This is a genomic window from Thermococcus celer Vu 13 = JCM 8558 (genome assembly GCF_002214365.1).
Taxonomy (GTDB): Archaea; Methanobacteriota_B; Thermococci; order Thermococcales; family Thermococcaceae; genus Thermococcus; species Thermococcus celer.
On the sequence record NZ_CP014854.1, the window covers coordinates 330,622 to 385,973 of the forward strand.

General features: G+C 56.7%; 55 protein-coding genes and 1 pseudogene (2 of these 56 only partly in view). 35 read left to right on the forward strand and 21 right to left on the reverse strand.

Features of this window, described 5'->3' with window-relative positions:
• From A3L02_RS01875 to A3L02_RS01900, 6 genes are all read left to right on the forward strand, one after another.
• On the forward strand, nt 1-593 hold the 3' portion of the coding sequence (locus tag A3L02_RS01875; RefSeq protein WP_088862356.1) for an AAA family ATPase. 328 nt of this gene lie to the left of the window's left edge; the window shows 593 of its 921 coding nt (coding positions 329-921); the start codon falls outside the window, past its left edge; its stop codon occupies nt 591-593.
• Nucleotides 590-1,876, forward strand: coding sequence for a DUF58 domain-containing protein (locus tag A3L02_RS01880; protein ID WP_088862357.1), 1,287 nt, complete (start codon nt 590-592; stop codon nt 1,874-1,876). The genes A3L02_RS01875 and A3L02_RS01880 overlap by 4 nt, the downstream gene beginning before the upstream one ends.
• A complete protein-coding gene (locus A3L02_RS01885) occupies nt 1,873-2,424 on the forward strand; it encodes a hypothetical protein (protein ID WP_088862358.1) in 552 nt (183 codons plus the stop codon). The genes A3L02_RS01880 and A3L02_RS01885 overlap by 4 nt, the downstream gene beginning before the upstream one ends.
• Nucleotides 2,425-2,431: 7 nt before the next feature.
• Nucleotides 2,432-3,433: an archaeosortase/exosortase family protein gene (locus tag A3L02_RS01890; RefSeq protein WP_237268620.1), complete on the forward strand. Its 1,002-nt coding sequence runs from the start codon at nt 2,432-2,434 to the stop codon at nt 3,431-3,433.
• A 551-nt stretch (nt 3,434-3,984) separates the two neighbouring features.
• A complete protein-coding gene (locus A3L02_RS01895) occupies nt 3,985-4,974 on the forward strand; it encodes a DUF1616 domain-containing protein (protein WP_088862360.1) in 990 nt (329 codons plus the stop codon).
• A gap of 126 nt (nt 4,975-5,100) precedes the next feature.
• A complete protein-coding gene (locus A3L02_RS01900) occupies nt 5,101-5,700 on the forward strand; it encodes a TasA family protein (RefSeq protein ID WP_088862361.1) in 600 nt (199 codons plus the stop codon).
• Nucleotides 5,701-5,712: 12 nt separating this feature from the next.
• On the opposite strand, the gene A3L02_RS01905 is transcribed toward A3L02_RS01900, so the two are convergent.
• Together A3L02_RS01905 and A3L02_RS01910 are read right to left on the reverse strand one after the other, a co-directional pair.
• Nucleotides 5,713-6,075 (reverse strand): DUF2283 domain-containing protein, encoded by a 363-nt coding sequence (locus tag A3L02_RS01905; RefSeq protein ID WP_088862362.1) that lies wholly within the window; start codon nt 6,073-6,075, stop codon nt 5,713-5,715.
• The gene (locus tag A3L02_RS01910) at nt 6,065-6,385 is read right to left on the reverse strand and encodes a DUF4258 domain-containing protein (protein ID WP_088862363.1); all 321 of its coding nucleotides are present in this window, start codon (nt 6,383-6,385) and stop codon (nt 6,065-6,067) included. The genes A3L02_RS01905 and A3L02_RS01910 overlap by 11 nt, the downstream gene beginning before the upstream one ends.
• A 121-nt stretch (nt 6,386-6,506) precedes the next feature.
• Between A3L02_RS01910 and A3L02_RS01915 the strand changes: the two genes are divergently transcribed.
• The 7 genes from A3L02_RS01915 to cca all read left to right on the forward strand — a co-directional run bounded on the left by A3L02_RS01915 (nt 6,507) and on the right by cca (nt 14,972).
• Entirely contained in the window at nt 6,507-7,322 is an 816-nt protein-coding gene (locus A3L02_RS01915) for an HAD-IIA family hydrolase (RefSeq protein WP_088862364.1), read from the forward strand.
• Entirely contained in the window at nt 7,319-7,753 is a 435-nt protein-coding gene (locus A3L02_RS01920) for a ferritin family protein (RefSeq protein ID WP_088862365.1), read from the forward strand. The genes A3L02_RS01915 and A3L02_RS01920 overlap by 4 nt, the downstream gene beginning before the upstream one ends.
• Before the next feature lie 190 nt (nt 7,754-7,943).
• Nucleotides 7,944-11,984 (forward strand): adenosylcobalamin-dependent ribonucleoside-diphosphate reductase, encoded by a 4,041-nt coding sequence (locus A3L02_RS01925; RefSeq protein ID WP_088862366.1) that lies wholly within the window; start codon nt 7,944-7,946, stop codon nt 11,982-11,984.
• Nucleotides 11,985-12,124: 140 nt separating this feature from the next.
• Nucleotides 12,125-12,586 (forward strand): phosphoribosyltransferase, encoded by a 462-nt coding sequence (locus A3L02_RS01930; RefSeq protein WP_088862367.1) that lies wholly within the window; start codon nt 12,125-12,127, stop codon nt 12,584-12,586.
• Nucleotides 12,587-12,701: 115 nt separating this feature from the next.
• Complete coding sequence (locus A3L02_RS01935; protein ID WP_088862368.1) at nt 12,702-12,995, forward strand: hypothetical protein; 294 nt, start codon at nt 12,702-12,704, stop codon at nt 12,993-12,995.
• A 52-nt stretch (nt 12,996-13,047) separates the two neighbouring features.
• A complete protein-coding gene (thpR, locus tag A3L02_RS01940) occupies nt 13,048-13,602 on the forward strand; it encodes an RNA 2',3'-cyclic phosphodiesterase (RefSeq protein WP_088862369.1) in 555 nt (184 codons plus the stop codon).
• Between the two features lie 5 nt (nt 13,603-13,607).
• Nucleotides 13,608-14,972: a CCA tRNA nucleotidyltransferase gene (gene cca, locus A3L02_RS01945; protein WP_088862370.1), complete on the forward strand. Its 1,365-nt coding sequence runs from the start codon at nt 13,608-13,610 to the stop codon at nt 14,970-14,972.
• 6 nt (nt 14,973-14,978) lie between these two features.
• On the opposite strand, the gene A3L02_RS10155 is transcribed toward cca, so the two are convergent.
• Nucleotides 14,979-15,128 carry a hypothetical protein gene (locus A3L02_RS10155; protein ID WP_157895716.1) on the reverse strand — a complete coding sequence of 50 codons (150 nt, stop codon included), beginning with the start codon at nt 15,126-15,128 and terminating at the stop codon, nt 14,979-14,981.
• Between the two features lie 116 nt (nt 15,129-15,244).
• Nucleotides 15,245-16,972: a glycoside hydrolase gene (locus A3L02_RS01950; protein ID WP_088862371.1), complete on the reverse strand. Its 1,728-nt coding sequence runs from the start codon at nt 16,970-16,972 to the stop codon at nt 15,245-15,247.
• Nucleotides 16,973-17,098: 126 nt separating this feature from the next.
• On the opposite strand from A3L02_RS01950, the gene A3L02_RS01955 reads away from it, so the two are divergent.
• Together A3L02_RS01955 and A3L02_RS01960 are read left to right on the forward strand one after the other, a co-directional pair.
• Nucleotides 17,099-17,407 (forward strand): phosphoheptose isomerase family protein, encoded by a 309-nt coding sequence (locus tag A3L02_RS01955; protein WP_054834503.1) that lies wholly within the window; start codon nt 17,099-17,101, stop codon nt 17,405-17,407.
• A gap of 152 nt (nt 17,408-17,559) precedes the next feature.
• Nucleotides 17,560-18,387, forward strand: a complete 828-nt coding sequence (locus A3L02_RS01960) for a DMT family transporter (protein WP_088862372.1) — start codon at nt 17,560-17,562, stop codon at nt 18,385-18,387.
• A gap of 54 nt (nt 18,388-18,441) precedes the next feature.
• Here the strand turns inward: A3L02_RS01960 and A3L02_RS10160 are convergent, their stop codons facing one another.
• Nucleotides 18,442-18,594, reverse strand: coding sequence for a hypothetical protein (locus A3L02_RS10160; protein WP_157895717.1), 153 nt, complete (start codon nt 18,592-18,594; stop codon nt 18,442-18,444).
• A gap of 251 nt (nt 18,595-18,845) precedes the next feature.
• Between A3L02_RS10160 and ileS the strand changes: the two genes are divergently transcribed.
• The gene (ileS, locus tag A3L02_RS01965) at nt 18,846-22,049 is read left to right on the forward strand and encodes an isoleucine--tRNA ligase (RefSeq protein WP_088862373.1); all 3,204 of its coding nucleotides are present in this window, start codon (nt 18,846-18,848) and stop codon (nt 22,047-22,049) included.
• Between the two features lie 148 nt (nt 22,050-22,197).
• On the opposite strand, the gene A3L02_RS01970 is transcribed toward ileS, so the two are convergent.
• From A3L02_RS01970 to thiC, 5 genes are all read right to left on the reverse strand, one after another.
• Nucleotides 22,198-23,487, reverse strand: coding sequence for an RNA-guided endonuclease InsQ/TnpB family protein (locus tag A3L02_RS01970; protein ID WP_088862374.1), 1,290 nt, complete (start codon nt 23,485-23,487; stop codon nt 22,198-22,200).
• Between the two features lie 259 nt (nt 23,488-23,746).
• Nucleotides 23,747-24,337 (reverse strand): IMP cyclohydrolase, encoded by a 591-nt coding sequence (locus tag A3L02_RS01975; RefSeq protein WP_088862375.1) that lies wholly within the window; start codon nt 24,335-24,337, stop codon nt 23,747-23,749.
• Nucleotides 24,334-25,266, reverse strand: a complete 933-nt coding sequence (locus A3L02_RS01980; RefSeq protein ID WP_088862376.1) for a formate--phosphoribosylaminoimidazolecarboxamide ligase — start codon at nt 25,264-25,266, stop codon at nt 24,334-24,336. Before A3L02_RS01980 ends, A3L02_RS01975 begins: the two co-directional genes overlap by 4 nt.
• Nucleotides 25,263-25,922 (reverse strand): phosphoribosylaminoimidazolesuccinocarboxamide synthase, encoded by a 660-nt coding sequence (locus A3L02_RS01985; RefSeq protein WP_088862377.1) that lies wholly within the window; start codon nt 25,920-25,922, stop codon nt 25,263-25,265. Before A3L02_RS01985 ends, A3L02_RS01980 begins: the two co-directional genes overlap by 4 nt.
• Nucleotides 25,919-27,208, reverse strand: a complete 1,290-nt coding sequence (thiC, locus tag A3L02_RS01990; RefSeq protein ID WP_088862378.1) for a phosphomethylpyrimidine synthase ThiC — start codon at nt 27,206-27,208, stop codon at nt 25,919-25,921. Before thiC ends, A3L02_RS01985 begins: the two co-directional genes overlap by 4 nt.
• A gap of 76 nt (nt 27,209-27,284) precedes the next feature.
• Between thiC and A3L02_RS01995 the strand changes: the two genes are divergently transcribed.
• Entirely contained in the window at nt 27,285-28,043 is a 759-nt protein-coding gene (locus A3L02_RS01995; protein ID WP_088862379.1) for a sulfide-dependent adenosine diphosphate thiazole synthase, read from the forward strand.
• A 3-nt stretch (nt 28,044-28,046) separates the two neighbouring features.
• Nucleotides 28,047-29,342, forward strand: coding sequence for a bifunctional hydroxymethylpyrimidine kinase/phosphomethylpyrimidine kinase (gene thiD / locus A3L02_RS02000; RefSeq protein WP_088862380.1), 1,296 nt, complete (start codon nt 28,047-28,049; stop codon nt 29,340-29,342).
• Between the two features lie 49 nt (nt 29,343-29,391).
• Here the strand turns inward: thiD and mrtA are convergent, their stop codons facing one another.
• The gene (mrtA, locus tag A3L02_RS02005) at nt 29,392-29,994 is read right to left on the reverse strand and encodes a CPBP family archaeomyxosortase MrtA (protein WP_088862381.1); all 603 of its coding nucleotides are present in this window, start codon (nt 29,992-29,994) and stop codon (nt 29,392-29,394) included.
• Nucleotides 29,995-30,028: 34 nt separating this feature from the next.
• Nucleotides 30,029-31,075, reverse strand: a complete 1,047-nt coding sequence (locus A3L02_RS02010; protein WP_088862382.1) for an FKBP-type peptidyl-prolyl cis-trans isomerase — start codon at nt 31,073-31,075, stop codon at nt 30,029-30,031.
• Nucleotides 31,076-31,186: 111 nt separating this feature from the next.
• Here A3L02_RS02010 and cysS point away from each other — a divergent pair, with 111 nt between their 5' ends.
• From cysS to A3L02_RS02025, 3 genes are all read left to right on the forward strand, one after another.
• Complete coding sequence (gene cysS, locus A3L02_RS02015; protein ID WP_088862383.1) at nt 31,187-32,617, forward strand: cysteine--tRNA ligase; 1,431 nt, start codon at nt 31,187-31,189, stop codon at nt 32,615-32,617.
• Nucleotides 32,618-32,705: 88 nt separating this feature from the next.
• Nucleotides 32,706-33,353 (forward strand): phosphoribosyltransferase, encoded by a 648-nt coding sequence (locus tag A3L02_RS02020; protein WP_088862384.1) that lies wholly within the window; start codon nt 32,706-32,708, stop codon nt 33,351-33,353.
• 18 nt (nt 33,354-33,371) lie between these two features.
• Entirely contained in the window at nt 33,372-33,692 is a 321-nt protein-coding gene (locus A3L02_RS02025) for a hypothetical protein (RefSeq protein ID WP_088862385.1), read from the forward strand.
• Here A3L02_RS02025 and A3L02_RS02030 read toward each other — a convergent pair.
• The gene (locus A3L02_RS02030; protein WP_088862386.1) at nt 33,671-35,458 is read right to left on the reverse strand and encodes a DUF4932 domain-containing protein; all 1,788 of its coding nucleotides are present in this window, start codon (nt 35,456-35,458) and stop codon (nt 33,671-33,673) included. The genes A3L02_RS02025 and A3L02_RS02030 overlap by 22 nt on opposite strands.
• A 101-nt stretch (nt 35,459-35,559) precedes the next feature.
• Here A3L02_RS02030 and A3L02_RS02035 point away from each other — a divergent pair, with 101 nt between their 5' ends.
• Complete coding sequence (locus A3L02_RS02035) at nt 35,560-36,552, forward strand: metal ABC transporter solute-binding protein, Zn/Mn family (protein WP_088862387.1); 993 nt, start codon at nt 35,560-35,562, stop codon at nt 36,550-36,552.
• A 99-nt stretch (nt 36,553-36,651) separates the two neighbouring features.
• Here the strand turns inward: A3L02_RS02035 and A3L02_RS02040 are convergent, their stop codons facing one another.
• The 4 genes from A3L02_RS02040 to A3L02_RS02055 are packed head-to-tail and all read right to left on the reverse strand — an operon-like array spanning nt 36,652 to nt 41,406.
• Nucleotides 36,652-37,539, reverse strand: coding sequence for an ABC transporter permease (locus A3L02_RS02040; protein ID WP_088863803.1), 888 nt, complete (start codon nt 37,537-37,539; stop codon nt 36,652-36,654).
• Nucleotides 37,539-38,591 carry an ABC transporter permease gene (locus A3L02_RS02045; protein WP_088862388.1) on the reverse strand — a complete coding sequence of 351 codons (1,053 nt, stop codon included), beginning with the start codon at nt 38,589-38,591 and terminating at the stop codon, nt 37,539-37,541. The genes A3L02_RS02040 and A3L02_RS02045 overlap by 1 nt, the downstream gene beginning before the upstream one ends.
• The gene (locus A3L02_RS02050; RefSeq protein ID WP_088862389.1) at nt 38,572-40,110 is read right to left on the reverse strand and encodes an ABC transporter ATP-binding protein; all 1,539 of its coding nucleotides are present in this window, start codon (nt 40,108-40,110) and stop codon (nt 38,572-38,574) included. Before A3L02_RS02050 ends, A3L02_RS02045 begins: the two co-directional genes overlap by 20 nt.
• Before the next feature lie 57 nt (nt 40,111-40,167).
• Nucleotides 40,168-41,406, reverse strand: a complete 1,239-nt coding sequence (locus tag A3L02_RS02055; RefSeq protein ID WP_088862390.1) for a BMP family lipoprotein — start codon at nt 41,404-41,406, stop codon at nt 40,168-40,170.
• Between the two features lie 123 nt (nt 41,407-41,529).
• Between A3L02_RS02055 and A3L02_RS02060 the strand changes: the two genes are divergently transcribed.
• On the forward strand, nt 41,530-41,979 hold the full coding sequence (locus tag A3L02_RS02060) for a hypothetical protein (protein ID WP_088862391.1): 450 nt from the start codon (nt 41,530-41,532) through the stop codon (nt 41,977-41,979).
• Nucleotides 41,980-42,069: 90 nt separating this feature from the next.
• Nucleotides 42,070-42,975 carry a signal recognition particle-docking protein FtsY gene (gene ftsY / locus A3L02_RS02065; RefSeq protein ID WP_088862392.1) on the forward strand — a complete coding sequence of 302 codons (906 nt, stop codon included), beginning with the start codon at nt 42,070-42,072 and terminating at the stop codon, nt 42,973-42,975.
• Between the two features lie 124 nt (nt 42,976-43,099).
• Here the strand turns inward: ftsY and surE are convergent, their stop codons facing one another.
• Complete coding sequence (surE, locus tag A3L02_RS02070) at nt 43,100-43,873, reverse strand: 5'/3'-nucleotidase SurE (RefSeq protein ID WP_088862393.1); 774 nt, start codon at nt 43,871-43,873, stop codon at nt 43,100-43,102.
• 58 nt (nt 43,874-43,931) lie between these two features.
• On the opposite strand from surE, the gene A3L02_RS02075 reads away from it, so the two are divergent.
• Nucleotides 43,932-44,906: an archaeosine biosynthesis radical SAM protein RaSEA gene (locus tag A3L02_RS02075; RefSeq protein WP_088862394.1), complete on the forward strand. Its 975-nt coding sequence runs from the start codon at nt 43,932-43,934 to the stop codon at nt 44,904-44,906.
• 40 nt (nt 44,907-44,946) lie between these two features.
• On the opposite strand, the gene A3L02_RS02080 is transcribed toward A3L02_RS02075, so the two are convergent.
• From A3L02_RS02080 to A3L02_RS02090, 3 genes are all read right to left on the reverse strand, one after another.
• The gene (locus tag A3L02_RS02080) at nt 44,947-45,414 is read right to left on the reverse strand and encodes a hypothetical protein (protein WP_088862395.1); all 468 of its coding nucleotides are present in this window, start codon (nt 45,412-45,414) and stop codon (nt 44,947-44,949) included.
• A 118-nt stretch (nt 45,415-45,532) separates the two neighbouring features.
• Nucleotides 45,533-46,006 carry a hypothetical protein gene (locus tag A3L02_RS02085; RefSeq protein ID WP_088862396.1) on the reverse strand — a complete coding sequence of 158 codons (474 nt, stop codon included), beginning with the start codon at nt 46,004-46,006 and terminating at the stop codon, nt 45,533-45,535.
• A 4-nt stretch (nt 46,007-46,010) separates the two neighbouring features.
• Complete coding sequence (locus tag A3L02_RS02090; protein ID WP_088862397.1) at nt 46,011-47,357, reverse strand: cysteine peptidase family C39 domain-containing protein; 1,347 nt, start codon at nt 47,355-47,357, stop codon at nt 46,011-46,013.
• Nucleotides 47,358-47,658: 301 nt separating this feature from the next.
• Between A3L02_RS02090 and A3L02_RS02095 the strand changes: the two genes are divergently transcribed.
• The 10 genes and pseudogenes from A3L02_RS02095 to A3L02_RS02140 all read left to right on the forward strand — a co-directional run.
• Nucleotides 47,659-47,931 carry a 2-oxoglutarate ferredoxin oxidoreductase subunit delta gene (locus tag A3L02_RS02095; protein WP_088862398.1) on the forward strand — a complete coding sequence of 91 codons (273 nt, stop codon included), beginning with the start codon at nt 47,659-47,661 and terminating at the stop codon, nt 47,929-47,931.
• Nucleotides 47,932-47,933: 2 nt separating this feature from the next.
• Nucleotides 47,934-49,124: a 2-oxoacid:acceptor oxidoreductase subunit alpha gene (locus tag A3L02_RS02100; RefSeq protein ID WP_088862399.1), complete on the forward strand. Its 1,191-nt coding sequence runs from the start codon at nt 47,934-47,936 to the stop codon at nt 49,122-49,124.
• A complete protein-coding gene (locus tag A3L02_RS02105; RefSeq protein ID WP_088862400.1) occupies nt 49,124-49,978 on the forward strand; it encodes a 2-oxoacid:ferredoxin oxidoreductase subunit beta in 855 nt (284 codons plus the stop codon). Before A3L02_RS02100 ends, A3L02_RS02105 begins: the two co-directional genes overlap by 1 nt.
• Nucleotides 49,979-49,982: 4 nt before the next feature.
• Nucleotides 49,983-50,495 carry a 2-oxoacid:ferredoxin oxidoreductase subunit gamma gene (locus tag A3L02_RS02110; RefSeq protein WP_088862401.1) on the forward strand — a complete coding sequence of 171 codons (513 nt, stop codon included), beginning with the start codon at nt 49,983-49,985 and terminating at the stop codon, nt 50,493-50,495.
• A gap of 31 nt (nt 50,496-50,526) precedes the next feature.
• The gene (locus A3L02_RS02115) at nt 50,527-51,675 is read left to right on the forward strand and encodes a 2-oxoacid:acceptor oxidoreductase subunit alpha (protein WP_088862402.1); all 1,149 of its coding nucleotides are present in this window, start codon (nt 50,527-50,529) and stop codon (nt 51,673-51,675) included.
• Nucleotides 51,675-52,520 carry a 2-oxoacid:ferredoxin oxidoreductase subunit beta gene (locus A3L02_RS02120; protein ID WP_088863804.1) on the forward strand — a complete coding sequence of 282 codons (846 nt, stop codon included), beginning with the start codon at nt 51,675-51,677 and terminating at the stop codon, nt 52,518-52,520. Before A3L02_RS02115 ends, A3L02_RS02120 begins: the two co-directional genes overlap by 1 nt.
• Entirely contained in the window at nt 52,517-53,077 is a 561-nt protein-coding gene (locus A3L02_RS02125) for a 2-oxoacid:ferredoxin oxidoreductase subunit gamma (protein WP_088862403.1), read from the forward strand. Before A3L02_RS02120 ends, A3L02_RS02125 begins: the two co-directional genes overlap by 4 nt.
• Before the next feature lie 60 nt (nt 53,078-53,137).
• Complete coding sequence (locus A3L02_RS02130; RefSeq protein WP_088862404.1) at nt 53,138-53,608, forward strand: DUF192 domain-containing protein; 471 nt, start codon at nt 53,138-53,140, stop codon at nt 53,606-53,608.
• Nucleotides 53,609-53,772: 164 nt separating this feature from the next.
• Nucleotides 53,773-54,258: pseudogene (locus A3L02_RS02135) on the forward strand (IS6 family transposase); the annotation flags it as partial.
• A gap of 420 nt (nt 54,259-54,678) precedes the next feature.
• Nucleotides 54,679-55,352: the 5' portion of a radical SAM/SPASM domain-containing protein gene (locus A3L02_RS02140; protein WP_088862405.1), read on the forward strand. It continues 595 nt past the right edge of the window; only the first 674 of its 1,269 coding nucleotides appear in the window; the start codon lies at nt 54,679-54,681; the stop codon falls past the right edge of the window.

The following is a 55,352-nucleotide window of genomic DNA, read 5'->3' on the forward strand; positions in this document are numbered from 1 at the left end:
CGCAATCGGCCCTGCTCGAGGCGATGGAGGAGAAGCAGGTAACCATAGAGGGACTCCCGCTCAAGCTACCGGAACCCTTCATAGTGCTCGCCACCAGGAACCCCGTTGAGCTGGAGGGTGTCTATGAGCTCCCCACGGCTCAAACGGACCGTTTCATGATGAAGATAGACCTGACTTACCTACCGGAGGAGAGCGAGAAGAGGATGCTCCGGAGGAAGAGCCTCGGCGAGTTCTCGAAGGCGAAGCAGGTGGTTCTCGGTACAGAACTCGCGAGGGCAAGAAGGGAGGCCCAGAAGGTTCACGTCAGCGACGCGATAATCGACTACATCTACGAGATCGTCAAGGCCACGAGACTGGATGAGAGGGTTATACTGGGTGTCTCACCGAGGGGAGGCGAGCACCTGCTTTATACGGCCAGGGTGAAGGCTTACCTTGAGGGAAGAACCTACGTGATCCCCGATGACGTCAAGTGGCTGGCCGTTCCAGTGCTCGCCCACAGGATCGTCGTCAAACCCGAGTACGAGGTCGAGGGCGTCAACGGAAAAACTGTGGTCAGAGAAGCTCTCGAGAACGTAGAGGTGCCGACCGAATGAAGCCAGCGGAAGTCATCCTATCCCTTGCCGCGGTGGTCTCGGCAACGGCGTACCTCCTTGCCAGCCCGGCCGTTGCGTTAATCGGGGTGGTTCTGATGGCCTACTACGCGCTGGCCAGGCTCAGCTTCGAGCCGAGGGTCAGGGTCAGCCGGCGTTTTCCTGCCAGGGGAACGGAGAAGGAACCTTTAAAGGCCGAGATTCACATTGAAAACGACTCCCCCATCCCCGGCGTATTGAAGATAAGGGAAACCTCCGAGAAGGCCTTTGCAAAGGACCTTAGGGTGGAGTTGAAACCCGGCGAGAGGAGGTACGTAACCCAGACGATAGTGCCCCAGTCCAAGGGCAGGGTAGACTTGAAGGGTAAAGCGGAGTTCGAGGACGCCCTCGGCCTGTTCAAGGAGGACGTTAAAGTAGAGGAGCACGGAGGGATAACCGTTTTCCCCTCGCCGGGTAGCATAGGGGAAGCGATGAAAGAGAGGAGGCAGGTGGAGGCGCTCGCGGAGGCAGAAAAGGCCCTTGGAATCGGCGCGGAAACTTTGGACTTCGAGGAACTCAGGGAGTTCATGCCGGGCGACGATATAATCAGAGTAGACTGGAAGGCAACGTCAAGACTCCAGACGCTCATAGTCAGGGTGTTCAAGAGGGAGACCCTCGCGGACGTTTATCTCCTGATAAACGTGGCTAAGGAGTTCAGGAGGGAGATGAGGCCGGGCAGGATCGACTACCTCGTCCTGATAACCTCCCAGTTAACCGCGTACTTCAAGCACTTCGGGCACGCGATCAAAGTAATAGCTTACGACGATTCCGGCGTCGTCAAAGTGATAGAGAATGCCTCGGATCCCCTGAAGGTGGTGCTGGAACTCGGCCTGAAGGGGGAAAGGGGCCTGCCCCAGATAACACCCTCACGTTTGTCCCCGAAAAGATCTTCCCTCGGCCGCACCGTCTCAAAGCTCAGGAAGGGAACGGAGGCATCGGGTCCCGTTGCGGCAGCCATGAAGGTCGAGAGCGGGGCTTACGTCCTTATGGTTGACGATCTCGGCCTCCATCCGGGTGAGATAATCAAAGCGTCACGGATCCTTGACAGGAAAGGGGCGAAGGCGGTTCTGCTCTACCCCAATCCTGTACTCTTCATGAGCAAGAAAGACCTGACGAAGGAGAAACTCGAAACCCTTTACAGAGCCTACCGGGAGAGAAAGGAGATGATGAAGAGGGTAATCGGGTGGATAAAGGTCATCGAGGTTGGCCCAAGGGATCTCTTGCCGAAGGTGGTGAGAAAACTATGATAGGGCTGGTGGCTTCCATCCTCGTGGGTGTGGCCCTCCAGAACTACCCCTTCCTCCTGGCCGCCATCCCGTACCTCCTCCGGGTGAAGAGCAGGAACCTGAGCCTGATGGCGTTCTACGGCTACGTTATCCTGCTCGCCCTCACCCTTCCGGGGGGGTCCATATACAGCTGGGAAGGCATCAAAACGGCGCTCTTCGCCTCCACTTCAACCTTCCTTCTTCTCGACGACGTTCTAAGGGGTGTTAGGATAGGGGAGAAAGAGGCGATTATCTCGGGCGTCCTAATAGCATCGGCCTTCAACGACTACGCCCTCTCGGTCGCCCTCATCGGGGTTACCCTCTACCTGGCTTATCTGTACTTCGGAAAGGCAGTTTATTACCTCGCGGGATGGCTCGGAGCATCGGTTATCGCGCTCGCCATGATGAAAGACCAACTTAAAGATCCGGTTGCCCAGACGTTCGTTGTAATCGGTCTCGGGCTGATCCTCCTGATGGTCTCAGAGAGGAAGAACGTTGAGTTCCTGGAGGTGGGCCTCCGGGAGGAGTGATCGGTTTTTGATTTTTTCACTTGCCTTCACCGCTGTCATATTCGCGGTTTACAGAACTCCCGCCGTTCTGTACCTTGGATTGCTCTACTCGATGATGGTGGCATTCTCACGCGGGGGACTCGTGGAGAGAACGCTAAGGCTGGACGCTCAGGCCCTCGTTGGGGTTCTTTTAGTGGGAATCTCCCCGGTATTCCTGATCGTCCGATTTGGCGAGTACCCGAGTCCCGCGACATTTCATGCGCTGGTTCTAATAGGGGTATCACTTCTGCTCTTCGAGGTGAAGAGCACAGCGCTACCGAACTCAATCGCGCTCTTCGAAATGTCTTTAGCTGCGGCCGTCAGAATGGAGATTGTAGAGAGGATGATAGCCAGAACGAGCGACATCTTCGTCGGGGCCACCTCCCACCTCGTGCGCTGGATGGTGGATCTATCCGGCATCCCAATCAAGGTTCAGGGCAACACGGCGGTGGTGAGGAACAGCATCATCGTGATAGGGTCCGGTTGTTCGGGACTCGACGCCTTTGTGCTCTACCTCCTGGCCTCCACGCTCCTGATACTCCTGAGGAAATCGGGAAGAGAGGAGGCGGCGCTTCTCCTCCTGGGTGCCGTCGGGATAATCCCCCTGAACGCCCTCAGAATATTCACGCTCCTCGTCGTAGGCTACCACAGCGGGATCCCCTTCCTCGAGCTCTTCCACTCCCACCTCGGCGACCTGCCCCATCGCCACGTTGCCGCTGAAGAACGGAACTTGGGAAACATGAATGTCCGCATAGTAGTCAACGTGCCCATCCTGGACATCGTTCCATGTGTTGCCCGAGACGTCCGTCATGGCGTCGAGCACGTCACTTCCTCCAAGCTCCCAGGCTTCGTTATTAGTCTGATTAACCCTCACCACTCCGAGCGCAACCCGTATGAAGCCATCCCCCAGAGATCCGAGCTCATCCTTCTTGATCCTTACCTCAACTGCATTGTGAGTGGTCGAGGCGGCGAATTCATCAGCGGAAGTTGAGATATCGTTCCATATTCCATTGAGGAGATCGAGTCCGTAGTACCTCGTTCCGTCCCCACCCTGAACCTTAACCCACGTGTCATCTGAACTTGAAGCGCTGAAGTTGGCGAGGTTAATGGTCAGCTGACGCTCCCAGTAAGCGCTGGAGTTTAGCTCTGTCTCCGCGTGGTAGGCAAAGTAATGAATTCCAGTGCCGTCATGGTCTGTGTCTATGGTTATCATGGATCCCCATCCACGGTTATGGAGTGAGCACTAACCAGCCCAACCACTCCCCCAAGCACCAGCAAACTTAGGAGCAGGACGATCACCCTCCTCATGGTACTCCCCCGGGATAGCCACATACTAAGGTTTGCAGCGAATCCGTTATTGGACTTCAGGTGTATGTATCACTCACAGAGATATGCATATTTTAGCGTATAAAGATTTCCGGGAAATTGAAAGCCAAGCTAAGGCCATCTCCCATTATACCGAACTTTCTTAACCTATGGCCCCTCCAGACAATATCACAACCGTTTTAAGCCTTCCAGCTCATACCCAATGAAGGTGATGAAATGGACCTGAAAAGGCACTGGGATCTGCTCACGATAATCGCTCTCTCACTCCTCCTGGACCTTCTCATCGCCCTCTATCCAGACAGCATCCTGAGAAAAGCCCTCGGCCTGGCCTTCGTCCTCTTCTTCCCGGGTTACGTCTTCGTGACGGCCCTCTTCCCCAACAGACCGGAACTCGACAACCTCGAGCGGCTGGCCCTGAGCTTCGGGCTGAGCATAGCGATAGTCCCGCTGATAGGCCTCGGCCTCAACTACACGCCCTGGGGGATACGGCTCCTCCCGATACTCGTCAGCCTCACGGTCTTCAACATCGTCCTTGCCATCGCCGCCATCTACCGCCGTTCGAAAGCGTTCGATCCGTGGATCCCCTGGATAACGCTGGAAAAAATAAAGGAAGAGCTCGAGTGGGAAAAGGCGAGCAAACTCGATAAGGCTTTGATGGTGATCCTCATCATCGCCATCCTGACCTCCATCGGAACCCTAACCTATATCATCACCCATCCCAAGCCCGGAGAGGCGTTCACGGAGTTCTACATCCTCGGCCCGAACGGGAAGGCCGCCGATTACCCGACGGACCTCAAGGTTGGGGAAAACGGGACGGTCATAATCGGGATAGTCAACCACGAGCACAGGAACGTAACTTACTATGTCCAGGTCTGGCTGGTGAACCTAACTTGGGACAACGAGACCAACACCACGCTGATCCACGGGATGTACCCGATGCCAGGCTGGTTCAACGTGACGCTACCGCCGGTTCCCGTAAACATAGAGGGCAACTGGACGCCGCAGTTCGAGAGGAACTACACCTTCAGCATCGATAGGCCTGGCAAATGGCAGGTCTGGTTCCTCCTCTTCAAGGACACACAGCCGGAGCTTCCGCCGGCCCCACCGGACGGAAACTACGCGGAAACGGATGCGAGGAACCTCATCCTCGAGGCGGTAAACGGAACGATCCAGAGCCTCAAGCTCAACGTGAACGTGAGGCCTTGATCCTTTCATATTGTTTGGGTTGTAAAATTATTCTTACGCCCCTATCCAGATATTACTTGAGCCAATAGAAAAATTTATAAGCGTTCACACCGCAATTCCCCTGCCTACTATAATGGGTGGTGCTGTATGAGATATGGGGAAGTTGTGGCGATAGGTGTTCTCGCGGCCCTGCTGGTGCTGGCGGGTCCGGCCAGGTCCATCTTTACCGACGTTGCGCACTCCAACGACAACGAGTTCGGCTCGGGCGAATTTGACATAGCCGTAAGCAAGGACGGAAGCAGATTCTACAACGACATCAAGCTTTTCGAGTTCTCCAACCTGAAACCCGGCGACGAGAGGACGTTCACCTTTTACATCAAGAACCGCGGTGACGTCGACGTCTCCAGGATGACCATGACCCTCAACATCAAAGACCTCGAGGAGAGCGAGATGAGTCCGGCCGAGAAGGCCGTCGACAACACCACCGACGTCGGGGAGCTGAGCAAGTACCTTGTAGTGAACGAGCTGAGGGTGCATCTCGGAGACCAGTCCTGGACCGTCGATTCCACGAAGGGGAGGACCCTAAGCGAACTGAGCGGAGTGGAAATAGGGCTCCTCAATGGGCAACAACTCAAAGCCGGCGAGGTTCTGGAGGTCGAGGTGACGGTGAGGTTCTCGGAGAAGGCCGGCAACGAGTGTCAAACTGACAAAACCATCGTCGATATGGAACTCAACGCGGAGCAGTGAACTTTTAGTTTCTTAAATCATTGCATTCAACGGGGGAAGCCCCTGATTACTGGCCAGGAATTCCATTCTATCCTCCTTCCTTTTTCCCCTTTGGAGAACCCGGATAAAAACTGATACGACTATCTCCTTCTTTCCGATTTTGATCTCGGCGTGAAGTTCCTGAACGCCCCGGGAAAGCAGATATGGGCTGATCTTGAATTTTTTAGAGGCATCCAGTATCTCAAGACCGATAACTCCAGGCTTGGAGTTAATCCTACCCATATCAAGAATTATATCATCCAGCTGGACGGAGCTTTCGTATTCCCCCTCGGGGATCCTCACAAAGAGGGAATCCCCCAGCGGGTCGTAATCGATTATCTTCACATTATTTTCCATCTTCCCTCATCCTCCGTCTCTTCTCCTGCAGGTACGCTGTTATTAGAGTCAGGCGGACTTTACTTTTAAACTGTCGGGCTTTAACCACGATCACTAAATCCTTGTCTCCGTCTAACGAATAATAAAGGAGGAACTTCTCCCCGATCTCATCCTGCTGAATTATCCCCACGATCCCCTGGGGATTAGTGAACACCCTTCGTATCCAGTCGTGGGGAATATCCCTGCCAGCCAGGCGATTTTGAAAATGAACGGTTTCTATGAACTCAACGTTCTTTGAATGGATGAGTTTCATGAGCTGATAGGGATTCATCCGCCCTCACTACGTTCATCAGAGAAGAATCTTAAAAAAGTTACGGGAAGAGGATTTGCTTTTATCTCGCTTGGATATACCCCAACAGTGAACTTTTAAACCCCCCTTCAATTCTTTCTCCATGGCGGGAAGAATCGGCATCATCTTCGACATGGACGGCGTCCTCTACCGGGGAAGCGAGCCGGTCGAGGGGGCGAGGGAGCTCGTAAGGTTCCTCAAAGAAAATGGAATTCCTTTCATCTTCCTCACCAACAACTCCACCAAGGACCCGGCAATGTACCGGGAAAAGCTACTCTCGATGGGCATCGACGTTCCGGAGGAGGCCATAGTCACCTCGGGTCTGGCCACGAGGCTGTACATGGAGGGGCACTTCGAACCCGGGAAGGTCTTCGTGGTCGGCGGGAAAGGGCTCCGCATGGAGATGGAGAGACTGGGCTGGGGTGTAATCGACGTCGATGGGGCCAGAAACGGCCTTTGGAGGGAGGTGAAGTACGTCGTCGTGGGTCTCGACCCCGATTTAACCTACGAAAAGCTCAAGTACGCGGCGCTGGCGATAAGGGACGGGGCGAAGTTCATAGGCACGAACCCCGACACCACGTATCCGGCCGAGGAAGGGCTCTACCCAGGAGCCGGTTCAATAATAGCCGCCCTGAAGGCCTCGACCGGAGTTGAACCCCTGATAATCGGCAAGCCCAACGAACCGGCCTACGAGGTGGCCAAGGGCAAGCTCGATGCAGAGGAGGTCTGGATGGTCGGGGACAGGCTGGACACGGACATAGCCTTCGCCAGGCGCTTCGGCATGAAGGCGATACTGGTCCTGACCGGTGTGAGCACCCTGAAGGACGTTGAGGAAACCGGGATAAAGCCCGATCTCGCGCTGCCGAGCGTCAGGGAGCTCCTCGACTACCTAAAGGTGACACTGGGGGCCCCTAAATGAAACTCGAGGAGCTCCTTGAGAGGCTGATATGGCAGGAGAACGAGCTTTACAACCTCCACAAGCTCGGCGAGACCTTCGCGGCCTTCGAGAAGCCGAAACTCGTTGAGACCTTCCAGCTGATGGCGGAGGAGGAGCTGAGGCATCGAAAAACCCTCGAAGGGATGCTCTCAGGGGGAATCCTGGAGAAAACCGCGGTCATAGACTACCTCGAGAGCCTCTCCCTCGAGCCCATGCTGGGCGATGAGCGGGCGGAGCCGAAGAGCCTCGAGGAGCTGATCCTCGAAGCCCTCGTGAGAGAGAAGCACGCCTACGAGCTCTACACGAGGCTCGCCGGTATCCTGGACGGTTCCCTCAAGCACATCTTCAAGATGATGGCCGGAGAGGAGCTCAAACACGCCTACCGGCTCAGGATAATCTACGAGGCCCTTTGACGTTGAGATAAATTATCGGACATCCGCCTTTTTTATCCGGTTACCCTCAAGGCAAAGTTTAGGGCACGTATTCGTCATCTCGGCGACTCGGATAGGGGTAAGGTATATGTAGGAGTGGTCGGCATGGATTCTTACTGATGCTTTTACCAACAATGGCAACTATAAATAACTATATGTCAGAGGTGTTAATATGGCAGTTGAAAAAGTGATGAAAAGGGACGGCAGAATTGTGCCGTTCGATAAAGAACGTATAAAGTGGGCCGTACAGAGGGCAATGCTCGAGGTCGGCGTCCGCGACGAGAAGCTCCTCAACCGGGTTGTTAGGAGGGTGGTAAGAAGGATCAACGAACTCTACGACGGCCAGGTTCCCCACATAGAGAACATTCAGGACGTGGTTGAGCTGGAGCTCATGCGCGCCGGGCTCTTCGACGTCGCGAAGGCCTACATCCTCTACCGCAAGAAGAAGGCAGAGATAAGAGAGGAGAAAAAGAAGATACTCAACAAGGACAAACTGGACGAGATAGATAAGCGCTTCTCCATCAATGCCCTCCGCGTCCTGGCTTCCCGCTACCTGATAAGGAACGAGAACGGGGAGATAGTTGAGAGCCCCAGGGAGCTCTTCGAGCGCGTCGCCCTTCTCTCGGTCATCCCCGATGTTCTCTACGATGAGAGGGTATTTGATAGGGAAGGAAACCACAGGCAGGATCTTAGGGGGCTGGAGGATTACCTGAAAGCCCTCGGCGAGTACGACGGAAGACTCTCCATCGGGAGGTTCAAACTCAACAGGTACCACTTCGAAAGGCTCCTCAACCTCTACCGTGAGCTGGCGGAGAAGGGCCAGATGAAGGTACCAATCGACGACCTGATAAGGATGCTCGAAAACGGCGCCTTCGACGACTACGAATCGGAGGTCGAGGAGTACTTCAGGCTCATGACGAACCAAGTCTTCATGCCGAACACCCCGGCTTTAATCAACTCGGGCAGGCCGCTCGGGATGCTCTCCGCGTGCTTCGTCGTTCCGATAGAGGATGACATGGAGAGCATAATGAAGGCGGCGCACGACGTAGCCATGATACAGAAGATGGGAGGAGGTACCGGCCTCAATTTCTCAAAACTCCGCCCCGAGGGCGATTTCGTCGGCTCTACCGCCGGAGCTGCATGCTTCACAGGGGACACGAGGATATTAACCGAAAAAGGGTTCATACCGATTGAGGAACTCGTAAAAACCGACCAGTCACCGAGGATAATCACCCATGAGGGGCCCAAAGAAATCGTGGAGAAATACAACAACGGCGAGATGGAAGTCTTTAGGGTGGTCACCCAGGAGGGATACGAGGTCAAGGTTACCAAGGAGCACAAGTTCCTGGTCTTTGACGATAAGGGCAACCCCGTCCTCAGGCCCCTGATGGAACTAAGAGAAGGAGACCTTATCTACATCCTGGCTCCGGACGACTTTAACGCCCCATACCAGGAACTCAACACGAACGTTGAGCTGAAGGCCAAAGGCTACGACGTCAAACTGCCAAAACTCCTCGATGAGAGGCTTGCGTATCTCCTCGGCATAATATACGCGGACGGGCATATAAGGCACCGCTACGAGAACGGCAGGGGGGAAAACTCCAAGATCGAGATATACCTAAACGTCAGCGAGGGGGACATAAAGGAGAAGGTGAAGGGGTACTTTGTTGAGCTATTTGGAATTGAACCCAGGGAGTTCATCAGGGAAGGGCAACACAAGATCACCCTCGTCGTACCCTCCACAAAGATCGTGAGATTCCTCGAACTGAATAACCTGAGCAAAGACAAATCCGAGAACATAACGGTTCCCGAATTGATCTTCCGCAGTAAACCGAGTGTCATGGCCGCGTTCTTGGCGGGTTTCTTTGATGGGAACGGCAGCGTGGACCAGCACTACAGAATCGCCCTGAAATCGATTTCAAGGGAGTTCATCAAAGGGGCCCAGCTCCTCTTCATGGCGCTCGGGATAATCACGAACATCCAGGAGTACACCCCACCGGAAGATACCCACAGGAAGGTTTACACCCTCAGGATTCAGACGAGGGATATGAAGATAAGGGCATTCGAGAAACTGGTCGAGTCGGTTAAACTCAACGGGATCAAGGAAAACGCCCTAAAGCACCTAAGCGAAAACGGAAAGAACAGAAAGTATTCCTTCCCGTTTAACGTTATCCACAAGATCAAGGACCCCAGGATCCGGGCCAGGATTCAGAGGGATTACAAGATACCATCTTACAACTCGGAGGTCACGCACAGGGCGTTTATACGCAGGATCCTTGAGCTAAGGGAGGAACTTGGTCTTGACGAGGAAGAGGTTGAGTACTTCAGCATGTTATCCAGGCTTTATCCGGTGGAAATATCAAAGATAGAGCCCCTCGGAGTCAGGAAGGTCTACGATATTCAGGTCGAGGGCGTTCACCTTCTCACGGGAAACGGCATCTACACGTCCAACAGCGGCCCAGTGTCCTTCATGCACCTCATAGACGCGGTGAGCGACGTCATCAAGCAGGGCGGCGTAAGGCGCGGGGCGAACATGGGGATTCTCGAGGTGTGGCACCCCGACGTCGAGAAGTTCGTCCACGCGAAGGAGAAGAACGTCGGAACCAACGTGCTCAGCAACTTCAACATCAGCGTTGGCATCTGGGAGGACTTCTGGGAGGCTTTGAAGGAAGGGAAGCGCTATCCGCTCGTCAACCCGAGAACGGGCGAGAAGGTCAAGGAGATAGACCCCAGGAGCCTCTTCGAGGAGCTCGCCTACATGGCCTGGGCGAAGGCCGATCCGGGCGTGGTGTTCTTCGACGTCATCAACCGGAGGAACGTCCTGGAGCCCGCGAAGGGCGAGAAGATCCGCGCAACCAACCCATGCGGTGAAGAGCCGCTCTACGAGTACGAATCGTGCAACTTAGCGAGCATAAACCTCGCGAAGTTCGTGAAGTACGATGAGAACGGCGAGCCCTACTTCGACTGGGACGAGTACGCCTACGTGATCGGGAAGGTGGCGAAGTATCTCGACAACGCCATAGACGTCAACCGCTTCCCCCTGCCGGAGATAGACCGCAACACGAAGCTGACGAGGAGGATAGGCGTCGGCATGATGGGCCTGGCGGACGCGCTCTTCAAGCTCGGCATCCCCTACAACAGCAAGGAGGGCTTCGAATTCATGAGAAAGGCCACCGAGTACCTCACCTTCTACGCCTACAGGTACTCCGTCGAGGCCGCCAAAAAGCGCGGGCCGTTCCCGCTCTACGAGAAGAGCAAATACCCGCAGGGTGAACTGCCCGTAGAGGGCTTCTACCACAGGGAGGTATGGAACCTGCCCTGGGACGAGCTCGTCGAGGACATCAAGAGGTATGGAGTAAGGAACGCGATGGTGACGACCTGCCCGCCCACCGGAAGCGTCTCGATGATAGCCGACACCTCCAGCGGAATCGAGCCCATATTCGCGCTCGCCTACAAGAAGAGCGTCACCGTCGGCGAGTTCTACTACGTCGACCCGGTCTTCGAGGCCGAGCTAAAGAAGAGGGGGCTCTACAGCGACGAGCTGCTCAAGAAGATAAGCGACAACTACGGTTCCATCCAGGGGCTTGAGGAGGTTCCCGAGGATCTCCAGCGCGTCTTCGTCACCTCGATGGACATCCACTGGCTCGATCACATCCTGGCCCAGGCGAACATCCAGCTCTGGCTGACCGATTCCGCCAGCAAGACCATAAACATGCCTAACGACGCGACGGTGGAGGACGTCAAGGCCGCCTACATACTCGCCCACAAGCTCGGCTGCAAGGGCGTAACGGTCTACCGCGACGGTTCGCTCTCGGTGCAGGTCTACAGCGTGGAGGGCGAGAAGAAACAGCGCGTCAAGGCCAAGCCGAGCGAGTACGCGGCCGAGAAGCTCAGGGCGGTGGTGGAGGCCGAGCCCTGGCTGGCCAGGTTCATAGACGTCGAGGCCATCCTCAACGGCACCAACGGGAAGGACAAGGGCAAAAACGCCGGCTTAACCTTTTCGATAAGCACGCCCGCCGCGGCAAAACCGATGCACGAGCATCCCCACCACGCCGAGAAGCCCGATATCCCTAAGGAGAAGATTGAGGAGCTCCTCGGGGTGGCCTACTGCCCGGTCTGCTACGAGAGGGACGGGGAACTCGTCGAGCTGAGGATGGAGAGCGGCTGCGCCACCTGCCCGCGCTGCGGCTGGAGCAAGTGCGTGATAAGCTGATTCTCTTCTTTACGTTCCCCATCTTTTCTTTGACATATCTCTGTCAAGATAGGCTTTTTAAGTCCTGGAGTTTAACTTCCACCCATCAGCCAAAGCCTTAAGTTATCACCCTCAAACTCACGCTATTCGGAGGTGTTGGAATGGACAAGATCTACCTCACCTGGTGGCAGGTGGACAGGGCGATATTCGCGCTCGCCGATCACCTGAGGGAGTACGGGCCGGACGTGATAGTTGGCGTCGCGAGGGGCGGCCTGATTCCGGCCGTTAGGCTCAGCCACGTGCTCGGCGACGTCGAGGTCAGGGTCATAGACGTGAAGTTCTACAAGGACATCGAGGAGAGGATGGAGAGGCCGGTGATAACGATCCCGCTCCACGGTTCGCTCGAGGGAAAGAGGGTCGTCGTGGTCGATGACGTCAGCGACACGGGGAAGACCCTCGAGGTCGTCATAGACGAGGTTCGGAAAAAGGGGGCGAGCGACGTCAAGGTCGCCTGCCTCAGCATGAAGCCCTGGACGAAGGTCGTTCCCGACTTCTACGTCTTCAGGACGGACAAGTGGGTGGTCTTCCCCTGGGAGGAGTTCCCGGTCGTTGTTAGGGAGTGAGCTTTCCTTTTTTCCTTCGTGGTTGCATGGTCATGCAACGCCCTTACTCGGATTTCTTTTGGATGGTTCTAACTCCAAAACCCAACTCCGAATAAGTTTATGCTCTCGGAGAGAAATGTTCGTTTACTTCCTCTTTCTTTTTGCACTGGCATTCATGGACTTCCCGCGGGAGGTCAACCGCCAGTGGATGTGGGTTCAAATAGGCGGGACAGTTTTCATGTTCGTGCTCGGTGGGTACTTCGATGGAAACGTTCCGAAGGGTGAAATGATAGCGGTGGGGGTCTACACCCTCCTGTGGCTGGCTCTGTCGTTCCCCATCCATCTGGAGCGGATGTACTTCTCGTTACCGGGCCTCCTCATCGAGCTAATCGTGGTGCTCCTCGTTGAAAAGTTCCCCGGAGTGCGTTGAGAAGACACGAAACCCCTTTAACCCCCCACCCCAACCTTTTTTCGGTGGTGCCATGAGGGCGTTCATAGCTATAGACGTTAGCGACGAGGTCCGCGACAACCTCGTCAGGGCCCAGGAGAGGATCGGGAACAGGGCCGCGAGGATAAAGTTCGTTGAGAGGGAGAACTTCCACGTAACCCTCAAGTTCCTCGGGGAGATAGACGACGCCCAAGCGGAGGAGGTCAAGGAGGCTTTGAAGGAGATCGCCAAGAAACACAGGAAGCACAGCGCGAGGGTCAGAGGGATAGGCGTCTTCCCGAACCCGAACTACGTCCGCGTGATCTGGGCCGGGGTGGAGAACGACGAGGGGATAAGGGCGATAGCGAGGGACGTCGAGAGGGAGATGAGGAGGCTGGGCTTCAAGAAGGACAAGGACTTCGTGGCACACATAACCATCGGCCGCGTCAAGTTCGTGAGGGACAAGCTCGAGCTCGCCATGGCCCTCAAGGAGCTCGCGAACGAGGACTTCGGTGAGTTCGAAGTTAACGCCATAGAGCTGAAGAAGAGCACGTTAACGCCGAAGGGACCGGTTTACGAAACGGTGGCGAGGTTCGAACTGACGGAGTGATCGTGATGGACGTCGAGGCCGTTATCGCGGAAGTTCTTCCTCGGATACGACCAACCGATGAGGAGAGGGCCTTCGTTGAAGGGCTGATGGAGGAGCTTAAAATCATCGCGGAGGAGACCATCGAGGGGATGGGCCTCGACGCTAAGCCGTATTTCGTCGGCTCGCTCGCTAAGGACACCTACCTGGCGGGGGACCACGACGCAGACCTCTTCCTTGCGTTCCCGCTCGACGTTCCGCTCGAGGAGCTCAGGGAGACCGGTTTAAAACTCGGGAGGGCAATAGCGGAGAGGCTCGATTCCTATGAGGTGGCCTACGCCGAGCACCCCTACGTGCGGGCGAGCTACAGGGGTGTCAGCGTTGACCTCGTCCCGTGCTACGACGTGAAAAGCTGGAGGGATGTGAAAACCGCCGTGGACCGCTCGATACTCCACACGGGGTGGGTTCTCGAAAACCTCAACGGAAGGAACGACGAGGTCCGGCTCCTCAAGAGGTTCCTCAAGGGGATCAACGCGTACGGCAGCGAGATACACGTGCGCGGGTTCTCGGGCTACCTCGCCGAGATTCTAATCATAGAACACGGCTCCTTCCTCGAGGTTCTCGGGAAAGCGGACTTCATGCTGAGGCGGAAGATAATCGACCCCGGGAACTGGCTAAAGAGAGAGTACGAAATCGCCATGAAAACCGTGAGAAGGGAGATCGATGCTGACAGGCCCCTTATAGTCATGGACCCCGTCGACCCGAGGCGGAACGTCGCCGCCAACCTTGGCTGGGAGAGGTACGGGGTTTTCTACTTCAAGGTGCGAGAGTTCATGGAGGAGCCCTCCGTAAGGTTCTTCTTCCCGGAAAGACCAAAAGCCGGGAACTACCTCGCCGAACTGAGGAGGAAGGGGACCCACCTCGTGACGTTACTCTTCGACGCACCCGGGATGATAGACGACCTCCTCATCCCCCAGCTTGAGAGGAGCGCGAGGGGCTTTGAGAGGGCCCTCTCCCGGGAGGGCTTCCGGGTTCTGGGGTGGGACGTCGGGAGGAAAGGGAAAGCCTTCATCATGCTCGAACTCGACAGGCGGGAACGGGAGAGGGTGGTGATAAAACCCGGCCCTGAGTTCTTCACGGTGAACGGGAGGGACTTCTACAGAAAGAACGGGCGGGTGTGGCTTAAGGGAAAGAGGCTGTTCGCGGAGAAGGCCGTAAAGGAGAACGTCGTGGACGTTATAGCCGAACTCCTGGAGAAAAATGGTGTGGCCCTCGGGAAGAACCTGCGAGCAAGCGTCAGAAACGCCGATGTTCTGTTAGACTACGTCCCGAAGGAGCTGGAGGACGAGGCCTACATCTTCGTGAGCAGGGAGAAGTGGAATCTGAAGGGGTGAATATGTTCAACGGAGGGACTCCCTTCCGATCCCCTTCCTCCCGGCGTCTTCGAGTATGCGCTTTATCCTGATGCATTCCTTCCCGCCGAGTTTGGTGGGCAGGTACATCCATGGAGACCACTTCTCGCAGGAATCGTCCCGACTTCTCTCCGCCACTCCATCACCCCCACCTGACGAGCGGGACACAGGTATGCCCTGTAATATAGTCACTATCACTTTTAAGCATTAGGCCAACAAAATTAAGAAACCTAACGTATGGAAGGGCTGAATTTTCATAACCTGTGCTCGCACCATTCGCGGTTCTCCCACTCGCCGTGAACTTCCCCCGGGATGTGTCCGGTGTCCGCCACAGCCCACTCGAAGTTGTAGGGCCCGATTAGGCCCCTTAGCTCGCCCTTAAGGTCCCGCTCTCCAACGTAAAGGGCCGCCCTCGTCACGACGTTGTAGCCGCTGGTGGGAACCTCTGACTTCAACGCCTCGAGCCACGCCTCTTCCTTCGTCTCCCATCCCTCCATTGAGGGCATCGTCCCGAGGCCCCAGAGGTGGTACAGCCTATCGAAGTTGAGGAGCCTGAGGTAAGACTCGATGAAGAGGCTCTGGAGCTCGTCCCCCTCGAAGTACTCCATCAGCTCGATGAGGGCCTTCGCCATGACGGAGACGTTGCCGAAGGCCACGCGCGTGTCAAGGTTCTCCCAGAAGCGCGGGCAGGAGTGGTTCGATAGGAGCATCAGGTAGTAAACCCTGCCGAGCCTCAAGGCGTCTCTGTTGCCCGCGGCCGGTTCAAGGACGTAGTTGAGGGACGTTTCCATTCCGAAGTAATCGTAGTAGTCCCTGAAGAAGACCCTCGCGTAGCGGACGAGGAACTCCTCCGCATCCGCGTTGAGCTCCTTGAGTCCCTTCAAAACTCCAAGTCTAACGGCCCTGTTCAGCTCCGCGAATAGGCGCGTGAAGGCGGCCTTCCAGAGCTGGGAGACCCTTCTGCCCTTCACCTCCCTCGCGAAGACCCTTCCGTCGGTTCTCCGGTAGCCCAGCCACCTCGCGTCGCTCGTCTTTCCGTCCGTGCTCAGGTCGAAGTAGTCGCTCCATGAGGAGTAGTCCTTGACCCCCATCCCGAAGGAGCACTCGCCCTCGAGGCGTTTGAACCCGCCGGAGAGCTTTTTCCTCACGAACTCCATGGCCGAAACCCTCTCGACGCCCTCCCGCTCGAGCCCGTCCATCCAGCCGGCGAAGCGGTCGAGCTGGGCCGGGTTGCCGAGGAGGCTCTCGAGGTCGCTGGCGGTGAATAGGAGGTAGGGAACCCCGAGTTGCTCCTTGTAGTCATCGCGGTAGGAGAGCGTGGCCGAAACAAGACCGGGCACGTCGAGGGTGTTGAAGGCAAAGGCGTCGCTTATCCGCCACTCCCTGCCGAAGACGAAGGAGTCTCCGTAGCGGTTGCAGGAGTGCTTGGCCTGGGGGAGGTCGTAGAGAAGCTGTCTCTCGTCGAGGAGGAAGACGAGCTTTTTCCCCGTTGAGGACTCCACGATTCTGGCGCTTTTCCGGGTTATCACCGCCTCGGGGAGCCAGTAGCCAATTACATTCCTGTCCTCGATCAGCGGGGCGTAGAAGTCGAAGGAGACCTTAGCGAGAATCCCCTGCTCGAATTCGTCGAGGTGGGGAACTATCGGGTGGAATGGAGTAGTCGGCACGGCGTCGAACCTTTGAAGGAGCTCAACCGCGTCCTCGAAGGCGCGTTTGTGATAGCGGAGGAGCATTAGGAAGGTGAAGGGCTCGATGTCCACGCTGACCCCCTTCATGCGCGAGAGCGTGTCCGCGATGTGCTCGTAGGAGTAGAGCATCGCCCTCGTCCAGTTCTCACCTTTGACCTCCTCCCCCCGGATCTTCACGGCGACGGGACTTCTCCTCTCCTCGTACTCTACCGGCCTGCTCCCGTCACCGTCGTGGACGTGAACTATATCGCCCGGCTGGTAGGCGTGGAAGTGGTGAGCGTACTTCATGAACATCTTTATTCACCGCTGGTGATACATCCCCGTCCCTTATCTAAGTTTCGCAGGAAAAGAAGGGCATCTTTACCCATAAATGCCCGATAGGTTAATAAAGGTGTGCATCCAAATCACGACGGTGGAATGATGGAGCGCGAACTCAGGAGAATTCTGGGTGAGGAGCTGGCCAACTACCTCGAGCTCATGAGGGCAAAGGTGGCCTTCGCCGAGGAGCTCTACGGGATAAAGATGAACTACGTGCCGCTCATCACGGAAGGCGATATAGTCGTCCTCGACAAGAACGATGGAAAGGTCAAATGGCTCAAAACCAAAAGACCGCTCACCACGGAGGAGTTTCGGGCACTGGCGGATAGGATAAAGGAGAACCTCGAGAGCGGTTTCGTCGAGATGCTCCTCGCGATGAACATGGAGTGCGTCAACGGGCCTGGTGAGTAATTCAAGTTACGACATCGCATCCCAGAATGGGCCCACGGGTCTTCACGAGGGCGGCGTTTCGTTTCTGATTGACCGCCTTGAGGCGGCCCTCGGTAATCTTGGAGGTAGCTCCGGGGGTAGTCCTTATAAATCCCCGGGGCTCATGTGGCGTGATGGACCGCTCGGAACTCATACTGCTCGGCATCACGGCGATATGGGGCTCCACGTTCCCGGCGATGAAGGTTAGCCTCGACTATCTGCCGCCGATACTCTTCTTAGCCTACCGCTTCGGCGTCGCCTCCCTCCTCATGCTCCTGCTCTTCAGATCGAGGATCCTTCGGAGGGAAACCCTGAGGGAGGGCTTTCTCCTCGGGCTCACCCTCTTCTTCGGCCACGGCTTCCAGATAGTCGGCCTCAAGTACACGACGGCGTCCAACTCCGCCTTCATCACCTCGCTCTACGTCGTCTTCACGCCCTTCATCGCCTACCTCCTGCTCGGGGAGAAACTCAAGCCGAGGGACCTTCTTTCGCTCGCGATAGCCCTAACAGGCCTCTATCTAATCTCCGGGGCCACTTTAAACTTCAACCGTGGCGATCTGCTCACGGTCCTCTGCGCCATCAGCTTCGCCTTCCAGATAGTCCTCGTCCAGCGCTTCGGCGAGAAGGATTACCTCAGCCTGTCCTTCTGGCAGATAACGTGGAACTTCGTCTTTTCGCTGGTCTTTGCGGCCCTATTTGAGCCGTTCACCCTTCCCCACGCCCCGCTTCCCTGGGTCGGGGTGCTGTACACGGCAATCTTCGCCACCGTGCTGACGTTCACCCTTCAGGTAAAGTACCAGCGGAACACCAACGCGCACAGGGCGGCGCTGATATACTCGGCCGAGCCGATATTCGGCTACGTAACGTCGTTCCTAACGATAGGGGAGGTCCTAAGCGCCAAGGGCTACCTCGGAGCGTTCCTGATACTGGTGGGAATATGGAACGAGATACGAAAACAATAGAGAAATAATGGAAGAAAAGAGGAGTAAGTTAAAAAGACCAAAACGCGGTTTCCTTCATGGGGCGGGTTCCGCGAGCGGCTTCACGTTGCGAGCGAAGAACTTCCTCACCGGCCCCTCCACCCTCAGGTAGAGCACCAGGAGAACCGTCTGGAAGAATATCCGGCCGACCAGGAACAGCATGGTGGTCATGGTCACGGTGGCAAACATGATCCATTCCCAATGCCCCGGACGTGCTCGTTCCAGCTTCCGCAGAGCTGCATAACCCGTACCCCCAGCTGGTCGGTTGTTCCTCATTCGCAGTTTCCGCGGCCGGAAAGCAAAAACCTTATAAGTCCGCTCCCCAATTCTGCCCCGATACCCATGAGGGGGGAGTGTTTTATCCTTCGCTTCGCCCGTTCCGCGGCCTGAGTTCCCCTCGTTCTGGGTTAGTCACGGCTATCATTTCTGGAGGGTTTTCCATGATAAAGGAACCGGAGTTTAGGGAGTACAGCCCAGGAAAGCTCGAGGAGAAGGTCGAGCGCTTCTGGAAGGAGAACGGCACGTACGAGAAGGTCAAGGCCAGCAGGGCTCACGGCCCGAAGTACTACTTCCTCGACGGGCCACCATACGTCAGCGGCGCGATACACCTCGGCACCGCCTGGAACAAGATAATCAAAGACATGATAATAAGGTTCAGGACGATGCAGGGCTACAACGTGAGGAGACAGCCGGGCTTCGACATGCACGGTCTCCCGATAGAGGTCAAGGTCGAGCAGGCGCTCGGACTTAAGATAAAGAAGGACATAGAGGCCAAGGTGGGCGTTGACAACTTCATAAGGAAGTGCAAGGAGTTCGCGCTCAACAACCTCAAGGTGATGACCGAGCAGTTCAAGCAGCTCGGCGTCTGGATGGACTGGGACAACCCGTACATGACGATAAAGAACGAGTACATCGAGTCTGGCTGGTTCACGCTCAGGCGCGCCTGGGAGAAGGGACTGCTCGAGAGGGACAAGAGGGTTCTCCACTGGTGCCCGCGCTGTGAGACGGCCTTAGCGGAGCACGAGGTTCGCGGCGAGTACAAGCTGAGGGAGGACCCGAGCGTATACGTCAAGTTCCCTGTCGAGGGGAAGGGGAACGAGTACCTCCTCATCTGGACGACGACGCCCTGGACGCTCCCGGCGAACCTCGCGGTAAGCGTTCACCCCGACTACGACTACGCCAAAGTTAGGGTCGAGACGGAGAACGGCGAGGAGTACTGGATAATCGCGAAGGCCCTCGTGGAGCGGGTTCTCAACGAGGTCGGCGTTAAAGGCGAGATCGTTGAGGAGTTCAAGGGTAGAGACCTCGAGGGGCTCCGCTACGTCCACATTCTAATGGACGAGTACCCCGCTCAAAAGGGGTTCCGCGAGGGGTACGAGTGGGCCCACCGCGTGATCCTCGGCGAGCACGTGACGCTCGAGGACGGTACCGGTCTCGTCCACACCGCCCCCGGTCACGGCGAGGAGGACTTCGAGATAGGCAGGAAGTACGGGCTTCCCGTTTACAGCCCGGTCGACGACGAGGGACGCTACACCGAGGGCAAATGGAGGGGAACCTACGTCAAGGACGCCGACCCGGAGATAATAGAGCACCTAATCGAAAAGGGCTACCTCGTGAAGGCAGGAACGATAGAGCACCAGTACCCCCACTGCTGGCGCTGCAAGACGCCGCTAATATTCCGCGCCACGGACCAGTGGTTCCTCAAGGTGAGCAAGGTCAAGGAGAACATCCTGAAGGAGAACGACGAGAAGGTCGAGTGGTACCCGGACTGGGTCAAGGTTCGCTACGACAACGGCGTGCTCAACTCGGGCGACTGGGTCATAAGTCGCCAGAGGTACTGGGGCATACCCCTCCCGATATGGGAGAGCGAGGACGGCGAGGTTCACGTCGTCGGCTCGTTCAGGGAACTCGTGGAACTCAGCGTCGCGATAGAGGTGGACGGCGAGCGGGTTGAGCTTCCGGAGGACTACGAGGAGAAGCTTAAGGTCATCGAGGAGAGGCTTGGGCCCGAGGACCTCCACAGGCCCTACGTCGACGCCTTCATCATAAGGGTGAACGGCAGGGAGATGCGCCGCGTAAAGGACGTCGTCGACGTCTGGTTCGACAGCGGGATCGCCAGCTGGGCCTCCCTCGACTACCCGAGGACGAAGGAGGAGTTTGAGAAGCTCTGGCCCGCGGACTTCATAGTGGAGGGAGAGGACCAGGTCACGAAGTGGTTCTACTCCCAGCAGGCCGCCTCGGTCATAGCCTTCGGCACCGTCCCCTACAAAAAGGTGGCGATGCACGGCTACGTCCTCGACGAGAAGGGCGACAAGATGAGCAAGAGCCTCGGAAACATCATTCGGCCTGAGGAGGTCGTTCAGAGGGAGGGAAGGGACCCGTTCCGCTTCTACATGCTCTGGGCGACGAACCCGTGGGAGAACCTGCGCTTCAGCTGGAAGGGCCTCGCCCAGGTCAAGAGGATGCTCAACATACTCTGGAACGTCTACGTCCTGAGCGCCACCTACATGAGCCTTGACAAGTTCGACCCCACCAAGCTCAAGCCCGAGGAGCTTCCCTTCCGCGAGGAGGACAGGTGGATACTCAGCAGGGTCAACGGGCTCATCAACGAGGTCACGGAAGGGATAGAGACCTTCAGGTTAACGAGGGCGACGAGGGCGATACACAACTTCGTGGTCGAGGACCTCAGCCGCTGGTACGTCAGGCTCATCAGGAAGCGCATGTGGGTCGAAGGCGACGATCCCGACAAGCTGGCCGCATACTACACCGTCTGGAAGGTCTTCGACGTTCTCCTAAGGCTGATGGCCCCCTTCACGCCCTACATAACCGAGGAGATATACGGGAACATGCTGAGGCCGTTCCTCGGCGTCGAGAGCGTCCACATGCTCGACTGGCCGGCGGTTGACGAGGCGGCGAGGGACGAGGAACTCGAGAGGGAGATGGAGGCGATAAGGAGGATAGTCGAGGCAGGCTCGAGCGCAAGACAGAGGGCGGGGATAAAGCTCCGCTACCCGGTCAGGAGGATAACGATCGAGACCGAAAATGAGACCGTTGCGAAGGCCGTCGAGAAGCTTAATAGAATCCTGAGGGACCAGCTCAACGCCAAGGAGGTCGTCGTTGGAAAGGTCGAGAGGGAGACCGTCATAAAGCCCAACTTCGCCAGGATCGGCCCAGAGTTCAGGGGGGACGCGAGGTTCGTGACGGCGTGGATAAACGAGCACGGAAGGGAGCTCTACGAGGCGGGCGAGATGGACGTCGAGCTCAACGGAAAGACCTTCCACCTGACGAGGGAGCACCTGAACGTGGAGGAGAAACTGCCCGACTTCCTCATCGGCGAGGACTTCGAGGGCGGCAGGGTCTTCGTGGACAAAACCCTCACGAGGGAGCTTCTGGCGGAGGGCCTCGCGAGGGAGTTCGTCAGGAGAATCCAGGAGATGAGGAAGAGGCTCGACCTGGACGTCAACGACAGGATAGTCGTAACCATCGAGACGAGCGACGAGAACCGCGAACTCCTCAAGGAGAACCTCGACTACGTAATGGGCGAAACGAGGGCCGTCGGGGTAACCTTCGGCGAGGCCAAAGGCTACGTCGTCGAGTGGCCCGAGGTTCAGGCGAAGATAGGGATAGAGAAGGTTGAGGGCTGAGCCCCTGTTTTTACTCTAATTTTCTTTCTGGACCAATCAACAGCACGGCCAGCGCAACGATGACGATCCGGCCGTGGGGGCTCCATCATCAACTTCGCCCAACGGCCCCCCAGCAGGGAGTCCAGGAACGTTGCGGTGCCGTTTCTCCCTACCGCTTCATTTTGTGTGAGAGTGTATCACTTTGCGTCGGCGGTAAGGAGTTCCACCTCAACCATCTGGATTTCTCAATCCAGATGGCTTCACTGGTGGCGGTCGAGGCTAACGGCACGAGCCTCCCATCCACGAAAAACCCCCCAGAGCTTAGAGCAGAGCTCCCATCACCCTGAAGGGCCCTCAAATACAAATTCCAGACAGCAAGAACATCACGATGCCAAACCTCACCACCAGCAGAGCAAACCCCAAACCGACCATCCTCGTACTCCACAACAGCATTGTGAACAGGACAAATTCTTGAAGTGTTCTTCGGATTCACTCTTATCACAGGAACACCATACTCTCTTGCCTTCTCCTCAATAGCCTTCTGTACCCCCAAGAATGCTGACTGATAAATCCTGTGCCGAAGCTGTTTATCACCAACCCTCTCCAACATCCTCCTTGGAACGTTCTTCGGAAGCTTCTCCAAGATTATTCCAGCATTTCTCTTTTTTGCCTCTTTGACAATTATTTTCGCAAGCTTGAGGCGAACGTCCCTCTTTTTATCCTTCTCACGAAGCTTTCTCAAAATCTTCCTCTTCTTTTCATTTCTTGAGCCAAGCTTTTTATCCCACTTCTTCTGAACCCTTTTCCTCCTGTAATAATACCCGAGAGTGATTTTCTTCTGTCCAGTCTCAAAAATCACTGGCGTGAAATCAACGAGTGCGGTAACGTTGTCCTCATTCACATCAACAGAAATCCACGATTTTGCCTTATACTGCTCAACATCCTTGAAAAAGGTTAGGTAAATAATCAGCCTCCTCTCTTTTTTGTCAGGCTTTATTCTCGCTTGAGAGGCCAGTTTCCAGCCCGAATTCACTGTCTTCCAATAATGCTTGTGCGCCTCAAGACCAACCTCAATCCAGCCCTTGTGCGTGGTTATCTTTATGACAGTTAGTCCAGCACGCCACAGGTGGTCATCAAGCCATATTGAAACATTCCTGACTTCTGGATACACCTTCTCGGCGAGGCCTTTCCTCTTCCTCTTCAGAAAGCTTTTTGCCCTCAAGGCTGAATCTTGGCAGACCGTGTATGCATAGTGAGAGGGAAGTTGTGGATAAAACTCTCTCAAAAATCTGTATTTTTCAGCCTTCAGCTTTACAAAAGAGGTTGTTTCATTCTGAACTGCAAACAGGACAGTCTGAAGGAGCATTTCTCGATACATTCCCTCAAGCTCGACGAATATTTTGGAAACCTTTTTCGGAAGCCTTTCAGACTTCAAAACAACGGTCTTCGTAACCCTCATTCAGCTTCAACCTCTTTCAATAACTGTCTTTATTTTACCAGAATAAATCCATCTTGATTGTTATGAAACTAACACCAAGAACTTCAGCGACTTGTCTTGGAGTGAGCATTCTCTCCATGGCACACACCTACACACAACGATACACAATGAAACTTGTAAAGTTTTCTGCCCCCTTACGTCCCGTGAATTGACCGTTTTGTGCCGAACGCGGTCTGGAACGACCCACTCAAAAACCGTAAAAATAAGGGAGTTGGTGGTTCTAAGGTCTCACCGCAACGTCCCATTTCTCCCCGTCCTCAACAACCCCTATCGCCAGAACCGGATGGGCGAAGTCGAGTTTCAGGACGTTCTCTGCGAGCTCCCCGGCCTTTGAGAAGCTTAGCTCCAGCCCCTCGACGCCGTCCACGTTGTACGTTGCCGTGAAAAAGGCCTTCCCTTCCACCAGCTTAACGGACCTGACCCAGAGCTCATCCCGCCCAACGAAGCCGAGCCAGCCCTTCTCCTTTCCGCGCTCGACCACCGCGGCTATCCTCGGCGTGTCGTACTCATCCCGCTCGTAGTCGAGGGCGTCGAGCGTACGTATCAAAGCCTTCCTCGGGCTCTCCTCCTCGAGGGCCTGCGCCACGAAGGCCGTCTGGAGGCCGTTGCTGACCACCGCGTACCTTTCGAGCAGTTTCACAACGGGGTAGCTCACGTATGGGTTGTCCGTCTCGGTCTGGTTGGCGATGTAAACCTCGTTTCCTCTGATTACGGCCTTCCTATTGGGAAAAGAGCGGGAGTTCAGGCGGTAGAAGGCGAAGGGCCTGCCACCACTGAGGCCAATCCCGAGCATCCTCCCGACGTACCTCAAGTTACCACCTCCCCGAGGCGATCCTCTTCGAGGGCGAGCCTTACCTCACGGGCCACTCTCTCGCCCATGAGCATCGGTTCTCCCCAGTAGATGGATGAATACCAGTGCCCCGCGTTGCTACCCCCGTCTATGCGCGAGGCGAAGCCCATGCAGTGGAACTCCCCGTCGTAGGCGAAGTGGAGGGCGAAGGGTCCGATGACGCCCGGTGGCTCGAGTTCCCGCAGGGCATCGACGAAGGCCAGCCCGTGGTCGTAGAGCTCGGGGAGGAGGGACTCCCTCAGGGCTACGGGCTTGTTTCCGGCTATCGTGTAGGGCAGGACCTTGAAGGGCCGCCTCTTGTTCGCGTCCGCGACTATTAGCCTCTCGTCGACGCCGAAGAGCTCCAGACGGTTCAGAATCGGCGAGTAGAAGAAGTGGACGTAGATGTAAACGCCATCGACGAAGCGCTCTATTCTGTACGGTTCACCCAGTCCAGCCGTCCTCTCCTCCAGTTCGCGGCCGTAGGCAGGGAAGTGCCCGCTCCCGCCCCGGGGCCCTTCGAGGCGGACGAAGTAGAGTCCATCGGGCTTAACGTCTTCGGGCTCCACTACCTCGACCGCAGGGATGCCCGCCTCCTCCAGGGCCCTGTCCTGAAGGTCGAACCTCGTTTCCCACTTGAGGAAGCGCCTGTTGCCGAAGAACCGGGCTTTTGCCCTCTCGATTGCCTCTACACCGAGGTAGGCCACGAAGGAGCCGTGGGGCACGACGATGCCGTCGTCCTCAAGTATCGCCCCCATGTCCTCCGTCACGACGAGTTCGTCCACGAGCGGGAGGGAGGAGTAGAAGGCCTTTCTACCCGGTTTGACGTAGAGTCTCGTCTCGAAGCCTTCCCTCCTGGCTCCCATCAGTACCTGGAGGGAGGAGTGCGAGGCTATGGTCGAGATCCTCATTCAACCACCCCCAGTAGCTCTTCCTGAGTCAGGAGCCTTCCTTCCTTCATAACGCGCATGGTGTCGCCGCTGAGCTCGTCTATAACCAGAAGCTCCCCGTTCAGCCTGCCGAACTCCAGCTTGAAGTCCACCGGATCGAGCCCCTTCTCCAGGAAAAACTCCCTCAGGATCCCGGCAACCAGCCTCGTTGTCTCCTTCATTCTCTCCAGCTCTTCCTCGCTCGCTATGCCGAGCCGCGACACGGCTTCCTCGGTTATGAGGGGGTCGCCCAGGGAGTCGTCCTTGAGCGTGAACTCCACCATCCTCAGCTCCCGAAGGGGCTCCACCCAGCCGCGGTACCGCCTGAGGAAGCTTCCGTAGGCTTTGAAGCGATAAACCACCTCGAGCGGAATCCTCTCCGCCTTGAGAAAGCGCGCTCTCCTGTCGTCAATGCGCTCGACGAAGTGCGTCCTTACGCCGTTCCTCCCCAGCAGGTTGAAGAAGAACTCAGTCTGCCGGAGAACCGCACTCCCCTTTCCCGTTCTCACCCCGATAACGGAGTTGCCGCCTGTGTCCTCCCTCCCGTTCTCCCCGAGAAGGGAGTCCTTGAAGTAAAAGATGAGGTAGGGGCCGTCCTCGTAGACGTCCTTCGTCTTGCCGCGGTAGACGAGCCTCATTCGGCCTCACCCTTCCTCAGCATCTCGTTGATGAGCTTTATTGCGCACAGGTCGCCGCACATAGAGCACGCCTCGGTCTTCGTCGGCCTCTCCTTCCTTATCTCAAGGAATCGTTCTTTGTCCTCGCTTAGCTCGAACTGCCTCGCCCAGTTCAGCCTCCCCCTCGCCAGGCTCATGAGGTAGTCCCGCTTGAAGTCCTCCTCAAAGCGGGTCAGGTTCACGGCGTGGGCGGCTATCCTCGTCGCTATGACCCCTTCCCTGACGTGTTCGGTTGTTGGTAGACCGAGGTGCTCCGCGGGGGTAACGTAGCAGAGGAAGTCCGCACCGTTCAGCGCCGCTATCGCTCCCCCGATGGCCGCGGTTACGTGGTCGTAGCCCGGGAAGACGTCCGTGACTATGGGGCCGAGCACGTAGAAGGGGGCGTTGTCCGTGGCGACCTTGGCGAGCTTCACCTGGGCCGCTATCTGGTCTATCGGAACGTGGCCGGGCCCCTCCACCATCGTCTGCACCCCCGCCTCCCTGGCCCTCCTCACGAGCCTGCCGAGGGTGTAGAGTTCGGCCGTCTGGAGCTCGTCGCCCGCGTCGGGCAGTCCACCGGGTCTAAGGCCGTCGCCGAGGCTCAGAACGACGTCGTACTCCCTTGCGAGCTCGAGGAGGTAGTCGTAATCCCTGTAGAAGGGGTTCTCCTCGTCCCAGTGGAGTATCCAAGCCGCCAGAAACGTTCCGCCGCGGGAGACCATGCCGACGACCCTCTTCGTCCGCTTCATCTTCTCCACGACCTCTTTCGTGACCCCCGCGTGTATCGTCGCGTAGTCAACGCCGTCCCCGAAGTGCTTCTCCACGGCCCTCCACATGTCCTCCTCATCCATCTCGATGATGGCCTTCCCCCTTGCCAGCATCTCCTCCGCGGCCTGGTAGATGGGAACCGTCCCAACGGGGACGTTGACGGCCCGCATTATGGCCTTTCTTATCCCGTCGAGGTCGCCACCTGTCGAGAGGTCCATTATCGTGTCGGCCCCGTACTTCACCGCCGTCCTGGCCTTCTCTATCTCCGCCTCCACGTCCACTATGTCGCGTGACGTCCCCACGTTGGCGTTGACCTTTACGCGGACGGTCTCACCGACGGCTACAGGCTTCACCCAGTCGTGCCTCACGTTGCGGAATATCACCGTGCGCCCCCTGGCGACGCTCCTCCTGAGCTTCTCGGCGCTTATCCCCTCGCGCTCCGCTACAAACCTCATCTCTTCGGTAACGGTTCCACGCCTGGCATCCTCGAGCTGGGTCATCCACACCACCATAATAAAGTTTTTAAATCTCAAAACTAAGTTTTGAACGCGACTTATAAACTTTGGGGTGGTGGGGATGCTGAAGGACGTTGAGGTAAGCAGGGCGATAATCGAGGCCTACACGAAGGATATTCTTGACAGCCTCAAGCTCGACGTCGCGGTTGTGGGCGCGGGCCCGTCGGGCATGGTCGCGGCCTACTACCTCGCAAGGGGCGGGGCTAAGGTCGCCATCTTCGAGAAGAAGCTCAGCGTCGGCGGCGGAATCTGGGGCGGTGCAATGGGGTTCAACAGGATAGTGGTCGAGGAGAGCGCCCGGGAAATACTCGACGAGTTTGGAGTGGACTACGAAGAGTTCAAACCGGGCCTCTACGTGGCCGACGCGATTGAGGTCGCCACGACCATGGCCAGCAAAACGGTGAAGGCCGGGGTGAAGGTCTTCAACATGGTAGAGGTCGAGGACCTCGTGGTCAAGGACGGCCGCGTTGCCGGGGTGGTCGTGAACTGGACGCCCGTGAAGATGACAGGTCTTCACGTTGACCCGCTCACGGTGGAGGCTGAGTTCGTGATCGACTCAACGGGTCACGGCGCCCAGATAACCGGACACCTGCTGAAAAGGGGGCTGATAGAGGAACTTCCGGGGGAAGGGCCGATGTGGGCCGAGATGGGCGAGAGGCTCACGGTGGAGCACACAAAAGAGGTCTTCCCGGGGCTCTACGTCACCGGAATGGCGGCCAACGCGGTTGCGGGCGCACCGAGGATGGGACCTATCTTCGGAGGAATGTTCCTGAGCGGGAGGAAGGCGGCCTTGGATATTCTCGAGAGGCTCGGGGTGTGAGCCGTGGCCGTCCTGATAATAGCCGGCCTCGATACTGGCGGCGGGGCCGGGATAGCGACGGATGTGAGGACCGTTTCGGCCCTCGGCCTCCATCCCCTCCCCGTTGTCTCCGCCGTGACCTACCAGAACCCGGGAGGGGTCGGGGGCTACCACGTTCTTCCCCCGGAAGTCGTCCGCGAGGAGATAAGGGCCGTGGGGGACTCCTTCGAGATCGGGGCGGTTAAGGTTGGGATGCTCGGCAACGAAGAGGTCGTGAGAACCGTTGCAGGGGAGACGAGGCCCTTTTTGAGGGTGGTCGACCCCGTCCTTGCCTCCTCGACGGGCCATCCCCTGATAAATCCTGAGGGAATCGAGGCGCTGAAGGAGTCGCTGATCCCGGGTTCAGTGGTCACGCCGAACGTCCCCGAGGCTGAAAGGCTCACGGGGGTTAAGATATCGGGCGTTGGGGACATGAGGGAGGCCGCGAGAACCCTCGTCGAGGAGTTCGAAGCCAGGGCGGCCGTCGTCAAGGGCGGACACCTCGACCTCACGGACGTCCTCTACTGGGAAGGGGAGTTTTACGAGTTCCGGGGCGAGAAGGTTAACGGATTCACCCACGGGACGGGTTGTGCCTTCTCCTCGGCCCTTGCATCTCTCCTCGCCCGGGGAATGGAGCTCCCGGAGGCCGTGAGAGGGGCGAAGCGTTTCGTCGAAACCGCGATAGGGTTCTCCTCTGCGGAGGGGAGGTGTGTCAACCCCCTCGCACCGCTTGAGGTCGACGCCGAACGCTGGAGAGCCTACCGGGAACTCAAAAAGGCGGTTGAGGGGCTCGTGGAGATGGGTGAGTTGCTGAACCCTTATATCCCTGAGGTGGGGACGAACTTCGCCCACTCCACCCCCCACGGGGAGGTCTTCGCCGTGAAGGGGAGGGTGGTGCGCTACGGGAAGACCGTAAAGCCCGTGGGCCCGGTCGAACCCGGCGCATCCGACCACCTGAGAAGGGCCCTCCTCAAGTTCCGCGAGTTCTACCCGGAGGTGAGGGCGGTCATCAACCTCCGCTACTCGAGTGAACTCATCGAGAGGGCGGAGAAAGGGGGTCTCACGGTCTCCTCCTACGACAGGCGCGAAGAGCCGGAGGAAGTCAAGGCCAAAGAGGGCGGGACGATTCCGTGGGGGATAGAGACGGCCGTACGGAAGAGCGGGAAGAGGCCCGACTTGATATATCACCTCGGCGACTGGGGCAAGGAGCCGATGGTCCTCGTGTTCGGGAAGAACCCGGCGGAGGTTCTTGGAAAGATCAGGATACTCCTGGGTGCTTAGGAGGCCATCTGGCTCTTCTTCTATCCTTTCACTTGATCATACCCGGGTTCTACAGGATGACACAGAGCAGATCGAAGAGGGCCGACCCGAACCAGTGGAGCAGGAAACTCGGGAGGAAGCTCTCGCTCTCCATGTCGAGCTTGGCGAAGACTATCCCCGCTATAAATGAGTACGGAACCTCCACCCAGGGCTTGCCGATATGGGCGAGGGCGTAGGGGACATCGTGGGCGATTATCCCGAGCCACTCGTTTCTCTCCGCGAGGGGGAAGAGCATGAAGCCCCTGTAAAACGCCTCGTTTGAGAGCATTATCACTCCCATCGCGAGCTCCTTGAGGAGGAAGTCGCCCCAGCCTGAATAGCCGAATATCGGGTAGTAGTTCTTCATGGACGGAATTCTCGTCCCGTAGAGGCTCAGGGGGACCGTCAGCAGGAACAGCACCAGCGCCCACCTGTAACCCCCGCGTTTCCCGACCTTCATCCCGAGTTCCCGGGGTTTGAAGCCGAGCAGCAGCGCGAGGAGGAAGGGTAAGACGAGGTAGAAGAGGAGGTTGTAACCGGCCCACCTGAAGATGTCCCCGCCGCTACGGCGGACGAGGAGGATGAAGGGGAGCAGTGAAGAGTAGAGAACCCAGGGGTTTTTCCGGAGCCTCATGGATACGGGTTGAGGGGGAGGAAATAAAAGGTTTTCACTCCCCGTCCTGCCCTTCAGTTCCCCCGGCCTCTTCCGCGGCTTTCGCCTTCTTCTTGGTATTGCTCTTTCTGGTGGTCGCCCTTCTGGTCTTCCTGCCCTTGGTGCTCCTCTTTGGCTTTTTCTCGGGCCCCTCCTCTGTTCCTTCGGCCTCCGATTCCTCCGGTTCATCGTTTTTCTCCGCGGGGGTTTCCTCCATCTCTTCTGCTTCCCCTTTGGCCCCTTCCGTCTTTTCCTCGGCCCCTTCCGCCTCCTCAACGAGCGGCTCGCTGACCTCCTCCTCGAGCTCGACGACCTCCTTCTTCTCCCCTTCCTCGGGCTTGCCTTCTTCGGGCGGTTTGAGGAGCTCCTCGACGCCCGGCTTGAAGGTGACCTCCTCGTAGCCTATGAACTTGAGGTCGCTCTCGAGGAGTATCTCGCCGAGGACGAGGGTGTTCCTGTCGACCTCATCGACGAGCTGGGAGAGGTCAACGGTGACGTCCTTCTCGCCGACCTCGATGACCACCTTTTCTGTATCGACCCTGGGCATGCGGAGCTCGATGAGAGCCTTGACCCTCTCGATTGGGTCCTCGATCTTCTCTATTACCTCGACCTCGTAGATCAGGTGCTTTCCGGCGTAGGGGTGGTTGAAGTCGACCCTCACGCGGCCCCCGCTGACGGTCATTACCTTGCCCTTGAGCTTCCTTCCGCTCTCGGTCTCAATCTCAACGGGCATTCCTGGGAGGGGGTAGATGCCCTGCCTCCTGAACTGGCCGAGGGTGAAGGTCTTTATGAGCTTTGGATCGCGCCTGCCGAAGCCCTTCTCGGGCGGGATCTCGAGCGTGTACTTCTTCCCGACCTCGAGGCCCTCGAGCCTCTCGTCGAGGCCCTTAAGGACGTGGCCCGCTCCAACGGCTATCGGAACCGGGCCGTAAACACCCTTCTCGGAGTAGATGCCGGCTTCCTTGGCAACTTCCTCGAAGGTCGTGTCGAACACCTCACCGGTCTCCTTGACCCTTCCGGTGTAGTGAAGCTTTATGACGTCTCCCTTCTGAACCTTCATCATCGTAACCTCCCTTTCGTGCTCTAACCCCGATTGCGGGGGTCGGTTTTTAAGCTTTTGCGGAACCTAAAACCTAATAAAACGCCGGGGACAATCTGGGACGGTGGTGAGAGGATGGCCATAAGAGTCTACAACACACTAACCAGGGAGAAGGAGGAGTTCAGGCCCATAAGGGAAGGCGAGGTCAGGATGTACGTGTGCGGCCCGACGGTTTACGATTACACCCACCTCGGCCACGCCAGGACTTACATCGCCTTCGACGTCATCCGGCGGTACCTCGAGCACCGCGGTTACACCGTTTTAATGGTGATGAACTTCACCGACATAGACGACAAGATCATCAGACGGGCGAGGGAGACGGGGGAGGACCCGAAGGAGCTCGCCGAGAGGTTCCTTCGCTACTTCCTCGAGGACATGAGTGCCTTAAAGGTCAAGCCGGCCGACATCTACCCGCGCGTTACGGAGCACATCGAGGATATCATAGACTTCGTGAGGAAGCTTGAGGAGAGGGGCTACGCCTACGAGGGGAGCGACGGCGTTTACTTCGAGGTCGCGAAGTTCAGGGACTACGGAAAGCTCAGCGGGGTGAAGCTCGAGGAGCTAAGGAAGGGGGCGAGGGTCGAGCCCGGAGAGGGAAAGAGGAACCCGGAGGACTTCGCGCTGTGGAAGAAGGCCAAGCCCGGGGAACCGAAGTGGGAGAGCCCGTGGGGTGAGGGAAGGCCGGGCTGGCACATAGAGTGCTCCACGATGAGCACCAAGTACCTCGGCGAGAGCTTCGACATCCACGGAGGCGGTAACGATTTGATCTTCCCGCACCACGAGAACGAGATAGCCCAGACCGAGGCGTGCACCGGGCACCGCTGGGTGAACTACTGGCTCCACACGGGCTTCCTGATGGTGAACGGGGAGAAGATGAGCAAGAGCCTCGGCAACTTCGTGACGATAAGGGAGATGCTCGAGCGCTACGACCCGGAGGTCATCAGGCTCTTCGTCCTCCAGAGGCACTACCGCTCGCCCCTCGACTACACGGAGGAGGGGATGGAGCACGCGAAGAACAACCTCGAGAGGCTCTACAACACCCTCGAGAACATCCGCGTGGCCATGGAGAAGGCCGAGGTATCCTTCAGGTGGGGGAAGGAGGAGTTCGAGGCCTACGAGGCCATCAGAGACGCGAGGGAGAAGTTCTACGCGGCGATGGACGACGACTTCAACACGGCCGAGGCGTTAAAGGCCGTCTTCGAGGTCAGCGGCGCCGTGAACAGGTACATAAGGGAAGTTGAGAGGCCGAAGGAGAGCGTCCTCCGCAAGGCCCTTGAGTTCTTCAAAACCATCAGCGAGGTCTTCGGGCTCTTCGAGGACTACTTCAGGGAGCGGAAGGCAGGAGACGAGGAAGCTTTGATAGGGCTCCTCGTGGACGTGCGCGCTAAACTCAGGAAGGAGAGGAACTTCGCCCTGGCGGACGAGATAAGGGCCAGACTGAGGGAGCTCGGCGTCCAGCTCGAGGACACGCCCGAGGGCACGGTGTGGAAGAGGGTCAGGGTCTGATCCCTCGCCCTTTTTGCCGTATTTTTGTCAAAGCTACGGGCGCAACGCTTAAATATGACCTTCCCTTTGCTCCGTTAAGGGAAATCCAATGAAGAAGTTTCCGGTTTACCTCGCTTCTTGGGACGACATAGAAAGGTGGGCGAAGGAAGGCGCATGGAAGGTTCTGGAGGACGGCTGGAGGCCGGACGTCGTAGTGGGCCTCGCGAGGGGCGGTTGGGTTCCGGCGAGGCTCTACTGCGACTACCTCGGGGTAAAGGACCTCGTCAGCCTGAAGGTCGAGCACTGGGGAGTGACGGCCACGCCCGACGGGAAGGCGAAGCTCAAGTACGGCAGCAACTACGACCTCGGCGGGAAGAGGGTTTTGATAGTGGACGACATCAGCGACACCGGCGAGAGCCTCACCCTGGCCAGGAACTACGTGGAAGGGCAGAAACCGGCGGAGATAAGGGTCGCGACGCTCCTCACCATAAAGGGCTCGCGCTTCAGGCCCGACTACTACGGCGAGGAGATCGACTGGACCTGGATAGTCTTCCCCTGGAACTTCGTTGAGGACATCATAAACCTGACCAACAACCTCTTCGAGGAGAAGGAGGCCCTGACCGCCGACGAGATAATCGACCTCCTCAAGGAGCTCCACGGGATCGAGGTTCCTAAGGGGAAGCTCGAGGAGGCCCTCCAGATGGCCGAGAGAAGAAAGGTTTTTAAGTTCCGGGAGGGTGCCTGGCGTAGGGCCTGAGGCCCGGGGAGTGATACCTTGGACCGGAAGGAGAAGCTCGAGGAGATCAGGAACCACAGCGTCTACGCGCGGGAGATCTACGACATGCACAGCGAGAGCATAGACGGCGTTCTTGAGGACTACGACGGCCTGAAGGAGAACTACCTGAACGACCACCCGAGGGCGAGGATAGTGCGCATAGTCTTCAACGAGGACAACGGCCTCCCGCTGGCGATAGAGTTCAACAGGAAGGACGACAGCTTCAAGGGCTTCACGATAGCCATCGGCAAGCCCCACATCAGGAGCGACGGACACGGAAGGGAAGAAGAGAAAAACCCTCAGGAAGAAGCGAGCGGCTGAACGTAGAAGGCCATCTCGATTCCTTTTTCACTCCATACCTCGTAGCTCGAGAGGTAGTACGTCGGATTCTGGAAGAGGGCCGTCAGATCCCTGTCCTCGCCGGCCACCCAGACGATGTAGTTCTCCGGGTCGTTCAGGTTCCGGACGGCCATCACCACCGCCTCCCCCGTGACGTTTCCGAGTTCTCCCGTTTTCACAGGATCGGCCTCGTCCGCCGTCAGGAGGTAGGACTGGATGCTCCAGTTGGCGTTCTTCTCCAGAACCCAGTGGCTCCCCCCGACCGGAACGAACCTCAGCGGGAACTCCTCGTCCAGCTCATCGACGACGGCGTTCGAGTAGGGGCCGCCAACGAGAACGAGGTTCTCCCTAAACTCCTCCTCCGTCAGGTTGACGTCGGCCTTGACGGTTATCTCCACGTTTCCGTCCCAGTCCGAGTAGAAGGCTCTCAGGTTGTCGGCTATGAGCTCGGCGGTCTCCCTGTCGCGTTCCGTCCCCGTCGGGTCCGGGTTCCGCGTTCCGTAAACGACCACCACCTTTCCGGTGACGGCCCCCCTATCGAAGGCCATCAGTGGCGTTATCGGCACCCTCTCCTGGAAGAGGGTCTCCGCCTTCTCGGGGGGAATCCTACTTGAGAGGTCGTCCAGCATATCGCCGACGTAATCACCGATTGGAACGCCGTTCTCCCTGCTCATCCCCGCGTACTTCCAGTAAAGCTCCACCATGTCTCCCATCCAGAACTCGCCCCAGCCCCTCTGCAGCCAGAGCGATAGGGAAACGTAGTCCGGGTCAACGTTGGAGAGGGCAAAGTCCGCCCAGCCGTCCGCGAACCCCTCGTATATCATCATGTCGTCCCACCAGAAGTGTAAGTCGTACCTCGCGAGATAGGGCATGTGCCCCTCGATGGTGTCCTCGAGGTACCGCAGGGAGTGCGTTTTCTCGGAGGAATCGAGGGCGGGGACGGTCACGTCGTGGCCGAGCTCGTGGTAGACGAAGCTCAGGTATATCAACCTGTCGAGACCCGTGTTGTTCAGGTAATCCCTGTTGAGGGGCAGGCCGAACATCGTGTCCCTCGCGGTTCTGTAGCTCCACAGGGTTCTCTGGGCGTCGCGCCTCACGAGCGGTACCATCCCACCCGCGCCGTATACCTGGACGCCGTCCTTAACCGGGTTGAAGCTGTGGCCGTGTACGGCGACGAGGAAGGGGTGCTTGAACTCGAAGCGCACGTTGGAGAGATCCAGGTAAGGCCCCATGAACTCATCAGGGGGCAGGAGTGAGAGCGCACCCTCGTATATCCTCAGGTCCTCGTCGTAGTAACCCCTGTGGCTTTCGTAGAACTCCATGAAGTGGCTCCTCTCCGCGAAGTCCCTTAACGCCCGGATGAAGTCGAGGGTCCACCTGTCCCCGATGTTTTCCCCGGGGTTAAGCTCCGGGGGCTTTGTGCAGAGCAGGAGCTCGTCCTCGAGGTAGTACAGCCTCATGTCCCTCTCGGATACGCTCTCTGAGTTCCCCAGGTAATCCCTGAGCATGCCGACAGCCGGATGGTTCCTGTATGGGCCAAAGTACCGGTCAACGTCATCGAGATAGCCGCCTCTCTCGATAATGAACGGGTCGTTCCTTCCGAAGGCGAGGTAGTAGACGATGCTTAAGAGCTCGGAGTTGGGGTTTATCTCAACGCTGACTTTCCCCGTCACGTTGGTGCCGGTGACCCCCGGAGAGAGGGCCGTTATCAGGAGCGCCAGGATTATTAAAACTCCAAGTCGTCTCATAAAATCCACCGGTGGTATTAATGAACGGAACGTTTTAAAGTTTCCGCTGGCATTCGTGGGTTTTTTAAGTCCAACACGGGAGAGAATTTGGGTGACCTAAAATGAGGAGGAAAACGGGGGCGGTGATTGCGCTTGCTATCCTGTTCACGGGCCTGTTGATGCCGTTCTCCCTTGGCTCTCCGGAAAAGCCCCTCGTCGTGGCCAGCATAGCGCCCTTGGCTTCGATAGTTCAGGACGCCTTCGGCGACTCCGTGAACGTGGTTTACATAATCCCGCTCGGGGCGGACCCCCATGAGTACCAGCTAACGGCGAGCCAGATAGAGCTCCTTCGGAAGGCGGACGTGATAGTGACAACCGGTGGTCATCTGCCGGTCGAGAAGAGGATAAAGGAACTGAGAGAGGAGGGCACGATAACCGCGGAGGCACTCTTCATAGACGACTACAAACGCGAGGGGTTCAGATACCTTCAGGAGCGCTGGTACCAAAACAAGGACAACCCGCACGGCGTCTGGCTCGACCCGTACAACGCTCTCGCCATTGCGAAGGCCACGGGGGTGGCGCTGGAGAAAACGGATCCGGCCAACTCCGAGACGTACGCGGAGGAATACGGGAACTTCGAGGTAAGGGTGAAGACCATCGTGGAGGCGTACAGGGCCCTTATCGGGACGAACCACACCGCCGTCATCCAGATGCCGCCGGACGAGTACGCCATCGAGTGGCTCGGCGTTAAAGCGGTGGCCTCGATAAAGCCCGAGGAGGAGGTTCCGGCGATAGGGGTGGACGACCTTGTTCCGACCGCGAAGAGAGTCGACCTGATAGTTTATGGTGCGAACAGCCCGGACCAGCTGAAGGACGCGGCCAAAGAGCTCGCGCTGAAGAGCGGAAAACCGACGGCAGAGATCACGGTGTTCTGGAAGGACGTTCCGTACACGGAAGTCCTGATAAGGAACAGCGCCGCCGTTGTGAACGCCCTCGGCGGGAAAACGCCCCTGAAAACACCCGCTCAAAAAAGCGACGTGACGGAGTACGTGATGCTCTCCCTCGTGACGGGCATCGTGCTCGGGACGGCCCTCGGGGTTATACTGAAGAGGTGACCGCCCGCCCCGTTTTTATTTTCTGCCCTCTTCCACCCGAAAGAGCGTTTTTCAATGTGGACATCTCAAAAGAGCTCGAGAAAATATAAATGGAAGGAATCACTCCCTCTTGTACGGCCTTCCGTCCCACTTCGGCGGCCTGGCCTTGCCTATGATCCCCGCCACGATGATGAGGGTCATTACGTACGGCAGCATCAGTATGAACTGCCCGGGTATCAGGTGGAAGGGTGCCAGCCACGCGGCCAGTGCGTCGAAGAAGCCGAAGAGCCAGCCGCCGATAAGGGCCACGAGCGGGTTCCAGCCGCTGAACACCATGTTGGCCAGGGCGATGAACCCCCTGCCCGCGGACATGGTTTTCTGGACCACCCCGAGCCAGGCGACGCTCATGTACGCTCCACCGAGGCCCGCTAAAGCATGTCCGTAGACGGTCGACCAGAACCTGTACTTCTCGACGTTTATGCCGAGCGCATCCGCCGCCTCGGGGTTCTCGCCGACGGCCCTGACGCGGAGGCCGAGGGGGGTCCTGAAGAGCACCCACCACGTGACGAGGGCCACGATGATGGTTACCAGCACCATGGGGCTCAACCTGCCGTACTGGGTCTCCAGGCTCCAGAGCGTAACCGCCACCTGGTGCTGACCGGCCGTTCCCCAGTAGGCGATCAAACCGAACGGAACAACGCCGAGGGCAAGCAGATTAATCCCTATACCCGGGATGACGTGGTCGCCCTTGAGGTACACCGTGAGGACCCCGTGGAGCATTCCCAGAACGATTCCCGTGACCATGCCCCCGATGAGACCCATCGTCGCGTGCCCCGTGATCTCGGCGACTATGGCGCCGAAGAATGCGCTCATGAGGAGCACGCCCTCGTAGCCGATGCTTACCACACCGGCCCTCTCGCTCCACACGGCGCCAACGCTCGTGAGCACTATGGGCACCATGGCCATGAGGGAGTTTATCAGGATCGAAACCACAGACCCGAAATCCATCATGCCTCCCTCCCCTCAATGCTCTTTTTGATGAGGTCGTAGAGTCCCGGGATGGCCACGGTGATGACGATGATGCCCTGTATGACCTTTATTATCTCGAGGGGCACCCGTGCACCGGCCTGCATCAGGGGGGTTCCTGCGCGGAGCATCCCAAAGAACATGGCGGAGAGTATTATTCCAAGGGGGTGGTTCCTGCCGACCAGGGATACCCCTATCCCGTCGAAGCCCAGGCCGTAGATGTTGGCCATCCCCTGGCTTATGGCGTACGTTGGGGGTTCTCCCATGACCTTCATCGCCCCACCGAGGCCGCTCGTGATTCCGCCTATTATGAAGGACCAGATTATCGCACTCTTGGGGTTGACCCCGCCGTACCTGGCCGCCTTTTGGTTGAGGCCGCTCGCCCTCATGCCGAAACCGAAGGTGGTATGCCACAGGAGGTAATACACCAGGATTGCCACGATTATGGCGATTGGAGCCGCTATTGAGAGGTCGGTGTTCCCTATGAGCGGGAGCCTGGCACTCTGGGGAATCCTTATGGTTTTGTTGGGGTCGTTGGGATTGGCGTAGGGGCCGACGACGAGCCAGAGGACGAAGAAGAATGCGATCCAGTTGAGCATGATGGTGGAGATGACCTCGTGGACGCCGCGGTAGACCTTTAGGAATGCCGCCGGAAGGGCCCAGAGGGCACCGAGGAGCATGCCCATGGCGAGGCCGAACCACATGTTCCCCCAGACGTTGGTGAAGATGACCGCCGCTATCGCTCCGAAGTAGAAGGAACCCTCCGCACCGATGTTGAAGATTCCGGTTCTGGCGCTTATCGCGAAGGTGAGCGCTGTCAGCATTATCGGGGTCGAATACGCCAGTGTGGCGGCTATACCACTGGTGGAGCCAAGGGCACCCTTAAAGAGCCAGTAATAGGTGTCCACCGGATTGTAGCCAAAGACTATGAGCACCACGGCACCGATCAGGAAGCCCACGAGGATCGCTATGATGCTCTCGATGAAGGCCTTGAAGTTGAGGAGCCTGAGTGCGTCACTTTTTGAGCTCTTCATAACGTATCCCTCCCATCATCATCCCTATCTCCTCGGTGTTGACCTCCTCGGGCCTGACAACGCCCATGAACTCACCCTCGTAAATTACTCCCATCCTGTCGCTGAGCTGGATAACCTCATCGAGGTCCGCCGAGACGAGGAGGACGGCCTTCCCTTCGGTTCTCAGCCTTATCAGGTAGTTCCGGATGTACTCTGTTGAGGCGACATCGACACCGCGCGTTGGCTGTGCCGCTATTATCAAAATGGGCTGTTTGCTGACCTCCCGGGCAACTATGAGCTTCTGCTGGTTCCCTCCGCTGAGGCTCTTAACCGGGGCGTCAACCCCCGGGGCGGATATCTCGAACTGCTCTATGAGCTTCCTCGTGTGTTCCTTTGCCTTGCCCCAGTCTATGGTTCCCTTCCAGCGCTGGAACTCCTCCCGCCACTGCAGACCGAGGATGGCGTTCTCCGTAACGGTCATGTCAAGGATCAAACCCATGTGTGTCCTGTCCTCCGGGATGTGGGCCATCCCGGCGTCGTAGAGCTCCCTCGGAGGCCTGCCTGTTATATTCCGACCGTTCAGGATCACCTCACCCTTTTCGGGCTTTCTGAGTCCCGTGATGGCCTCGATAAGCTCCGTCTGCCCGTTGCCCTCGACGCCGGCTATTCCAAATATCTCGCCGGCTCTCACCTGGAAGTTGAGCCCCTTAACCGCGTCCTCACCGCGGTCGCCCCTGACCCACAGGTTCTTCACCTCGAGTATGGGCTCTCCAGCTTTCGCCGGCGGCTTCTGAATCCGCAGAACGACGTCCCTGCCGACCATCATCCTCGCGAGGAGCTGGGGCGTCGCCTCGCTCGTCTTGACGGTTCCTATAACCTCCCCCTTCCGGATAACGGTAACCCTGTCCGTCAGCTCCATGACCTCGTTGAGCTTGTGGCTGATGAAGATTATCGTCTTGCCCTCGGCCTTGAGTTTCTTAAGGACGGCAAACAGTTCCTCCACCTCTATCGGTGTGAGAACGGCGGTTGGCTCGTCGAGTATGAGCACATCGACGTCCCTGAAGAGCATCTTGAGTATCTCTATCCTCTGCTGGACGCCAACGGGCAGTTCCTCAACGGGAACATCGAGGGGGACCTTGAAGTTCAGATCCTCCATCAACTTCTGGAGCTTCTTACGGGCGGTTTCGACGTCTATCTTCGAGAACAGACCACTGCCCTCCATCCCAAGGATTATGTTGTGGAGGGCGTCAAAAACCTCAACGAGCGTGAAGTGTTGATGAACCATACCGATGCCGTTCGCGAGGGCATCGGCGGGGCTCTTAAAGCGGGTCTCCTTGCCGCGGACGTAGATTTTACCCGCGGTGGGGTGGAGCATCCCGAAGAGGATCTTCATGAGGGTCGTCTTCCCGGCACCGTTCTCGCCGAGGAGGCCGAGGATCTCACCTTTATAAACGGTCAGGTCAACACCCCTGAGCGCCCTTGTTCCATCTGGATAAACCTTTACGATGCCCTTCATCTCCAGTATCGGAGTCTCCTCCATGTGAGCACCCCCTGAAGTGTAAGAAAAAATGCCAAAAGTCGGGAAAAGGTAAAAGAATCACTCGCCAAGCTTCATCATTTCCTGCCAGGTCTTGGCGTTCCTGATGGCCGTAATCTCGTCCTTGTTGAAGGCCTTCGGGACATTGATTTCACCGTTGATTATCTTGCCCTTGAGGTCGTCAACGGCCGTCCATATCCAATCGGGAACCTGCTTCCTGGTGTTCTCGAGGTACTGCTTAAGCTCGTCCTTGCTGTTGAACCCAAGCTCTTTGAGCTTCTGCTTCTGGGTGTCCTCCGGGAGCGAGTTGAACATGGCCATAACGTCGTCGACCGTGCTGAGTCCAACACCGCCCTCCTTGAGACCGAGCTCCAGGACACCGCCCTCGAAGTTGCCTTCAACGGCGTCCTTGACCGCGGTGTAGACACCGACGTCAACGCGCTTCATCATGCTGGCGATTATCGCTCCGGGCTTAATCCAGTCCTGGGCGGAGTCAACGCCTATGGCGAAGGGCGGGCCCATCTTCTGCTTGTGGGAGCTGAGGTACTCGTCCACGGCGTTGAAGACCCCGACACCGGTTCCACCGGCCACCTGGTAGATCACCCACGCTCCCTGGTCGAGCTGGGCCTTGGCGGCCTGGTAACCCTTGGCCGGGTCGTTGAAGGTTCCGGTGTACTGGTAGAGAACGTCTATGCTGACGTCCTTTCCGGTCTTCTGCTTGTAGTAGTCCTCGGCCCACTTAACGCCGAAGCGGTAACCGCCCTCGAACTTGTAGAGGACGGGTATCTCCATTCCAAGGACGATTCCGACCTTGTCCTTGCCGCTGTTGGCGGCGATGAGCGCGGCGAGTGCACCCGCAAGGGCTGAACCCTCGTTCTCCTTGAAGAGGATCATCATGACGTTCTTGGGCATGTCCGGGTCAAAACCGTCGATGATGGCGAATTTCTGGTTCGGGTACTCGGCGGCGACCTTCTTGACCGCGTCGGTCATCATGAAACCAACGGCGATTATAACGAGGTAGTCCCCCTGCTGGGCCAGGGTCTCGAGGTTCTTGGTGTAGTCGTCCTCCGTGTTGCTCTGGAGCTCCACGAGCTGGAGGTTGAAGTCCTTGGCGGCCTTTGATGCGCCGAGGTAGGCCATATCGTTGAAGCTCAGGTCACCCCTTCCGCCGACGTCGTAAACGATGGCGATCTTACCCTTGGTATTGGTGGAGGTCTCCTCTCCACCGCTTATGCAGCCGCTGGCCACGACGCTTAAGGCTAAGAGGCCGATTAAAAAAAGGCTTAACAACTTCTTCATCTGAGATCACCTCGGTGGTTCAGCGGGTCTATATTGAAACGGAATATATACTTTGCGGTGTTCCTCTAATCGAAAATACTGGAAAAGATTTTAACCTGCGTGTAAAAGTTTTTCATGATGAACATGCTGAAGGAAATAGCCGAATTAACCTCGGGGGCAGTCCTGATTACGGGTAACGGGAAGAGGATCGCGAGGATATACCTGAACGCATGGGGAAGGGAAGGAAGACGGATACTCGCCGAATACCTGCCGTTCCAGGTTGAGGGTGATGTCTACATAGGCCCGCCCTTTGAGAGCGACGATTTTGACGTTTACCTTATAGTCAACCCCCTCTCCCGTTCGAAGGCAGAAAAGGAGGAGCTAAAGAAGTGGCTCGCCTCCCACGGGGACAAGCTCGTTCTGCTCTACGAGCACAAGTACGTGAGGGACTCCATAACTCGCTATGGAATAAGGGAATTCATCGATTATTTAATTGCGTACAAAAGGGAAACGGTTGGCTTCGAGAGGGTGGACGTGGCGAGGCTGGAGGACGGAAAGATAGTTGAGAGCAAAACGTACATCCGGAGGTACTGATGACTGTCCCGGTCATCTATGTGGGCATGCGTGGTAACCGTGTTCACAACGGTTATATACCGCTGATCCCTCGCCAATACGGTGGTGAAGATGCTCGGGAAACTCAGGGAGAAGTTAGGCTCATTCGTGGAGAAGGTCTCGCAGACGGAGATAAGCGAGAAGGACGTGGAGAACGCGCTCTGGGACCTTGAGATTGAACTCCTCGAGGCGGACGTCGCCCTCGAGACGGTGGAGGAGCTCAAGGAGCGGATAAAGGAGAAGCTCGTCGGCCAGAAGGTCAAGATTGGAACGAACAAGAGGGAGCTGGTGGAGAAAGCGGTTCGCGAGGCCGTCCTCGAGGTTATGACGCCCGGGAGAAGGATAGACCTCCTCGAGATGATAAGATCGAAGGAGGAGAAGCCCTTCGTCATAGCCTTCGTGGGCTTCAACGGCTCGGGAAAGACCACCACGATAGCCAAGCTCGCGCACTGGCTCAGGAAGAACGGTCTGGGGGTTGTCATAGCGGCGAGCGACACCTTCAGGGCCGGGGCGATAGAGCAGGTCGAGGAGCACGCGAGGCGCGTCGGGGTTAAGGTCATCAAGCACTCCTACGGTGCGGATCCAGCCGCCGTTGCCTACGACGCCATCCAGCACGCGAAGGCAAGGAACCTCGACGTCGTCCTCATAGACACGGCCGGGAGGAACGAGCTGAACAGGAACCTGATGGACGAGATGAGGAAGATAGTCAGGGTTACGAAGCCCGACCTCGTCATCTTCGTCGGCGACAGCCTCGCAGGAAACTCCGTCGTCGAGCAGGCGAAGCAGTTCAACGAGGCCGTTAGAATAGACGGCGTTGTACTGACGAAGCTGGACGCGGACGCGAGGGGCGGGGCGGCGCTGAGCATAAGCCACGCCATAGGCGCGCCCATACTCTTCGTCGGCGTCGGCCAGGGCTATGACGATCTGAGGCCCTTCGACGAGAGGTGGTTCGCCGACAGGATCTTCGGGGAAGGGTAATTCATCCGCGGCATCGGAGGAACCGCCGGGTAAACCCCTATTTTACCCTTTTCAAGTCGAATCGTCCTCGCAAAGGTTCGTTCTCTGTCTCATCTCAAAGGATAGATAACGTCCCGCCTTCCAGTCATCTAAGGATCTCTGCAACCTCCCCGAAATCCACCTTAGCCGTCATGTCTATGTTAACCGGCGTTACGCTCACCTTCCGCTCGACCTTCAACGCGTAGGCATCCGTCCCTGGCTCGAATTCCTCGCACCTCTTCCCCACCACCCAGTAGTAGGGGTGCCCCCTCGGGTCTATGCGCTCCTCCACGGTCGGGCGGTACCGCCGCCTCGCGAGCCTCGTCACCTCTATTTTAGTCTCGGGCGTGGCGTCCATTGGAACGTTCACGTTGAGCACGTCAACGCCCTCCGGAAGGCCCCTCTCGAGGACAGCCCGGGCCATTCTTCGCAGAAAATGCGACGCGACCGAGAAGTCCACGCCGTCGCCCTCGCCGAGGGTCTTCTTCCAGTCGACCTCGAGGCTTATCGCTATCCCGGGGATACCGTGGGTCGCGGCCTCTATCGCGGCCGACGCGGTGCCAGAGACGGTTATCTCGGTGCTGAGGTTCTCGCCGAGGTTGATGCCGCTTATGACGAGGTCGAAGTCGGTGAAACGGGCGAGGGCGAAGATAACGCAGTCGGTAGGCGTCCCGTCGAGGCCGTAGGCGACCTTAGCTCCGGGAACGTTGACGAGCTTCGCCCTGAGCGGTCGGTGGAGGGTCATGGCCCGCCCGCTGGCGCTCCTCTGGAAGAGTGGCGCGACGACGTAGACGTCGCCGAGGTCCCGGACGGCCTCAACCGCCGCCCTGATGCCCTTTGAGTAGATTCCGTCGTCGTTCGTTATGAGTATGCGGTGCATGATGGGAACTCTACCTCACCTTTAAAAACCCTAACTCCCAGCGGGTTCCGGTGAGAGGATGACCTACTGGACGAGCGAGGACAACGTCGCCGGGGAACCGGGAACGGCGCTGTTCATCATACTCCCCACTATCGGATGCTACCGCTTCAGGATAAACGAGGCCTGCTACATGTGCGCCTACCCGACGGCCGCCCCCCGGGTTAGGTGGAGCCAGGAGGCGATAGTCGACTACGTTAGGGAAGCCCTCAAGAAAATCGAGGGCAGGAAAGGGCCCTTCGCGGTGAGGATGTTCACCTCCGGTTCCTTCCTCGACAACGGCGAGCTCAAGCCGGAGACGAGGAGGAGGATCTTCGAAATCCTTGCAGAGATGGATAACGTCAAGGAGATCGTAATCGAGAGCAGGAGCGAGCTTGTCAGGTATGAAGCCGTTAAAGAGCTTGCCGAGATAGTTCCGGATAAACATTTTGAAGTTGCCATCGGTCTTGAGACGGCCAACGACGACGTGGCTGACGTTTCCATAAACAAAGGGAACACCTTTGCCGACTTTGTGAGGGCAGCTGAGATAACACACAAGGCCGGCGCCAAGGTCAAGACTTACCTTCTACTCAAGCCAATCTTCCTCTCCGAGCGCGACGGGATTGAAGACGCCAAGGAGAGCATAGTCAAAGCGGAGCCGTACACGGACACGTTCTCCATCAACATAACCGACATCCAGAAGGGGACGCTCTACGAGAGGCTCTGGGAGAAGAAGGAATACCGCCCGCCGTGGCTCTGGAGCGCGGTCGAGGTTCTCATCTGGGCGAAGAGGAAGTTTCCCGACAAGAGAATCCTGAGCGATCCCGTGGGAGCAGGCTCGAAGCGCGGACCCCACAACTGCCTCACAGACTACGACAGAGTCATCGGCAAGGCCATAAAGAAATTTTCAGCCACGCAGGACTTGAAGTATATAGAGAACCTGAAGCTTGAATGCAGAGATAGATGGGAGTACATAGTCGAGAACGGCCTCCTCGACTGGCAGCTGGTGACGTGGTGAAGCCTTGAGTTTTTGGTCTTCTCTTTCTCTGTTTCAAAACTCAACACGTGACGTGAAGCCCTGTGCTTATAATCATGAGAACCATCAACGCTGGGAGGAATCCCTGAACTGCCAATAGGACTTTCTCCAGCTTTTTCTCTCCGAGAACAATGCCGCTCAGGATGGAGACGATGAGGATCCCCCACAGCCATTTAATAGTCTCATCAGAAAAAATGGGCATCAGCACCGCTGTGAGTATCGGCACTCCTATTGACAAACCTGATTTTTTGAAGAGTGGCTTTTTGTAGTAAAGGTACAGTGCGAGAAGAATTATGGCCGGGAGGAGAACGAGGATGACGAAGATTGGAGTTGGCGAGTACCATATATGGCACGTAAAGATCCTGTCCCAGAGCTTAATACTCTCGCCTCTGATGTAGTATTTCTCCAGCCAGGAGGAGTCGATGAGGATTTCCCAACTTGTGGCCACTCCAAGAATAAAAAGATGGGAGAAGAGGGTCTTGGGATTCATGTATTCACCTCCTTCTCGGAACTATCTTAACAAGGTAAGTTTCAGATCCCCAGTTGCCCCATGCTAGATAGCGATCTTACATTACCTGCTTTCCCCGACCTCACCTCATTTGGCATACCTAACACGCTCCGTGGAATTGAGCGAATATTACCAATATAACCACCAGTCCTGGTAAAAATCCTCCAAAGGCGAGAATTGCCCTATCCCCCATGTCTTTCCCGAGGGCGGTCCCACTACTCAAGGAAACGAGCATGAGGAGAATGAAGTTAATGAGGAAATCGGAAATAAAAACCGGTGCTATGGTCGCAGCCAATAGTGAAAACAACATAGAAAAGCCAAGATTTCTAAGTGATGAATCCCTGTGGAAAATATATGAAGCTAGGAGCACGAGCGCGGGAAGAAGAACCAGAAGAACAAAAATGGGGGAGGGCGAATACTCTCTCCAGCAGACGTAGGGCCTTCCGGTGGAGCCAGTCCAGTTCTTGAACCAGACCATTCCGCCTTTGATATAGTATTCTACAGGAATTTTGAAGAGAGGTATTAATTCCCACACAAAAGCAAAAAAAGGAATGAGGATTCTTGGGAGCTTCACGGGATCACCTCTTTTCAGGGATTATTTTTACAAGGTGAGTCTTAGAGCCCCAGTTGCCCCATGCGAGATAGTGGTCATACATATCCCAACCGCTATGGATTGCCACGTATTCTACTTGGCCATTGCTGTTCTTTGCGTACCCCACCACAACAACACTATGATCTTCATATGGGCCTTGCCCATCCGTTGCTTTTCCACCATTCTCAAGCTGAAGTAACGCGGGTCTATAGTTATCAACCTCTTTAATGACATCACCCTCGTGTATGTATCCACCCCACAACCAGCACAATCCTAATGTACAAGTAGGTTGTGCATCATAGTTGTTTACAAGTGACCATGATACTATCCCTTCATTTTTTAGTTTTTGATATTCACTTGCAAAGGACTCAATCCCATCACATGCGTCGGAGCCGGGGTATCCACACCACCAAGTCCATCCCTTCCTGTCTTTTGTATCAAACGTTCCCATAGTATGGTGGAGGATATCAACCAAAGACGTCATGTATCTCTTGTACTCTTCTGTATAATATCCGCTTTCATAGATTTCTGGATGCTCATGGTATGCTATGATCTGAGCCGCAGCAATTGGGGTACATCCATCCCATAGATCCCATGGATCTGCATTTAGTCCAACATTATTTGGATAACTTGTTGAAGCTCCTCCTAGGTCACCAACTCCTTCATTGTAAGTCCAATATGAATCTTCTGTCCATACGGGAACACTTGGTATAATCTTAAGGGTAATTGACTCTGTCAGTACTTTGGTATTGGTCTCACTTGCAGGAGATGCTCCAATTTTTCTCCAGGCGTTTGCTACCTGTTCGCGTGAGAACTCCAGTTTAACGGCTTTCGGAACCAAGACCAGTCTACCGTATATGTCCATGGCCTTCCCTTTTCCTATGTCTATGCCATAGCTCAGCCCGCCGTAGTAGAGCAGTCTGTGCCCTCCTGTTGAAAAGTCCTGGATTCTGGCTGCACCGAGCCTTCCAAGCCTTTTGCTTGGTGCCTCTCCCTTTCCAAACTCAAGAACGGGGGGCATGTATCTCTGCGCCGCCACGAGTATAAAGCCGCTTGGTTTGCCGTTCACAAGCACGGTGAACTCATAGGCGCTCCTTGTCCCGTTTGGGAAGTAATACACAACAGGCCTGGAAAGCTTTGCATCTTTCCAGTCCCCGAAATCTGGTACGTTCTCAGATGCCCACTGTACGTGCCTCTGAGCAACGAGCATAGCCTCATTTGGGGCTACGATGCTGACTTCGCTCTTTGCATAAGTTGTGTTAGAAACTCCGATAAGTCCTCCAAAAATTAAAACTATAAAAAACACTCTTACGTAGCTTCTTAATCGGGCCACTCTGAATCACCCTAAGTAATAAAACCTAAATGTTAATAAAATTTTCTATTTTTTGCCATAACTTAGTAATAATCCGTGATACTCCCCGACCTAAAATATGGGGCTGGCGGATGCCAAACGTGGTTGGATCTTTTCGTGGGGATTAAGCGAACTTCCTTCATCCTAAAGTCGTGTTTTCCTCAGCTTTTTCGCAGGGTGTATAAACATAACCAGCACTTCTTTTGCGTACATTCCTGCCCACCCACGAAAGCTTTAAATGTTGACAAACGTAAACGGGGTTAGCAGATTGCGGGTGATGATTATGGCAGATGTCGAAACCAAGACAGCCATTGAAAAGAACGGCTACCTCGTTACCGGCAAGGCGGAGGGCGTCGTTGAAATCGACGTGGACACTTTTCTCTGCAAGGGCTGCGGAATCTGCGTCGAGATGTGTCCCAGAAAGGTCTTCGAGTGGAGCGGGGAGCTGAGCGAAAAGGGCGTCCACTACCCGGTTCCGGTTAACGCCGAGAAGTGCGTCAAGTGCAAACTCTGCGAGCTCCTCTGCCCGGACTTCGCGATATCCGTAAGGTGGTGACCATGATAATCCGGGGCGACGAGCCCGAGCAACTGGAGCTCCTGAGAAAGCTCTACAAACCCGGCAACTACTTCCTGCAGGGCAACGAGGCACTGTCTTACGGAGCCCTCTTCGCGGGTTGCAGGTTCTACGCGGGCTACCCGATAACGCCATCGAGCGAGATCGCGGAGACGATGGCCCGGGAGCTACCGAAGCTCGGCGGCTACTACCTCCAGATGGAGGACGAGATAGGGAGCATAGCGGCGATGGTCGGTGCCTCCTGGACCGGCTTCAAGGTCATGACGGCGACGAGCGGGCCGGGTTTCAGTCTGATGCAGGAAAACCTCGGCTACGCTGTCATGACCGAGACACCTCTCGTTCTGGTCGATGTCCAGAGGAGCGGGCCGAGCACGGGGCAGGCCACTAAAGGAGCCCAGGGGGACTTCTTCCAGGCGAGGTGGGGGACCCACGGAGACCACCCTATGGTTGCGGTCTCCCCGATAAGCGGACAGGACGCCTTCTGGGAGGTAATAAGAGCGTTCAACATCGCCGAGAGGCTGAGGACTCCGGTGGTCTTCCTCTTCGATGGAGTTCTGGCGCACACGAGGGAGCAGGTGCGGATCCCGGACGTTTCGGAGGTTGAGATAACCTACCGCAAGCTTCCGGCCAACGAGGAGGAGGCTAAACTGCCCTTCGGGGACCCGCACGGCGACGGCGTCCCGCCCATGCCGCTCTTCGGTCACGGTTACTTCACCCACGTCACGGGCTCAACCCACAAGGAGAACGGCCTGAGGGACGTTTACACTCCGGAAGTCCACGACAAACTCGTGAGGAGGATCCACCGCAAGATAGAAAAGAACAGGGACGTTTACGAGAGCTACGAGGAGCGCTTTACCGACGATGCGGAGATCCTCGTCGTCAGCTGGGGAGTGACCGCGAGGCCCGCGCTTGGAGCCGTTATCAGGGCGAGGGAGGAGGGAATAAAGGCCGGTCTCTTCGTGCCGAAGACGGTCCATCCCTTCCCGGGCGAGAGGATGAGGCAACTTGGAAAGCGCGTCAGGGCGGTACTCGTTCCGGAGATGAACCTCGGTCAGATGATACTCGAGGTCGAGCGCCACGTCAACGACGACGTTCTCCTGAGGGGAATCAACAGAATCGGTGGCGTGCCATTAACCGTTGAGGAGATCCTCCGCGAGATAAGGGGTGTTGCCTGATGGCGAAGGAGATATACTCCACCTACCCGATGGTTAAGTACCTCCGCAGGGAGGCCCTTCCAACGGCTCTGTGTCCCGGCTGCGGCGGTGGGACGGTTCTCAACGCCTTCGCCAACGCCGTCGATGGGTTAAAGCTCGACCCGAAGGACCTGGTCGTCGTCAGCGGCATCGGCTGTTCGGCGTGGATAGCCTCGCCCTACTTCCTGGCGGACACGCTTCACACCACCCACGGGAGGGCGATAGCCTTCGCAACGGGCGTCAAGGTCGGCCTTCCCGACAAGAAGGTGGTGGTGATAAGCGGCGACGGCGACCTGGCGAGCATAGGCGGGAACCACCTAATCCACGCCGCGAGGAGGAACATCGACGTAACCGTCATCCTCGTGAACAACTTCATCTACGGTATGACCGGCGGACAGGTGGCCCCGACGACTCCCTTCGGCGCGAAGACGACCACCAGCCCGTACAGGAACATAGAACACCCGCTCCAGATCTCGGAGACGGTGGCGGCCGCGGGAGCGAGCTACGTCGCCAGGTGGACCACCGCACACGTTTACCAGCTCATCGAGAGCATCAAGACCGCTTTGCAGGTCAAAGGGTTCTCGCTCGTCGAGGTCATATCTCAGTGCCCGGTTCAGTACGGGCGGAGGAACAGGATGAAGGAGCCCGCCGAGATGCTCCGCTGGTTCCTGCGCAACTCGGTGCCCGTCTCCAAAGCCAGGAAGATGAGGCCGGAGGAGCTCGAGGGCAAGTTCGTCGTCGGCGAGATAGTCAGGCGGGAGAGGCCCGAGTTCACGGAGGAGCTTAACAAGCTTGTTGATGAAGTCCAGGAACACTTCGGCCTCAAGGGGGAGTGATAGCATGCAGATAAGGTTCGCGGGTGTGGGCGGTCAGGGAGTCGTCCTTGCTGGAGTCATACTCGGCGAGGCGGCCGCCATAGAGGGGTTGAACGTTCTCCAGACGCAGGACTACAGCTCCGCCAGCAGGGGCGGCCACTCGATAGCCGACGTCATCATATCTAAGGAGCCCATCTACGACGTCATGGTGACGAAAGCGGACGTTCTCGTCGCCCTCGCCCAGCTCGGCTACGACACCGTCAAGGATAGCCTGAAGGAGGATGGAACGCTCATAGTTGACACCGACCTCGTTAAACCCGATAGGGATTACATCGGCGCCCCGTTCACGAGGATGGCCGAGGAGAGCACGGGGCTTTCGCTGACGGTCAACATGGTGGCCCTCGGCTACCTCGTGGCGAAGACCGGCGTCGTGCGCAGGGAGAACGTTGAGGAGGCCATAAGGAGGCGCGTTCCGAAAGGGACGGAGGAGATAAACCTCAGGGCCTTCCGGGCCGGCTACGAGGAGGGGAGGAAGTGATAATCACGAAGATTTTAGTTGAGGTGGTAACATGAGATACCCGTTTCCGGTTGGAAAATCCGACTTCATCCAGGGCGATGAGGCGATAGCGAGGGCCGCCATCCTTGCAGGGTGCAGGTTCTACGCGGGCTACCCGATAACGCCCGCGAGCGAGATATTCGAGGCAATGGCCCTCTACATGCCCCTCGTCGATGGAGTGAGCATACAGATGGAGGACGAGCTGGCGAGCATGGCGGCCATAATAGGGGCCTCGTGGGCCGGTGCAAAGGTCATGACGGCGACGAGCGGGCCGGGTTTCAGTCTGATGCAGGAAAACCTCGGCTACGCGGTCATGACCGAAACTCCGGTTGTCGTCGTCGACGTCCAGCGCGGCGGCCCCTCGACGGGCCAGCCGACGCTGGCGGCCCAGGGGGACATAATGCAGGCCATCTGGGGAACCCACGGCGATCATTCGCTCATCGTCCTCAGCCCGTCGACCGTTCAGGAGGCCTTCGACTTAACGATAAGGGCCTTCAACTTAGCTGAGAAGTACAGGACGCCGGTGGTTCTCCTCACGGACGCGGAGATAGCCCACATGCGCGAGCGCGTCTACATCCCCAGCCCCGACGAGATAGAGATAGTGAACCGCAAGCTTCCGGCCAACGAGGAGGAGGCTAAACTGCCCTTCGGGGACCCGCACGGCGACGGCGTCCCGCCCATGCCGATATTCGGGAAGGGGTACCACACCTACGTCACCGGCCTCACCCACGACGAGATGGGACACCCGAAGACCGTTGACGCCGAGGTTCACGAAAGGCTCATCAGGAGGATATTCGATAAGCTGGAGCGCAACAGGGACGAGATAATCTCCTACGAGGAGTTCGAGCTCGACGACGCCGAGGTGGCGATAGTCAGCACGGGCATAGTCTCGCGCTCCGCCATCAGGGCCGTGAAGATGCTGAGGGAGAGGGGCGTTAAGGCGGGAATGCTCAAGCTCAACACGATATGGCCATTCAACTTCGAGATGATAGAGGAACTCGCCGAGAGGGTCAGGAAGATATACGTCCCGGAGATGAACATGGGGCAGCTCTACCACCTCGTCAGGGAGGGCGCCAACGGAAGGGCCGAGGTCGAGCTCATAGCCAAGATAGGTGGGGAGGTTCACACCCCGATGGACATAGTCGAGAGGGTGGTGGGATGATGTACCTCAAATCCGCTTACGAGATCCGCGACAAATACCTGAGAAAGGACATGCTACCGACCATATTCTGCCCGGGCTGTGGGATAGGGTCGGCCCTCCAGTACACGCTCCGCGCGATAGACGATCTCGGCCTCAACCAGGACGAGATAGTCTGGGTCAGCGGAATCGGGTGCAGCTCGAGGGTCCCGGGTTTCGTGGACTTCGACGGCCTGCACACCACCCACGGGAGGGCCCTCGCCTTCGCAACTGGCATAAAGCTCGCCAACCCGGACCTCAAGATAATCGCCTTCATGGGCGACGGTGACACGGCCGCAATCGGTGGGAACCACTTCATCCACGCCATCAGGAGAAACCTCGACGTCACCGTTATCCTCATCAACAACTTCACCTACGGGATGACCGGCGGGCAGGTCGCCCCGACGACTTTGAAAGGCCTAAAGGGGACCACCGCCCCGTACGGACAGTTCGAGAACCCCTTCGACATAGCCGACCTTGCGGTCGCGGCCGGCGCCAACTACGTGGCGAGGTGGAGCGTCTTCAACTACCTCCAGGGGATCAACAGCATAAAGAAGGCCCTTCAGAAGGAGGGCTTCAGCCTCGTCGAGTTCCTCTCGCCGTGCCCGATAAGCTTCGGAAGGAGGAACAGGATGAAGACCTCCCCCGAGTTGCTCCGCTGGTACCAGAAGATAACCGTCCCGCTCGCCAAGGCGAAGAAGATGAAGCCGGAGGAGCTCGAGGGCAAGGTCGTCATCGGCGAGTTCGTTGACCGGGACAGGCCGGGCCTCGTGAGGGAGTACGAAGCGTACAAGCGGAGGGCAAAGAAGACGATGGGGTGGGAAGAATGAGGAAGGAGGTACTCTTCAGCGGTTTCGGTGGCCAGGGCGTCATCCTCGCCAGCGTTATCCTCGGCAGGGCGGCCGCGGTCTACGAGAACCTCTACGCGGTGCAGAGCCAGGCCTACGGTCCCGAGTCGAGGGGTGGAGCGAGCAAGGCGGAGGTCGTCATCAGCGACGAGCCCATAGACTACCCCAAGACCCTCAGCCCGGACTACGCCGTCCTCTTCTCCCAGGAGGCCTACAACAAGTACCTCCACTCGGTGAGGGAGGGGGCGAAGGTAATAGTCGAGGAGGAGCTCGTCCCGAGGAGAGACCTGGAGTTCGAGAAGAAGCTCGACGTGCTGGCCCTTCCGCTCACGGAGATAGCCGAGGAGACGACGGGTTTGAGCCTCACGATGAACATCCTGACCCTCGGGATCCTGACCGCCTGGACGGGCGTCGTAAGCAGGGAAGCCGTGGAGAAGGCGGTTCTGGACGCCGTTCCCAGGGGGACGGAGGAGATAAACCTGAGGGCTTTACACAGGGGGTTCGAGCTCGGGGAGAAGGCCAAAAACGGGGAGCTCTGACTTCGCTTTCCCTTTCCATCCTTCCCAAAAGCTTATCAACCCGCGTTTCCATCTTCTACCATGCTCACCAACGAGACCAAAAACCGAAGCTGGGGTGGGACGGTCAGGCTCGCCGACAGCTTCTTCAAACGATTCAGGGGTTTAATGCTCGTTGGGAACGTCAGCTACGCCCTCGTCTTCGTCCTCCCGGCCGAGACACGGGCCAACGCCTCGATCCACACCTTCTTCATGCTGGACGACATCGACGTGATATGGCTCGACTCGTCGAGGAGGGTCGTTGATTTCAAACGGGCGAGGAAGTGGCGCCTCTACGTCCCCAAAAATCCCGCGAGGTACATCATCGAGGGCCCGGTGGGCGTTATAAGGACGCTCGACGTCTCGGAGGGCGATCTAATAAGCTGGCAGGCGAGCGAGGAGAAAAAGAAGGCCGTGCCCCTGAAGATCGGCATGCCCGACAAGATATCCTTCGACCCATCTAACGGGATCGCGATGACGGAGAGCGTTAGGGAAGTGAAGGTGAAGGGACGCTGAGTATTTAACGTTCTCTCCAGAACTCCAATGGAAGGAGTTCAATGGTATCTTTTCTGGAAAACGCTTGTTAAAAACGTTTCTTAAAAAATCCAGATACTGTCGGGATAAGTAGTAGGGTGTTAGGTTTAAGTGCCTGATGATACTTCAGAAAAGAGAGGGGGAAAATGAAGACTGGAACCATTATTTACTGGATGATTTCAGTCTTAAAAACCTTTTCGCCGGAATAAGATTCCAGTAGAAAAGAAAAGTAGAGCAGTAGAATTATACTTGCGAGGCCTCAGTTTATCTCTGGGCTGCGATTGATGTTGAAGGCGCAGTCTGGATTACAACAACTAGAAACTGGTGGATTGCCCGGTCTGGTTGTTTTGAAATCCTGCGAAGCTGGTTGATGGTGGGCATTGGTACAAGTCTGCCTTTAAGTCTTTGAGTTTGGACTTTGTTCATGTGACTTTTGGGGGCGGAGCGCTGGTTCAGGACCCTTAAGGAGAGAACGAGGCGTTTCTGGAATAATTTCAGGGGTAAGGACTGGAGGAAGGTTCACAGGTTTGTTTTCTTGTTTGCTTTCTGGTATAATTTTATAGCATTCTCGGTTTGGTCGACCACCTGGTGATGTTGCTGAATGGCTTCAGGAGGTGATGCCCCAGTTATCCCAACAGAATGTAGTATTTGTTAACCAAAAAATTTTTAAATATTTGAGAATAAACATAGTTTGCATAAACTGTTGGAGGTGGTATGATTGGCAAGAGTTGAATATGTGAAAAAAAGAATATCCAAAATAAGTACATACAAAGGAAAAGGCGACGAGGTGCCTTTTGTTTGTGTCAGTTGCTTGCTGTGTGTATCAGGAGTGCTATCTCCCACAAGTAGCATTACATAAAAAGGGGATGTCTATGGCAAAAATCGAGTATATTGTGTTCCGAAAGAAGGAAGAATACACCAAGCCTTACCCCGGAACAACTCAGGAGTTACCCTTTATTTGCAAAGGAGGTTGCGTGGTTTGTGCGGCGGGCTCAATACTTAGTCCATTCTAATATATATTTTAGCTTGGTAATTAAGGAGGTGCTTAAAAAATGTCTGAGAAAATATTCCTGCCGAATCCTAAAGCATTGTGGGAAATAAAAAATAACAGAGCAATAATACATATGGCGGATAAAGAGCTTGGATTGGATGAAGAAGGCACTAAAATCTTTTCCAGAATTGTACAACGCAAGCCTATAAAGATAACTACTCTGGAGCAAGAAGAATTTATAGATGATTTGATAAGAAATGATGTGATCTTACCCTATAACCCAGAAAATCCTTCTTTTTTCCCGCCGGGAGCTATAGCTGTTGAGATTACACATAAGTGTAATTTGCAGTGTGAGCACTGCTACGTAGGAATACGGGAAAATCCAAGTGTTCTATCTTTGGAGGCGTTTAAGAAGATTGTGCGTGAAATGGAAGAGATGAGTTGTTACGCGTTAGCAATTGGAGGAGGAGAACCTACTTTACATCCAGATTTTGAAAAAATTTTAAGAGCTATATACAACAGTAAGGTAAGAGCACACATAGTCACAAATGGAACAACAAACATTGCAGATTATCTTGAAAAATATGCAGATAAAAAGAGAAATAGCTTTGAAGTGACTGTAAGTATAGATGGACCCAAAGATATACATGAGAAAATTCGGAAAAATGCAGTATTTGACAGGATAATTGAAAACATCCAGAAACTGGCGGAATTGGGCTGGAAACCGCACATTCA

What these genes read in the sequence shown, in the direction of transcription:
- A3L02_RS02105 (WP_088862400.1), top strand. Translation starts at nt 49,124, where the DNA reads ATGGCGAAGGAGATATACTCCACCTACCCGATGGTTAAGTACCTCCGC.
- mrtA (WP_088862381.1), bottom strand. Translation starts at nt 29,994, where the DNA reads ATGAGGCTCCGGAAAAACCCCTGGGTTCTCTACTCTTCACTGCTCCCC.
- A3L02_RS02020 (WP_088862384.1), top strand. Translation starts at nt 32,706, where the DNA reads ATGAAGAAGTTTCCGGTTTACCTCGCTTCTTGGGACGACATAGAAAGG.
- A3L02_RS02055 (WP_088862390.1), bottom strand. Translation starts at nt 41,406, where the DNA reads ATGAAGAAGTTGTTAAGCCTTTTTTTAATCGGCCTCTTAGCCTTAAGC.
- A3L02_RS02060 (WP_088862391.1), top strand. Translation starts at nt 41,530, where the DNA reads ATGCTGAAGGAAATAGCCGAATTAACCTCGGGGGCAGTCCTGATTACG.
- A3L02_RS01960 (WP_088862372.1), top strand. Translation starts at nt 17,560, where the DNA reads ATGGACCGCTCGGAACTCATACTGCTCGGCATCACGGCGATATGGGGC.
- A3L02_RS01885 (WP_088862358.1), top strand. Translation starts at nt 1,873, where the DNA reads ATGATAGGGCTGGTGGCTTCCATCCTCGTGGGTGTGGCCCTCCAGAAC.
- A3L02_RS01935 (WP_088862368.1), top strand. Translation starts at nt 12,702, where the DNA reads ATGTTCGTTTACTTCCTCTTTCTTTTTGCACTGGCATTCATGGACTTC.
- A3L02_RS02115 (WP_088862402.1), top strand. Translation starts at nt 50,527, where the DNA reads ATGAGATACCCGTTTCCGGTTGGAAAATCCGACTTCATCCAGGGCGAT.
- A3L02_RS02110 (WP_088862401.1), top strand. Translation starts at nt 49,983, where the DNA reads ATGCAGATAAGGTTCGCGGGTGTGGGCGGTCAGGGAGTCGTCCTTGCT.
- A3L02_RS01980 (WP_088862376.1), bottom strand. Translation starts at nt 25,266, where the DNA reads ATGAGGATCTCGACCATAGCCTCGCACTCCTCCCTCCAGGTACTGATG.
- A3L02_RS01955 (WP_054834503.1), top strand. Translation starts at nt 17,099, where the DNA reads ATGGAGCGCGAACTCAGGAGAATTCTGGGTGAGGAGCTGGCCAACTAC.
- A3L02_RS01970 (WP_088862374.1), bottom strand. Translation starts at nt 23,487, where the DNA reads ATGAGGGTTACGAAGACCGTTGTTTTGAAGTCTGAAAGGCTTCCGAAA.
- ileS (WP_088862373.1), top strand. Translation starts at nt 18,846, where the DNA reads ATGATAAAGGAACCGGAGTTTAGGGAGTACAGCCCAGGAAAGCTCGAG.
- A3L02_RS01900 (WP_088862361.1), top strand. Translation starts at nt 5,101, where the DNA reads ATGAGATATGGGGAAGTTGTGGCGATAGGTGTTCTCGCGGCCCTGCTG.
- A3L02_RS01905 (WP_088862362.1), bottom strand. Translation starts at nt 6,075, where the DNA reads ATGGAAAATAATGTGAAGATAATCGATTACGACCCGCTGGGGGATTCC.
- A3L02_RS02035 (WP_088862387.1), top strand. Translation starts at nt 35,560, where the DNA reads ATGAGGAGGAAAACGGGGGCGGTGATTGCGCTTGCTATCCTGTTCACG.
- A3L02_RS01930 (WP_088862367.1), top strand. Translation starts at nt 12,125, where the DNA reads ATGGACAAGATCTACCTCACCTGGTGGCAGGTGGACAGGGCGATATTC.
- A3L02_RS02030 (WP_088862386.1), bottom strand. Translation starts at nt 35,458, where the DNA reads ATGAGACGACTTGGAGTTTTAATAATCCTGGCGCTCCTGATAACGGCC.
- A3L02_RS10160 (WP_157895717.1), bottom strand. Translation starts at nt 18,594, where the DNA reads ATGTTTGCCACCGTGACCATGACCACCATGCTGTTCCTGGTCGGCCGG.
- A3L02_RS01925 (WP_088862366.1), top strand. Translation starts at nt 7,944, where the DNA reads ATGGCAGTTGAAAAAGTGATGAAAAGGGACGGCAGAATTGTGCCGTTC.
- A3L02_RS01880 (WP_088862357.1), top strand. Translation starts at nt 590, where the DNA reads ATGAAGCCAGCGGAAGTCATCCTATCCCTTGCCGCGGTGGTCTCGGCA.
- A3L02_RS02050 (WP_088862389.1), bottom strand. Translation starts at nt 40,110, where the DNA reads ATGGAGGAGACTCCGATACTGGAGATGAAGGGCATCGTAAAGGTTTAT.
- A3L02_RS01920 (WP_088862365.1), top strand. Translation starts at nt 7,319, where the DNA reads ATGAAACTCGAGGAGCTCCTTGAGAGGCTGATATGGCAGGAGAACGAG.
- surE (WP_088862393.1), bottom strand. Translation starts at nt 43,873, where the DNA reads ATGCACCGCATACTCATAACGAACGACGACGGAATCTACTCAAAGGGC.
- A3L02_RS02075 (WP_088862394.1), top strand. Translation starts at nt 43,932, where the DNA reads ATGACCTACTGGACGAGCGAGGACAACGTCGCCGGGGAACCGGGAACG.
- A3L02_RS02045 (WP_088862388.1), bottom strand. Translation starts at nt 38,591, where the DNA reads ATGAAGAGCTCAAAAAGTGACGCACTCAGGCTCCTCAACTTCAAGGCC.
- A3L02_RS02120 (WP_088863804.1), top strand. Translation starts at nt 51,675, where the DNA reads ATGTACCTCAAATCCGCTTACGAGATCCGCGACAAATACCTGAGAAAG.
- A3L02_RS02125 (WP_088862403.1), top strand. Translation starts at nt 52,517, where the DNA reads ATGAGGAAGGAGGTACTCTTCAGCGGTTTCGGTGGCCAGGGCGTCATC.
- A3L02_RS01950 (WP_088862371.1), bottom strand. Translation starts at nt 16,972, where the DNA reads ATGTTCATGAAGTACGCTCACCACTTCCACGCCTACCAGCCGGGCGAT.
- A3L02_RS01910 (WP_088862363.1), bottom strand. Translation starts at nt 6,385, where the DNA reads ATGAATCCCTATCAGCTCATGAAACTCATCCATTCAAAGAACGTTGAG.
- cca (WP_088862370.1), top strand. Translation starts at nt 13,608, where the DNA reads ATGGACGTCGAGGCCGTTATCGCGGAAGTTCTTCCTCGGATACGACCA.
- A3L02_RS02100 (WP_088862399.1), top strand. Translation starts at nt 47,934, where the DNA reads ATGATAATCCGGGGCGACGAGCCCGAGCAACTGGAGCTCCTGAGAAAG.
- A3L02_RS01995 (WP_088862379.1), top strand. Translation starts at nt 27,285, where the DNA reads ATGCTGAAGGACGTTGAGGTAAGCAGGGCGATAATCGAGGCCTACACG.
- A3L02_RS02040 (WP_088863803.1), bottom strand. Translation starts at nt 37,539, where the DNA reads ATGGATTTCGGGTCTGTGGTTTCGATCCTGATAAACTCCCTCATGGCC.
- cysS (WP_088862383.1), top strand. Translation starts at nt 31,187, where the DNA reads ATGGCCATAAGAGTCTACAACACACTAACCAGGGAGAAGGAGGAGTTC.
- thpR (WP_088862369.1), top strand. Translation starts at nt 13,048, where the DNA reads ATGAGGGCGTTCATAGCTATAGACGTTAGCGACGAGGTCCGCGACAAC.
- A3L02_RS02130 (WP_088862404.1), top strand. Translation starts at nt 53,138, where the DNA reads ATGCTCACCAACGAGACCAAAAACCGAAGCTGGGGTGGGACGGTCAGG.
- A3L02_RS02080 (WP_088862395.1), bottom strand. Translation starts at nt 45,414, where the DNA reads ATGAATCCCAAGACCCTCTTCTCCCATCTTTTTATTCTTGGAGTGGCC.
- A3L02_RS02010 (WP_088862382.1), bottom strand. Translation starts at nt 31,075, where the DNA reads ATGATGAAGGTTCAGAAGGGAGACGTCATAAAGCTTCACTACACCGGA.
- A3L02_RS02095 (WP_088862398.1), top strand. Translation starts at nt 47,659, where the DNA reads ATGGCAGATGTCGAAACCAAGACAGCCATTGAAAAGAACGGCTACCTC.
- A3L02_RS01895 (WP_088862360.1), top strand. Translation starts at nt 3,985, where the DNA reads ATGGACCTGAAAAGGCACTGGGATCTGCTCACGATAATCGCTCTCTCA.
- A3L02_RS01985 (WP_088862377.1), bottom strand. Translation starts at nt 25,922, where the DNA reads ATGAGGCTCGTCTACCGCGGCAAGACGAAGGACGTCTACGAGGACGGC.
- thiC (WP_088862378.1), bottom strand. Translation starts at nt 27,208, where the DNA reads ATGACCCAGCTCGAGGATGCCAGGCGTGGAACCGTTACCGAAGAGATG.
- ftsY (WP_088862392.1), top strand. Translation starts at nt 42,070, where the DNA reads ATGCTCGGGAAACTCAGGGAGAAGTTAGGCTCATTCGTGGAGAAGGTC.
- A3L02_RS01915 (WP_088862364.1), top strand. Translation starts at nt 6,507, where the DNA reads ATGGCGGGAAGAATCGGCATCATCTTCGACATGGACGGCGTCCTCTAC.